This window comes from Clostridium sp. KNHs205, assembly GCF_000702945.1.
Taxonomy (GTDB): Bacteria; Bacillota; Clostridia; order Lachnospirales; family Lachnospiraceae; genus Anaerocolumna.
The window spans coordinates 403,701-461,371 of record NZ_JNLE01000003.1; the positions used below are offsets into that span (position 1 = coordinate 403,701).

Sequence of the window (57,671 nt, forward strand, 5' to 3'; positions counted from 1 at the left end):
TAGCTTTGCCGCCTCTCTTACCACATCCTCCAGCGTACAATGCACTTCATGCCTTGCTATAGCCTTTGGGAGATCCGGATTCTTAAGTCCATGAAGATCGTTCATATAAGGAGGATTACTGGTAACAACATGAAAGGAAGCAGCGCCAAAGAGTCTGCCTGCTTCTTTAATATCCCCTGTTACAATTGATACTTTCTCCTCCAGCCCGTTAAGCCTTACGCTCCTTCTAGCCATGTCGGCACTTTCCTCCTGAATATCAAGCCCGGTAAAATGCTCTCCCTTGGTTTTTGCCTCAAGAAGGATGGGTATAATGCCTGTTCCAGTTCCTAAATCAGCTACCCTTTCCCCTTCTTTCACTTTTGCAAAGCCGGAAAGAAGAACAGCATCCATTCCAAAGCAGAATTTCTTGCTGTTCTGAATAATTTTATATCCGTTACGCTGCAGCTCATCTATTCTCTCCCCAGGAAGAAGGATATTCGCTGTGTCCTGCTGCTGTGTTTCTTTCTCTGTTAAAGAAGTCTCGCAGTTTGGCAGCCCTTCTTCCCGGGTATTCCTCATATCGCTCATAGCTTATACATCATCCAGATGGGATTTTCCTTCCTTCATTTCAAGCATCTCAAGTACTCTTAATTCTTCATCAAGAGCAACTCTTTCCTTGCGTTTTCTTGCAGTAAACTTAAGAGTTGACGCTTTGTATTCTCTAACTTCCTTCTCGTCATTTTCCAGTGTAACGATAACCTTAACCAACTGCTTTAAAACGGTAACACTCTGAACCTCACCGCGTAAACCATCCGCTGTGGTAACTATATCTCCCACATTGGGAAGCTTGCTGTTCAAATCCTCATAGGCCTCTTCCTCATGCTTCAGGCAGCACATAAGTCGTCCGCATACACCGGATATCTTGGTGGGATTTAAGGACAGGTTCTGCTCTTTTGCCATTTTAATGGACACGGGAGCAAATTCGGAAAGATGGGTATGACAGCATAATGGTCTTCCGCAGATACCAATACCGCCAACCACCTTCGTCTCATCCCTTACACCGATCTGCCTTAACTCAATACGGGTCTTGAATACACTGGCAAGATCCTTAACCAGTTCCCTGAAATCGATTCTTCCATCAGCTGTAAAATAAAACAACACCTTATTATTGTCAAAGGTATATTCGGAATCAATCAGCTTCATTTCAAGTTCATGCTTCTTGATTTTTTCGAGACAGATCTGAAAAGCTTCTTTTTCCTTTATCTTGTTTCTCATTTCAATCTCGTTATCTTCGGGAGTTGCCGTTCTGATTACTGGCTTAAGAGGCTGAATAATCTTACTCTCCTCCACATCCCTGGGACCGATAACAACATGTCCGTATTCTACACCCCTGGCAGTTTCCACTATTACATAGTCCCCTTGCTTTATCTCATAACCGGCAGGATCAAAGAAATATATCTTGCCCGCTCTTCTGAACCGGACACCTATAACATTCGTCATACTAACCTCCATTCGCGCCTTGGCGCGCTCAAATTATATGTTAAAATTGCTTACGGATTTCCACACTTGCTCCCTTGCATGCCAAACTGCTTGCAGCTTTGGCACTTCCAATACCAGGGCATGAAATATCTTTTATTTCACATCTGCATCAGCTTTAGCGAATGTAAAACAACATATATTAATTCTCTTTTATGGTAAGAAACATAAGTTCCATTACAATGTCAAAGTTTACATTGGCATTAAGGCGTATCCTGGCTCTCTCCACTGCCTTAATGATATTCTCAAGGCCTTCATAACTTCTCTTTCCGGCCTGTCTTGTTATTTCTGAGTATTCCCCTTTAAAAATTAAAAGGTTGATGTCTTTTGTAACCTTATACATCAAAACATCTCTGAACCATAAAGTAATCATGTCCAGATATTCATCGATCCGGTTCTTTTGTTCCGAAATATTCTTAAGACCATCTATCAGCTCGTGAAGCTCCATCTGGTCAAGGTATCGCAGTAAATGAAGAATCTTGTCCTTCATGGCTGTAAAATCCTCATTTGAAGCATAGGATATGGCTTTTCCCACATTACCTTGTGCAAATACCGCACTGAGCTCTGCCTGGTAATCCGGAAGCTTTTGCACCTCCATGAGATACTTCTTAATATCCTCTTCCTTTACAGGATTTAGTTTTAGCACCACGCATCTTGACAGAATTGTTTGCAGTAAAGCGTTAATATTATTGGTCAGCAATATGATAACAGCATACGACGGCGGAGCTTCCAGTGTCTTTAGGAGAGCATTCTGTGCCTGTTCCGTCATCTTTTCAGCTTCATCCACAATATAGATCTTGCGGTCCCCGCTGTAGGGTTTTATCTGTATATCGTTGTTTAACTGACTTCTGATATCATCCACTCCAAGGCTTGCCTTTTCATGGGTTACATGAATAATGTCAGGATGGTTGCCTGATTCCGCCTGAAGGCAGGATTTACAGGTACCGCAGCTTTCCCCGTCTGTTTCCAGGTTTTCACACTGCAGGCTTTTTGCAAATGCGGCAGCCAACGTATGTTTTCCCATCCCGTCTTCACCGGCAAAAATATATGCATGGGATACTGTTCCTGTTCCGGCTGCTGTCCTTAAATGTCCGGCAATCTGCTCATGACCAATTATATGTTTAAATCCAGCCACAATAACTCCCATCTGCCCCTTTAGGGACTTACGAATACTAATCCCAAAGCACTCACTGCGCTTTTCAGATTGAAAATGTATCAGGCAAATATATCCAGCAGCAGTCCTTTGATTTCATCAATTTTATTTAAAATGGCTATGGTATCCTTCTCATCCTTGATTAATTCCAATGCAAGCTCGTCCAGGTTCTGATCGATAAGCTTTATCATGCCATAGACACGATGACGGCCTCTTCTGTCCAGAAAATTCTCCCTGCTGAATTTGTGGGAACGGTTGACTATCTCATTCATGAAATCCCTGATAAGTTGCCTGTACCTTTTCATATCACGGACATCCATATGCTTACCCAGCTTTTTGCCATGCTGAATAATGTCCTCCATCATAAGATTTAAGCGTTCTTTTAGTCCCTGTTCCTCAATGTTGCTAATCAAAGTAAATTTAAAGGAGCCATCTGCTTCAGGCAGAGGTGCTTTCGCTTCAACTTGGTTTATGGCTGGTAACTGATTAACTTTTATATCCATAGAATTAACTCCTCTCCCCTCTTCAGTAAAATGGATTCAATTTCTATATCTGCTGAATTTATCTTAATTACTATTATTTGTAAGGAAATTGCTGCTTATTTTAAATTGAAACGAACAATTTCCAGATTTATTATAGCATAATCAACTTAAAATAAATAGGGAAATTTTAATCTTCCATATTCTTCCTGATATCTTTTTCTATGTTAAGGATACATATTTCACTATTTTCATTGTTATATCTTTTATTTATACCAAGCTCAAGAAGATTTTCCTCTTTGAAATCTTCTTCGTCTGCCAGAAACCTGCGGCATAATTCAGTATACTTTGGTTTTTTCTGGGTCTTTTCTCTGGCCAGGGCACGTTCCAGTCGAATTCCGTCTTCAACCTCCAGATATAAGGGCACCACTCTGTCTTTTCCAAGGTATTCCCGAATTTTTCGATAGGTATCCAGAGTCCCAATCATTATGGAACTTCTCTCATTAAAATCAATCTGTCCATCATCAACCGTAAAGTAATCCCATACTCCGTGCATGGTATCATAAGCCCTATGTTCTATTACCTTATTACTTTCCTGTAATCTCCCCAGCTCCTCTTTGGTAACAAAGAAGTATTCTTCCCCGTTTTTTTCTCCATCCCTGATAGGCCTTGTTGTGTACCCAGCAACCGTCTTTAAATTAAGATCCCTGCGGGTGATTTCCTTAAATACCGTATCTTTACCCGCTGCACTCTTGCCCATAACAACAAACAGTTTATGCATACTTTTATATTTTCCTTCCGATTTATTAATACTTACACTTAACCTATATGCTCAACCTTAAGAAAGGAATTTATCAGCTGATAACTTTTATTGTGTTTCCGCTGTAATCTGTCAGCCCCTGTAAGGATAACCCCTGCTTACGGCAGGAGATAATCTGTTTAAGCAAATCCTTTTCAATTCTCTCTCCCGGCACCAGAAGAGGTATTCCCGGCGGATATAAATAGACATATTCTCCTGATATGAAGCCTTCGCTATTCGATAGCAGAACCTCTTTTAAAGGAGCATTCAGAGCCTCTTCACAAGACATTACTGCTTCAGGGGGGGCAAATTCCATAATACTATCCGTTGTGATTTCCTTCTTAAGCTTTCCATCAATTTCTCTAAGAGCCGTAAGCAGCCTGTCAAAGCCCTCCTGCCTGTCACCAATGCTGGTCATTCCAAGAACATAATCCTTAGAAACCATCTCCATCTGAATCTTATAGGTATGGAGCAGTTCTTCATAAAGTTCCTTGCCGGTCATATTGGTTCCTTTTACACTTAATACAAGTTTAGAGGGATCGAACCGGTAAAAGCCTTCTCCGGTAACAGTATTATCGGTTAAAATCCTGATATTCTTAAATTCTTCCGCCTCCTGATAAAAGCCGGAAAGCATCTTATCATAGCACGCAAACAACTCTGACCCATTATTTTTTAATAGCTCCAGACATTTTTCTATTCCTGACATAAGTATATAGGAGGGACTGGAGCTCTGATATATGGATAGATACCGTTCTATCTTTTCTTCCTCTACCAATTCTCCGTTTATATGCAGCAGCGCAGTCTGTGTAAAAGCCGGCAGAGTCTTATGGATGCTGTGTACCACAACATCAGCTCCCAGTCTGACTGCCGTTTCCGGAAATCCCTTATGAAAGCCCAAATGTGCTCCATGTGCTTCATCCACCATCAAAGGTATTCCGTAGCTGTGAGCTGCTGCTGCAATCCCGCGGATATCTGATACTATCCCTTCATATGTGGGAGAGGTAATGATAATTAATTTAATATCCCCCTGGCTTTTAAGGTGCTCTTCCACCTGCTCCACTGATATTCCTCCATTAATGTCAAATTCTTTTACTACAGGAGGATACAGATATACAGGTTCTAAACCTCTTAAATAAAGGGCATGATAAACCGACTTATGGCAGTTTCTTGCCACCAGAACCTTATCGCCTCTGCGGGTGCAGGCAGAGATGCCTGTAAGAATTCCTGCTGAGCTTCCTCCTACCAGGTAATAGGCCTTACGGGAATTATACAGCTCAGACCAGGCCTCCATTCCGGCCTTTAGTACTCCTTCCGGTCTGTGAAGATTGTCAAAATCGTCTATCTCTGTAATATCAATGGAATAGGGATCACACATGGCAAGGAGACTGCTGTTTCTCTTGTGTCCCGGCATATGCATAGGATAGTATCCGGCCTCACTGTATTTTAAAAGGCTGTCATATAAATTCATTTTAATTACCTGCCTTACGTCCCAAAAAGTTTACTTACATTGTAACAAATCCATCAATAAAAACAATCTTTTTTACTCTTTTCCGCAGAGAAATTACGTGCTAATATTAATATAAAGCTAAAAGTGTACGCTTTAAGCGCACAGATTGGAGAGTTGACATGAAGGTTCTACTGATTAACGGAAGCCCCAATATACACGGCTGTACTTATACAGCCTTAGAGGAAGTTGCGAAAACACTGGAAGAAGAGCAAATAGAAACGGAGATTTTTCACATCGGAAACAAACCGATCAGAGGCTGTATGGATTGCGGTGTCTGTTATCAGTTTCCCGGCAGATGCGCTTACGGGGATGATACGGTGAATGAAGCAATCGACCTGGCAGAAAAAGCAGACGGTCTTATCTTTGGTGCACCTGTTCATTATGCCTCTGCAAGTGGTGCCATGACCTCTTTTCTGGACAGATTCTTTTACTGCGGGCAAGGGTTTCCTTATAAACCCGGTGCTGCTGTAGTCTCTTTAAGAAGAGCCGGTTCCACTGCTTCCCTTGACCAGCTTAATAAATACTTTACCATCTCAAGTATGCCCGTTGTATCCTCACAATACTGGAATATGGTACACGGTAATACTCCGGAAGAGATAAAGCAGGACATCGAAGGTATGCAGATTATGAGAACTCTTGGCAGAAATATGGCATGGCTGCTCAAATGTATTGAGGCAGGTAAGAATGCCGGCATCCCTCTTCCCAGGAAAGAAGAGCGGGTATTTACGAATTTTATAAGATAGCAGCAGTTTACGCGTGGACTTTAAGTTACGTGAGGACTGTAATTTATGTTAGAACTGCAGTTTACGTGAGGACTGCAATTTATGTTAGAACTGCAGTTTACGTGAGGACTGCAATTTATGTTAGAACTGCAGTTTACGTGAGGACTGCAATTTATGTTAGAACTGCAGTTTACGTGAGGACTGCAATTTATGTTAGAACTGCAGTTTACGTGAGGACTGCAATTTACGTGAGGACAGTAAGTTATGCGATGATTGTAAGTTACAAGCGGACTGCAATTTATTGATAACAGAGCTTAATTTGCAGGAATTATACAATTTCATAAAGCTGGGCTATCTTTTTTATTACGATAGTAGCTGCTTACTACATGGCGCCCCATAAAAATAATAGTTATTAATTTACAGTATAACTTACATATAACACCCTGAACCATGCGATTTTACGGTGCTCAGGGTGTTCTTTTTAGTTTGGTTTTTCCGTTTAAGCTTTAAAAGACTGGAATTTCCTTATGACTTTTATACCTGAAGGAGTTTGTAATATATATCATCCAGATACACACTCTCTTCTCATAATTCTTGGTTTTCTTTCTTAGTGTTCTTTCTTAATCTAAGTTCTTAACTGAAATATAGAATCTTATCCTTTCCGAACCGTTTGTCAATCTCTTTTAGTAGAAACGCCTCTCCCTCTTCTCTTAAATCCTGTTTATAGGAGTATTTTCCCATCCCCCTGCCTCTCATCAGCTCCTTATCATATAGTTCCATAGCCTCCGGGAAAGCCTCATGGTTGATACTTCTATGAATAAAGCTATAGGTCATGAAGATGATTTCCAGGAACATGGTATCTTTTACCTTTGGTGATAGCTTTTCCTCCATCACGTCAAGCAACTCAAGATACATCTTCTGCCAGTCAGGGAGCAGTATCACCGGGGCTATCAGCAGTCCTACCGGATAACCTGCCGCTGCCATTTTATTAACTGCTTCAATTCTGTTATTGAGAGAAGCTGTGCCTATTTCTATATTACTGATAATATACTGTGGGTTCACAGACATACGAAAGATAACTCTTTCCTGATGATTCAGCCCAAGCAGGGGTTCTATCATATTGAATTTTGTAGGAAAGGTCAATTTACCCCTTCCTTTTTTTATAAATTCCTCAACAATCCAGGGGAGATTGCCGGTAATGGTATTCTCCAGTATCAGATCACTGTTACTTCCGATTTCAAAAACCTGCTCTGTTTCTGTTTTCATGGAAAAGCGTATAAGCCGTTCCATCATCTGTTCTCTGTTAACAAATATCCTGAGATAGGAACATTTGTTATAATTGCAGACCAGATAACAATACAGGCACATGGCAGTGCATCCTGAGGAGGTAAAAGGCACAAGATAATCAGATACCTTGTAGTTGGGAGAGTATTTATGCGTCTTCCTGGTACCTAATATCAATAATGTCTTAAGCTTCTGAAATTCCGTATTTTCCTTGGTACGAAGCTCCTCAATATTATTGTGGTTCTCTATGGGTATCCAGGGCAGATCCTTGTATTTATCCTGTAATTCTTTACCGAGTCTATATTCCAGAACCTCCGGTTCATAGTATACTTTTGACGGTTTCATATTTTGTTCCTGCTTTCTTTTTTATCTTTGAACAGTTTACTGATAAAATTGCCTACCCATAGTATCTTCGGAAATCTTATTTTAATAACTATAATTTCAATTACTAGAAACATACAATTCTTGTATTTTACAAATAAAAAGCACAAAACAACCATGAAAACTGCACAAATAATAAAAATAAGACCTTCAGGCAAACCTGAAAGGTCTTATTTTTATTTTATGAACTTTATATCATCAGATTAAACTAAGTGTAGTACACTTGTCTAATTTCTATATTTCTTAAGGTTGACCTTCCACTTCTTAATATCAAATTCCCCCTCCTTAAAGCTTCTATATTTACCTTCATAGGAGAGATAATTCATTTCAGCAGTCCATTCATTGTCATTTCTATGTATTATTTGAAAAGAAAATTTGTCATCGTATTTTATTTCACCAGATTTATTTGCTTCCTTACCTGCATCATTTAAATCCATCACATAATGATAAGCCTCATAATTGCCTGCTTTATAAATCTCATGAAATGCTTCTTTAAAATCATAATATTTATCGATTATCTCATAGGGTATATAATCACATACCAATGGCAGGACATCCTCCAGTTCAATGTTCTGATTTCCTTCAACATCTGAAAGATTAATCCTGATATTGTCAATAACTTTAGAGTCAATGGTTCCCACAAATAACAGCGCCTCCTCGTTATGACCAGTTGTTGTTACATCTACTACAACCTCATCATATTTCTTCCAGAATTTTTTTGCCAACTTGTAATCTCCATAGTATATTGGATGATCTTTTAAAGTTATTAATTCTGCATAGGTCAGCTTCTGTTTTTTTTGACTTTCCGTTTGTTCCTGACTTTCTGGATTTTCCTGCTTTCCACTTAAGTAATTTTCCGGATTAGCCATATAATCCGTCACTATAAAGCCGACTATCCCAAAATACAATAAAGCCAGAACAGCAATTAATTTATAATTTTTTTTAGGTTTCATGCGCCGTATAACAGGCTGTTGAATCACTTGTTCATTTCTTCTGTCTTTTATGCCTGCCTCACATTTTGGACATTTATTACCTGATATAACACTTCCACATTTTAAACAGATATTTTTAAATTCTTTTGATCCGCATCCTGCACATTGCATGACATTGTCCGCCACTCTGGTTCCGCAATATTCACATACCTTCATAGTTATCTTTTATTCCTTTGTAATAGTATCATTATTATAGATTTTTTCATGTGATCTTATGATTTTATTGTCTTATGTCCTTATGTCCTTATGTCCTTATGTCCTATTATACCTGATTATTCCATTTCTTAAAATAAATATTTTTCTTTTTTACATTTCCTCTGTTTTCAGCCTTAATATAGCTGCAACAGCAGAAAGTGATTATTTTTTATTCTTATCTCTGCTGAACAGTTCGGTCTTATCTTTCTCGATTACGCTTATACCTTTGTCAGCGTCTTTGTAGGCACAAAGGAAGTTCCAGATGATTTGCTTCTAGCAGCTCTTTATCCCTTAATATCTCCTCTGCCGGCCCATCCTTAATTATTTTTCCTTCTGCTATAAGGATTACTCTGGTACAGGTCTCGAGTACCAGGTCCAGGTCGTGAGAGGCAATCAGCTTGGTTAATCTTAATTTATTTATAACCTGAATCAATGTCCGGCGGTTTCTTGGATCAAGTGCAATAGAGGGTTCATCAAATAAAATGATGTCCGGCGTCATAGACAAAAGGGTTGCGATGGAAGCCATTTTCTTCTCACCTCCGGACATTTTATGAATCTGTTTATCCCGTAAATGGGTAATATCAAGAATTTCCAAAGCTTCCCTTACCCGCTTGTCCACCTCAGCTTCGCTCAGTCCGTAATTTCTTGGTGCAAAAGCCACATCCTGGTAAACACTTTGGGTAAAGAGCTGGTTATCGGAATCCTGAAAGAGGTAACCTGCATGAGCCCTTATAAAGCCGTAATTCTCTTTTTTAACCGGCATATGGTCAATCAGCACTTCCCCGGTATAGGAGCTCTCCAGACCAACCAGAATTCGAAGCAGGGTGGACTTTCCTGCTCCATTGGCTCCGACAATACCCACCGCTTCTTCCCTTCCGGTTGAAAAAGTAATTCCCTGTAAGATATCCGTACCCTTTTCATATGAAAAAGCCAGATTCTTACACTCCACGAGCCCGGTCTCGTCAGTAAAATTATTTATAAAATCCTTTGAGGATAATGGATTTTTTACTTTTATACTTTTCATAGCATCTCCTTTTGGTATTCCTTAGCTTATTTAATGAGATATCTGATTCCTACACGAAGTATCAGGAATATACCTGCCCAAAGTAAAAAATATGCATAATCCTTGCTTTCTGCTTTGGGTTTGCCCGTCAGGTAGTATTCTCCTTCAAAGCCTCGAAGCAGCATGCTTTCATATAGATTCCCCGCTCTGTCAATGGAACGGAGGAACAGCTGCCCTAACAAAGAGCCCCATATCTTATATTTTACACCTTTTTCACCCGGTGCCCTTAAGGAATAAGCCTGATATACCGCATTGGCCTCTTTCATAAGTACCGTAATATACCGATAAGTCAGAAGAAACTGGTTTACCAGAATTCCCGGTAACTTAAGTATTCTCAAACTATAGCAGACTCCCTCTATTCCGGTAGTTGCTATTAGAAGGAAAGAAGCCACAAGGCAATACACACCTTTTAGAAACAGGGTAAGAAAAGACAGGATACCTCCTGTTATGGGAATCTTACCTGCCATAAATAATACTTCCCGGTCGAGAAAGGGATTAAAGAGACCGATAAACAATATTAAGGGGAGAATTCCCCTTATCTTTCGGAAACAGACCTTTAGGGATATCTCTGAGAGCTTCATTAAAGCCATGGGATATATAAATAAAGGAAGCAGCCCCCATATATCATATTTATAATATGATACCACAAGTATCATATAACTTATTGTAGTCAGGAGTTTCGCCAGAGGATGTACCCGGTTGATTTCCAACTCTCTTAATGCCAGTTCCTCCAGCTCATGGACTTCAAATAATGCATCTTTAATATTTGCCATATTTACCTCTTCAGTTTACAGATGAACTGCTTATTGACACCAATTATACTACTATTTCATGTAAAATAAAATATACCCGTTTATGACACGAAAAGAAAACCCTGCAAACAAAGAATATGACTTTCCAGGCTCCAGCTCTGATGTGCTGCCACGTCAGACAATTTTTCCTTAGATTCATAATATGAGTCATGTGTATCCTGCCTGGCAGGGTGTTTTATTGTAATAGGGTTGCAATTTCTTTCCAGACGTAGCAAAAGGGCTGTTTCAACATCCCTTAACAGCCCTTTTATATATTTAACAGTGTATTATGTAGTTAATTATTATCTATGTAGTTTTATCCTTTTTACGAAACAGCTTAAATAGCAGACTTAAGCCTATGGTTAACCCTGCAACTATGATTGCTCCTGCAACTCCGGAAAAGGAAGTTCCTGCCGGAGACTCACTGTCCGGAAATGCATAATCCGGAAGCAACGCCGTCTTTTCCTGAATATCAGCAGCTGTATCAACCGCTGAGGAATATTCCTTCTGGGCCTCTATCTCAGTGCTTCCTGTGACTTTTTCTATGGACCATTCCAAACCGTCCGGATTTCCAGAAGCTATGAGGGATAAACCACCACCTATTATAACAACCGACACGCCCAGTATTGCAATTACCTGCTTAAAGCTCATTCTTGAATTTATGGCATCTTTCTGTAGTATTTCCGGTCTTGTGTTATATACAAAGATAATTACGGCACCAGTTATAAGGCCTTCCACAGTACCTATTGCGAGATGGATGGGTTGCATAAGCGCCAGGAATTGTCCAAAGGATAACGCTGTGATTCCGGATAACAGTGTCTGTATGGTTACACTAAAGGCTCCTAACTGAAGGCTGATAACACTGCCAAGGACGGAGGCAGCCATAATTCTTGTGTTATTTAATTTCTTCTTTGTAATGGGGCGATAAATTAACAAGTATCCAACAAAGCAGCCATAGAAAGCCATATTCCAGATATTTGCCCCTAAAGCTAATAATCCACCGTCAGCAAACAGGAGGCATTGAATCAAAAGTACAGATACCATGGATAAAAATCCTGCATAAGGCCCCAGCATAATAGATAAAAGCAATCCGCCGCATAAATGTCCGCTGGAGCCGGTACCTGGAATTGTGAAATTAATCATTTGGGTAGCAAAAACAAAAGCTGACATAACTCCCATGGTCGGAATCTTCCTTGGATCATTTTCCAGCTTAACTTCTCTGATAGAATAGGCGGTGGTTATACCGGAAGCAGCAAACATAGTTGCCGCCACAGCCGGTGCAATAAGGGCATCTGCCATATGCATAAATAATACTCTCCTTCATCTGAATAATCTATCTGCATTATAGACCTCCTCAGGTAAAAAACAAGCCCGTAGGGGGGATATTTTTGTTAAAAAAACAAGTACATGAAATGACTTTATTTATCCACATTTTTTATACAAAAGCCTCTGTTTATCCCCTGTTTTCAAATAAAGAATGCCCCGGATGGGGATAGCTTTCAGCTTTCTCTTCCGGGGCAGTATTTTCCTGCTCATATGATTTATTTTATAAAACGGTCAATGGCTTTATTAAGATTCTCCAGTGAGGTCTTATCACCGGATTCAATGGCATCTACAATGCAATTCTGAATGTGGTCTTCCAGTATAATCTTACCGGTACTGTTTAGGGCTGCTATTACCGCAGAAAGCTGAATAAGCACTTCACTGCAGTCCTTGCCGTCTTCTATCATTCTCTTAACCGAATCCAGATGTCCTGCTGCCCGGGATAAACGGTTTAATACAGCCTTGGTATTCTGATGGCTATGCTTATGACCTGTACCGGCCTCATGACTGTGACTATGTACCTTTTCAGTATCACCAGTATGGGTATGTGTTATGTTCTTTATACGAGCGGTAGTTTTCTTCATCCGACTTTCCTTCCTGATACAGCATATGTTATTCTCATATCTGTCTTTATACCTCTCCTTATGCCTAACCTATCTGCCTGCAGATATGGTACAGCAACTAATCAGGATGTACTACCTGCCCATCATAACATATTTGCCAGAAAAATGATAGTATTTACAGATTCAAACCGGAAACTTCTCCACAGCCAAGCATCAGGTTGAGGCACTGAATCGCCGCACCGGAAGCTCCTTTACCCAGATTATCAAACTGTGCTGACAGGACCACTCTGTCTGAATTGCCGGTAACATAGATATTAAGCCCATCCCAGCCGGTACAGTCTATACTGCTTAGGAAACCATTCTTTTCAGCTTCCGCACCATAGGGCATCACCTTTATAAATAGCTGCTCCTTATAATAATCTGCAAATAATTTTTGAAGCTGCTCTGGTGTCTGCTTTTTCTTCAATAAATCTGTATACAAGGGAACGGATACCAGCATACCGCTATAATAATCAGCCACTATGGGTGAAAACAGCGGTTCTCTTATAAGACCTGTAATTAATTTCATTTCTTTCAGATGCTTGTGCTGCTGCCCCAGTCCATACTCTCTGGGAGCCGAATATTCGGTCAACCTTTCCTCTTCCTGGTATTCCGCTATCATCTTCTTTCCTCCCCCGCTGTAACCTGTAAGGGAAAAGCTGCTGATTGGATAATCCTCCGGTAAAATTCCTTCTTTTATAAGAGGATATACTAACGAGATGAAGCCAGTAGCATGACAACCGGGAACTGCAATACGGCTACCTGCCTGAATCTTAGCCTTATGCTCCGCTGAGAGCTCCGGCAATCCATATGCCCAGTCATTATTCGTTCTATGAGCTGTGGAGGTATCTATTATTTTAACCTTATGGTTTTCCACCATTGCTACTGCTTCTTTGGCTGCAGCATCTGGAAGACAGAGAAAGGTGACATCCGAGGAATTAATGAGCTTCTTTCTCTCTGCTTCATCTTTTCTTAACTCCGGTGCAATTGTTAATAATTCTATATCCTCACGGCCCTTGAATCGTTCATGGATTCTTAGTCCGGTTGTTCCTTCGCTTCCATCTACAAAAACTTTGATTTTCATAATTACTACCTCCAACAGCATTGATTATATGAATATTGTCATGAATATTTATTCATAGTAAAATTGATTATAAACTAACTTTTTAGAGAGTTTATTTGCCATATCTTTTTTGTTACAGATATTTTTATTATTTATTATAACAATAAATGTATAAACATGCAACAAGAAATTAGTAACGTCATTTACATATTTCATTATTATAATACGATGATAATAAGGTTTAAAATTCTTTGAGTAATTTTACATGCATGCTGTGGTATACTTACTGTATTACAATTTCCTGGCTTTAAACACAAAGGAAAGGGGCAGCTGCCTCGCCTTTTGGGATCTGTCACTCAGATCATCTGCTGCTTCCATTGTCCCCCGGTCCGTCTGTTCTTCCATTTCTTCTATAACAAATCCTGCTTTTGCAAGAGCATTTATATAAGTAGATATTTTTCTGTTACACAACTTAACCGTAAATCCATCCAGGCTTAAATCAAACCAGGATTCATCAAAATAACTCTTTTGAAATACAAGCTTATTATCCTCCATTGCCACGCAATGATGCAGAGGGTGTTTCCAGCTAAAAATGAAGCTTCCGTCTTTTTTCAGATAAGAAGCAATCCGGTCAAAGGATCCCTGCAAATCTATCGTCCAGCCAATGGCATAGATAGAATATACAAAGTCAAAATAATTCTTAGGAATCTGACACTCCTTTTCCATAGGCTCATTAATAAGTGTTGCAGCATATCCGCATTCACTAAGTAATTTACCGGCATTCTTTATCTGACTGGTGGACATATCCAGACCCCATAATTCAGCTGCACCGTTTTCTGCATGATATTTAAGAGAATGTCCGCTTCCGCAGCCTATCTCCAATAGTTTTTTTCCTTTAACAGCCCCAAATAAGTTTAACTCCTTTTCTGTAATGAACTGCACACCATATTCAGGCAGTGCAGTAGTTCCAAACCAGCTATCAGCCATTTTGTCCCAATAGTTCTTATTTGTACTTAAAATATTTTCACTCTCCATTAACCTTTTCCTCCTTAAATCATAGACTATTCTTCAGCCTCCCATATATTATCTTGCTAATACATAAATTACCACACAGTACCTATATTTTCTATAAGCCAACAATTATTTTAATCTTTGATATGTAATATTAATAATTGTTTATCTTTTCTTTATTTACTTCTTTCCTCCCTATTGTTATATTCTATACAAGAAAGCTACCAAGTACATAATTACATAATCCGTGGGAGGGTACCAATGATAAAAAAAGCAGGAAAAGATAAAACTGTAAGTATGGGCAGACAGATTGTTGTTAGAATAATGCTGGCTATCACAGCCGCCTTTCTTATCTTAGGAACCGTAACAACCTCCATTGCCTTTGATAAACTGTCTCAGTTTGCTGAGTCATCCTTCCAGTCCGTAATTACCGGATTAAGCGGCAGCCTGGAACAGCTAGGAATTTCAAAATCCTTTCATAACGGAACTCTGGATCAGTCCAAATTTGATACTTTAAAGAGTGAAGTCAATAAATATAAGAAAAATATTAATATGCTGTCTGACAGCATCTCCCTGATTACCCAAAAGGATGGGGAATATGTATATGTTTATGGAATAGAAGGCAATAAAGAGCATAACAGCAATGAAAAGCTTGTTAACACAGATAATTTACTGGTAAAAGCATATGAAACCGGAGAAGCACAGATTTCAGATTTCAATATCTCTTTTATCTGGGAACGGGAGCCTTTGGATTTCTATCTGCCGGTACAGTTATCCAATAATCAGAGCATGGTAATTCACACCACTGTGAAAACAGATTTAATCGCTCTTGTCCTGACCCTGGTATTGGCTGGCTTTATTGGTTTATTACTAATTGTATTAATCATAGTGAACATTATCGTTAATATTGTAGTAAGATCCCAAATGCGCTCTGTTGAAGTATTGGTGGAAAAAGTAGAGGAAATATCCAACCTGGAAGGAGATTTGACGAAACGTATAGATATTAAGAGCAATAATGAAATAGGACTTTTAGCGAATCATGTAAACAATCTGCTGTGCACCGTCCATGACATGATGTTAACCATCAGTGAATCCTCCGAATACCTGAATAAAAGTACCGATTCTTTTCAAGAGCTGATGGCAGTAACAAAGGAAACCACCGCTACACTCCAGTCCTCCGTATCGAAAAGCAAAGGAGCAATTGAACTCAGGTCCAAGGCAGAAGGTGAAGTAAACAGAAAAGTGTCTCAGATTAATGAAGCAGTATCTCAGGTTACCTTTCGATCAGAGAAGGTCGCGGCTGCCGCTGCCAAAACCACTGAAGAAGCCGTTGCAGGAAAAGATATTATGAGAGATATGAAGCTATACGTTCATGAATCCGTTCAGAAGGTATCCGAAACCGGTCAACAGGTTGCTCAGCTGAAGGAAGAATCTTCTCAGATTAATCAGATTATCGATAGTATCAGAAGTATTGCAAAACAAACCAATCTTCTGGCCCTTAACGCCTCCATTGAAGCCGCCCGGGCAGGTGAGCACGGAAAAGGTTTCTCCGTAGTAGCTGACGAAGTAAGAAAATTAGCAGAGGAATCCTCCCAACAAGCGGCTTCTATAGAAAAGTTGATTCAGAGCATACAACAGAGCATTGGTAAGACTCAGTCATCCATGGAATCAGTTCTTACTACCATAAATAACGAGAGTAATATGGTGGACAAGGTTGATGACCGCTTTACCGCGATTACCGATTCCGTATCCTCTGTTTCTGAAATGGTACAGGAAGTGTATGGAACTACGGAAGAGATATCCGCCTTCAGTGAAAGTGTTATGAATGAGCTACAGCAGATGGGGATTCATTTTAAACAAAGCGACGAAGTAATAGAAGAAATGATGGTCAGTATCTCAGAACAGAACAATAGTGTTCAGGGAATCACAGGACAGGTAGATACCCTTAGTAAGATTGCGGGACGCTTGGACCGAATGATACAGAAATTAAAGTTATAACCCGCTATGAATCGTTTATCCGGGTGTGTTTGAGAAATGCCCGTACCGGGCTGGTTGTCCATATTGTAAAATATTATTTTGCAATAGCCGTAAACCTGTCAAGTACAGAAGGGGATTAATAACTCAACTGCTTTTAAAGTACAAACAGTAATAAGCACTCCTGGTTATTAATCCCCCGCTTAACCCGTTTATTCAATATTTCCTTGAAGGAGAATATATCCCATACTATTATAGGTAGGAATAATAATACCGATATTATCACCATTAATATAGAAATCATTGGTATGAGCTTGTAGTTCATAATCATTTACAAAGGTCTCAATAAATGGTGTATTGTCACTTTTTTCATCAAAATTATTCTCTACAACATCAAAATCAGTATACAGGTGTTCCTCTAAAAAGGATTGCTCTATTTCAAAAAAATCTTTTAAATCCAGCTGCTGTTCACTGTTCATATCGATAGTAACTGCATGAGCAAAGCTGTTCGCCGTCTTTAGGTCACTTACTTCCCCAAGAAACAGTATGCTTATTACGTCCTGATTTACCTCCATAAGTTGATAATCAACACGGTAATCATGATAGTTTCTGTTTGTTAATACATCATGATAATTAACCGCTTCTTTATAAAGGGTATCGTTAATACGATTTTCTTTCTCCGAATCTTCCATATTATAAACTTGGGGATATTTTATTTCCAGCGTCTTAGTCCATTGATTATTGTTATCCGGTCTGGCCAGATCTTTATTGGTCAATTCACCAGGTGCAATTCCAAACCTGCCGGTACTGGCATACCACTTATCGGAAAATGTATCTTCACGTACTGCTTTCATTGAATCACTATTGTTTTCAGCATTGTCTTTATAACTACAGGCAGCTAATAAAAAACTGCTTAAAATCAGCATAGCCAGCCTTACTATTTTCATTCTGCCCAAAATTCCACCCCTACTCTCATTATTGCTTTTTTGTTATTCCTTTTCTTCTCCTATTATCCCCATATATAAAGTATTTCTGCAACACAGAGTTTTTATCTGTATAATTACTATAATTCTATAACAAAAAAGTTTATTTTACTATATTAAAAGATTACTATTTTGTAAATATAGAATCAATTGTTTCTTTTAGTATGAAAAGGGGACTACTATAACATATATGAAATAACTCAGGCAATGTGAATAAAATATTAAGCCCTTGGACATACTGCCGGTTCATATTTCACTGTTAGATATACGCCATATAAATATTCTTTATCGTAAGAATTAATACTTGCTGCCCTAATGCTGCTAATTCAGGACTATTGATTAATCTTCTTTCATAAAGTAAAGATGTCTTACGTATTAACCTGGATTCAACTATCTGGATTCTTTTCTTTACTTCTTCAGCCTGAACAGATAATTTTATATCCGAAAATTTTCGCATGACATAAAGTCTTCACTTTGGTAAACTGCTTTTTCCATACCTTTTATCTCCTATTTTATGCATAATAAAAGAGCCAATATCCTGAAGTGACGTTCACCCAGATATTGGCTCTTTATATAAATTATTAGCGTAAAATAATTCCACAACTTCTACCTAACAAATTCATTTTATAAAGTGCTTTTTGTTGCAAAGACGTTTCTTTGGGATAATCTATCTTTGCACGATACCGATGTCCATAAATTCTTCGGATAGCGTCTTCATTATCTTGAACAGAGCCGATAATAGTAAATCGGTCAGCGAATTGCATAATTCTACTATCCATTTGTAGAAATTCTCTTAATCCAGGATAGAGAAACCATGAATAGCAAATAAAAGCTTTATAATCATGTTTAGGAAAATATTTCCGGAAAAACTCACCTGCTATTATAAACGAATTACTAACAGCTTCCGGAGTCAAATCAGCTCCTTTTTGAATATGCACATTTATTACTGGCGCACCAGATGGGAGTTGCTTCTTCCATTTCTCTGGAAATGTCATATAGGGTTCTCCTAGAAATTCCTCATCAAGGTATATCATATGAAATAACTGAAACTGAATAGTTCCTATTTTAAATATTACAATATTGAAAATATGTCGAAACCAAACCACACTATCAATATCTAACCCAATTTCATTGGTTTTATTTTCATATAATTTTGCTCTTAAAGATACATCAGAGATAGTATTTTTAAAAATAGTATCTGGTATTGATAAATTTTTATATTTCTTACTAACCTCAATTAGTTTATAAATAACAACAATTAATCTAGTGAATGGTTTTCGTTTACATAAAGGGAAATTAGGAGCCTCCCCTTCATATGCCAATTCCGACTGCTTGCTAATCCATTTACTGTTCTTAACATAATAATTTCTAATAGACTCCTGAATTTCAAGAGAGAACTCAAGTAATCTTAAAATTTCATTAAAATCATTGTATTCTTGTGTTTGATACATTATATCCCTCATTTTATATTTGCACAGACTGCTTAAAATAAGACCTACTCATATGCGTCATAATAATTTTAAATCAAAATACATAATTTTACCATACCCATATGCTGATTTATGAAATCCAAAGCTTATCTTAATCCACTCCAGATTATAATATAAACTTAAATCTCCATTAAATATATATTCTCCAATCACTTCCTACTATATAAAAAAGTCATCTTCACCTAATCATTATTTTCTGACCGACACTTGACCAACGAAAAAACAACCCTTATTTCAAATTTGACCAACAAATGACCGATAAAATCATCTCCCCGACCTATCCAGTCCCTTTTTGTTATGTCGGGTATCAACCCTTCAAAGTCAATTTTTCTCCTCTTCCCACATTTCCCTGCAACCCCTTGCAAACCCTCATTTTCACATAGCTTTTGCCGACTACATCCTTGCCATTCCGGACACATCAAAAAAGCCCTAACCCAGCAGCTCTCTCGTCTGCCAAACTAGGACCTTGAAATGCGCCTCCAGGGGCTCGAACCCTGGACACCCTGATTAAGAGTCAGGTGCTCTACCAACTGAGCTAGAAGCGCTTATTCCGTATTTTTGCTTGTTCATATTTCCCGAACGCAAAAATGATTATATAATATAAATTTTCAAATTGCAAGCATTTTTTCATATTTTTTTAATTTTTATTTTAATTCTTTACAAATGTTTTTCAATTTGACATTTTTTGTTTATTTTAAAGCGTATTTAATCCTTAAGAATAGAGAATCTGATTTGGCTTATCCTTTTTCATGGCGGTTTTAAGAGATTCCTTATTTGTAACACAATTTTACGGTATACTTTATATTATAGCTGTAAACCTAAAAAGAGAGCTGCCTATCCCATAGTTATCCTGTTACATAAAAATACTGCTGCAACTTATGGTTAAATTGCAGCAGCTTTAAATATTATTTTATTTTCTCTAATTTATCAGTAAGCTGAGCCTTTGGCACAGCACCAACAATTGTATCCACTACTTCTCCGTCTTTAATTAATAAAAGTGTAGGTATGGACATTACCCTGTATTTGCTGCTGATTCCGGGAGCTTCATCAACATTCAGCTTACCCACTTTCACACTGCCTTCATAATCAGCTGCCAGTTCTTCAATAACAGGAGCCATCATTTTGCAGGGACCGCACCAATCAGCATAAAAATCAACCAACACGGGAACCTGTGATTTTAATACTTCCTGTTCAAAATTATCATCTGTAAACTTATGAGCCATTCTTTTTCCTCCTTTGAACATTTATGCTTAAATAATAACCAACTTCCAGAATATCCATTTTCAACCTGGATACTTGTTTATTGATAGCTAGAAAGTGTTTTTAAAACCTCATCTAGTGTAACTTAAGTCTGCTTTATTTGCTGCCGCCCTTCTTCTTAAGACTTTTTCCTAAAAGGCCGCTCACTTCATCCCAGGAATTCTTCATCTGAAGAGCCTTCTTGTTCAACTCCATATTCCCGCCAAAGGTCCTGGCAAGTTGATTCTTAACGGAATTTTTCATAACAGTCACCTAATTGAAGTTCTTATCTTATTATATGCATAAATCAATAAATTGTACAGGGTTATAAAGGAATCTTTCTATGAATAAGTTAATCTTTCTATAATAAGTTGGTATTCTTATTTTTTCTCTCTATATATAACCATTCTGTGAATGGGATTTCCCAACCCTGAAAACTTCTCCTCATACTCCGTCATCACATTTCCTACTGCATACTCGCTGTGGTGCAGATCATAGGTATAATTTCTGAGAATCCACCCGGCATTTTCCACTTCTTCCAAGGAAAAATCAAAAAGAGGCCTGTTATCAGTTTTGAATATTATCTCTCCATCAGACTTTAAGAACTGGTCATACCTTCCGAGAAATTCCTTAGAGGTCAGTCTTCTTCTGGCATGACGGTCTTTCGGCCAGGGATCTGAGAAGTTCAGATATATTCTATCCACTTCCCCTTTGTCAAATACATCATTGATAAACTCTGCATCTAATCTTAGAAAGAAGAGATTATTCAAATCCAGCTCTTTTCTCTTCTCAAGGCCGCGAATCAGCACACTTGAGTACTTTTCTATTCCAAGATAATTAATCTTTGGATTCAACTGGGCCAGCTGACACAGAAACTGTCCTTTTCCCATACCAATTTCTATATGAATTGAATTATCATTACCAAAATAATCTTTCCAATTACCTTTTATTTTTTCTGGTTCATGGACCACGAAATCGTTTTTGGCTATTTCTTCCAAGGAACCCGGAACATTTCTTAATCGCATATACTATTCTCCCATAAAACTACATATTTTTTTATTTTGCGACTTTATTCTTATTGAAAAATTTGCTAATTAATTATATCATACAGCTAAAGAATAACAAGCATTTTCTCTTTTTTTAAAGATAAGTTGCCGTACATAAGACTTGAACAATTTTTCTTTTACTAAAATGTATTAAATTAATTATTTATAATTTATCGAAATTTGTACATTTTCACGATGGTAATTTTAAATTTCTGTAGTATGATATAGCTGTGTTCCGGCTAAAAAAAGGGATGTTTTTTTTAAGCTTCCACTTCATCCGGACATACGCTTTTCATTTTTCAAGGTTAATTCTTTTCGCTTACATTTAATAATTATACTGCGTATATTATTGGTAAGCAAAACGAAAAATAAACGCAAGGAGGTAAACATGGAAAATGTAATTGGTCTGTTACACGACATTGAAGAAAAAGCGAATCTTATCATTGCACGTGCCAACGATGAAAAAGTGAAATTACACGAAGCCTTAAAAAATGATCTCGAAAAGTTGGATAAGGACGTGGCTGATAGTACGAATGCAAAACTTCTTGTATTAAAAAATCAGGTAAATAAGGAATTAGCCGCCGAAAAAGAAGCTATTACGAAGGACTGGGCAAAACAACTCACCGACTTGGAAGCTAATTATACCCAAAACCATGATGTATTCGTTGACAAAGTTATTCAGGAAATCATTAGTGAGTAAATAATTAGTTACAGGGAGGTTTGTTATGAGCAATTTATTAGTTTATAGCGGGATTGTTACCAAGACCAAGGCCCTGGAGGCAAAATCGGTAAAAAGCGCGGACTATCAGTCAATAGCAAACTTTGAATCCACAGCAGATTTTATCGCCTATTTAAAATCCCATCCCGGATATGGGGGTGTTTTTGCAGGAATTGATGAGAACCTGATCCATCGCGGCCAGGTAGAGGGCATGATCATTAACTGCCTGTATCAGGATTTTTCAAAGCTTTACCGCTTTTCCAACCCGGATCAAAGAAAGGTTCTTGATATTATCTTTCTCCGTTACGAAGTGAATATACTTAAAGCCTGTATGCATATGGTTTTCAACCAGCACAGAAATTACGATTTGGGTAATATTACAGAATTTTTTAACAAACACTCCAAAATCGATATTGCTGCACTTGCTACCTCTAAGTCAATGACTGAGTATGTTGAGCATTTAAAAGGCAGTGATTATTATTCTGTACTGACGAGCATTCAGAAAACGGATATAACCTCCTTTGATTATGAAATGAAGTTAGATATCCAATATTTTATGAAGGCCTGGAAATTGAAAGACAGGGTATTGTCAGGAGATAATTTAAAGTATGTTACAGATACCTTAGGTCTTGAAATTGACCTGCTAAATATCATGTGGCTGTACCGCTCCAAGAAATTTTATAATTTACAGGTAAAAGATGCGTACGCCTATATTATTCCAATAACTTATAAGCTGAAAAAGGATAAGTTAATTAAACTGATGGAAACCTCCACCATTGAAGAATTCAGCGGGGTATTAAATACCACTCCCTATGATTTTATGGTTCCTTCCCTTGCTAATGGAACAATAGAAAAGGTATACCAAAATACTGTATTAAAAAATTATAAGCTTCATAGAGATAAGTATCCGAATTCCATGGCACCCATCAGTTATTATTTGTATCTTAAGAGAACAGAAATAGACAGACTTACCTCCGCTCTGGAGTGTATTCGTTATAAACTGGACCCTCAGGATACATTAAAATATATTACTTTTAATTGAATCGGAGGTGCAATAATTGATTGAAAAAATGAGATTTATCAGCATTACCGGTCCAAAGGCTGAGTTCGACAGAGTTGTCAGTGCGTATCTGAATAAATATGAGATACATCTGGAAAATGCCTTGTCAGAACTTAGTTCCGTTCAAGATTTAAAGCCTTTCGTAGAGCCGAATCCTTACAAAGAAATCTATTCAAAGGCTATTGAATTAGCAGAACGGTTTGATAAGAAGGAACCTTCACAAGCTCAGAATATGACACTTTCCGAAGCTTCTACCATTATACTTTCAGCTTCCAGGGAATTGGAAGACCTGACAAGTCAGAAGAAGAAGCTTGGTCTGGAAAGAGAACATCTGAATGAGCTTCAGAAAAAGATCGAACCTTTTCGTCATCTGGACTATGAAATTGATAAAATATTAGCTTTCAAGTTCATAAAGTACCGATTTGGCCGAATTTCCCACGAGTATTATACGAAATTCTCAAAATTCGTATACGAAAGCTTGACAACTTTATTTATTGAATGCGGTAATGATCCGGATTATGTCTGGGGTGTGTATTTTGTTCCTTTAGGTGAAGCAGAGAAAACAGATGCTATCTTTTCTTCCCTTCACTTTGAATCAATATCTCTTACCACAGAATATGAGGGAACCCCGGATCAGGCCTATAATGCCATTGTAAAGAAACTGGAAGAAAACCAGGAAAAGATCAATGCCATTAATGAGGAAATGAAAAACCGTCTAAGCAGCCGGTCTGACAAGATACTTAGTGCTTATGAAATTATCTGTGTTTACTCCAATAACTTTGATGTAAGAAAGATGGCAGCTTGCACAACTGTGTCAAAACGCAATGCCTTTTACTTCATATTATGCGGCTGGATTCCGGAAGACAGTGTAAAGGACCTGCTTCATGACATAGACAAAGATAAAGATGTCTTTTGCATGCTGGAGAAGGATATCACAAGTGTGACCTCCAAACCGCCCACAAAGTTAAAGAATTTAAAGATATTTCAACCTTTTGAGATGTTTATTAAGATGTATGGGCTTCCTGCCTACAACGAAATAGATCCTACCTTTTTTGTTGCCATAACCTACTCTATCATCTTTGGTATCATGTTCGGAGATGTTGGGCAAGGTCTGTGCCTTGCAATAGGCGGAGGATTACTCTACCACTTTAAGAAAATGCCTTTGGCAGCTATCGTTGCCACTGCCGGTGTCTTTTCCACCATAATGGGCTTTATGTATGGCAGTATCTTCGGCTTTGAAGATGTCTTGCCCCATATTTGGCTGAATCCCATGGAAAACGTAATGACCGTACTGTTAACAGCCGTAGCTTTCGGCTCCGTGCTTATTATTATCGCTATGATCATAAATATTATTAACGGTATTAAGGCAAAAGATGTAGAGAAGATTTTCTTTGATACCAACGGTGCCGCCGGACTTGTATTCTATCTTGTAGTACTTGTTTGTGTTGTCTTGGTAGCAACCGGCCATGCATTGCCTGCCGGTATAGTACTTGCAATCTTCCTGGGCATACCTCTTATCATTATCTTTTTAAGAGAGCCTCTCACCCATTTGGTGGAGAAGAAATCCGAAATATTACCGGAGCAAAAGGCAATGTTTTTTTTAGAGTCATTTTTTGAATTATTCGAAATTATTTTAAGTTACCTTACAAATTCTATTTCCTTCCTGCGTGTTGGTGCCTTCGCAATCAGTCATGCAGCTATGATGGGCGTTGTTATGTTATTCGCAGGAGCTCATTCAGGGGATCCTAATATATTGGTTGTAATACTCGGTAATATTTTTGTAGCAGGTATGGAAGGCCTGATTGTAGGTATTCAGGTACTTCGTCTGGAATATTACGAAATGTTCAGCCGCTTCTATAAGGGTACAGGAAAAGGATTTAAACCATACAAAAGCAAATAATAGTTAAATTTAAGGAGGAACATATTATGACAATGACAGCAAAATTGATTTTAGTAGTAGCATTAGTATTAAGTATCGCAATTCCCTTTGGAGCATATTTACTCAGTGAAAAGAAAAAAGGTAACTTTAAGGCAAGTGTTATCGCTAATTCATTTTTCTTCTTTGGTACATTATTAATCGCACACGTTTTATTATTTACCGGTACAGCATCTGCTGCTGATGGTAGTGCAGCTGCTTCTGTTGACGGCTGGAGATATTTAGCTGCTGCCCTTTCAACCGGTTTATCCTGTATCGGTGGTGGTATCGCCGTTGCTTCCGCTGCTTCTGCAGCTTTAGGTGCTATGAGCGAAGACTCCAGCATCATGGGTAAAGCTCTTATCTTCGTTGCTCTTGCAGAAGGTATTGCTCTTTACGGACTTATCGTTTCTTTCTCTATTTTAGGTTAATGCTTTTAGAGGAACCTTCGTTCCTATTATCTTATACAGCGGTTTAGATACCGCCACCGAGAGTATAAACTTTCGGTGCATAAAACAAATATTAAAAAGAGGTGTGAAAGTACTTTCTTTCACACTTCTTGGCATAAGGCTTTTCTCTTATGAAATAAGGAGGTAACTGTATGCGTATGTTTCTTATCAGTGATAATGTTGATACTTACACGGGAATGCGCCTTACAGGCGTAGACGGGGTTGTCATACATTCCAGGAAGCATTTAAAAGAACAGCTGGATAAAGCGCTTGCAGATAAAACCATCGGTGTCCTGCTGATTACAGAAAAATTCAGCCGCGAATTTCCAGATGTGATAAATGATGTTAAATTGAACCGAAAGCTTCCGTTGATTGTTGAAATTCCCGACCGCCACGGAACGGGAAGAAAGCCCGATTTTATTACTTCCTATGTTAATGAAGCAATTGGAATAAAATTGTAGAGGGAGATGTCTATGACTTTAGATGAGAAATTAGAACAATTTTATAATTCTGCAATGGAAAGCGCAACCAGCCAGAATATTGAAATAATTGAAGAATATCAGAAATCACTGCAGCAGATCTTTGACGAGCACAAGGAAGAACTTATCAGGAAATCCGAGGCCACTTACCGTGCAGAATCAGAAAAACTCATGCGTGAGAAGAATAAAGAAGTTGCAAGTGAAGTTATTAATTTAAAGCGTAAATTAAGCGACCGGGCATTTGAATTAAGAAATCAGTTGTTTCAGGATGTATCCGCTAAGTTACAGGAATACATGAAAACCTCTGATTATTTTGATTTACTGGTTAAACAGATAAAAGCTGTTAAGGATTTTGCGGGAAAAGATGAGGTTATCATCTATATCAATTCTACCGATTCAAGCTTAAAACCTACTTTAGAAGCTTCCACCGGTGCTGCATTAACTGTCAGCGACCGCGATTTTATCGGCGGTATCAGAGCAGTTATACAAGAAAAAAGTATATTAATCGATAATTCATTTCTGACCAGAATGGAAGAATCCAAAAATAAATTCGCTGTAAGTTAGATCTTTTTCTAACTTATAAGTTAGGTCTTTTCTTAAATTATAAGTTAATAATAATCTTAACTTAAAGGCTTTTAACTAAAATGCCATGTAAAAAGAAGAAAGGGGAGCTATCTCCATTATGAATATAACAGGAAAAATATACGGAATTAACGGACCAATTGTATATGTGGCAGGTAATCAGGGCTTTAAAATGGGCGAAATGGTTCTAGTAGGCAACGAGAAATTGGTCGGAGAAGTAATCGGTCTGACAAAAGATCAGACTACCGTCCAGGTATATGAAGAGACTACCGGTATTAAACCCGGTGAGTTGGTATATTCAACCGGTGCAGCTATTTCCGTTACTTTAGCACCAGGAATTATCAGTAATATCTTTGACGGAATCGAGCGTCCTTTAAAGGAAATCGCAAAAGAATCTGGTGCTTATATCGCCAGAGGTGTCAGCGTTGATGCACTTGATACACAGAAACTCTGGGATGTACACATAACAGTAAAAGAAGGGGATAAAATTTATGGGGGAACTATCATTGCAGAAGTTCCTGAAACCCGTGCTGTAGTACACAAATCCATGGTTCCTCCCGATGTGGAGGGTGTGGTTATCAAAGCCGCAAAAGACGGACAGTATACCATAAGCGACACCATTGTAACAATTCAGACTCCTGACGGAGTAACAAAAGAGCTGTCTTTAACACAGAAATGGCCTATTCGTGTTCCCAGACCTACCTCCAAGAGATATCCTTCTGACCGTCCTCTGATTACCGGACAGCGTATCCTTGATACTCTCTTCCCTATTGCAAAAGGCGGTACAGCGGCTATTCCCGGTGGTTTCGGAACCGGTAAGACTATGACACAGCATCAGCTTGCCAAATGGTCCGATGCGGATATTATCGTTTACATCGGCTGCGGTGAGCGCGGAAACGAAATGACAGAGGTTTTGGAGGACTTCTCCAAGTTAGTAGATCCCAAGTCCGGAAACCCCTTACTTGACAGAACAACTCTTATTGCAAATACCTCCAACATGCCCGTTGCTGCCCGTGAAGCAAGTATCTATACAGGAATAACACTGGCTGAATACTACCGTGATATGGGTTATCACGTAGCTATCATGGCTGACTCCACTTCTCGTTGGGCAGAGGCTCTTCGTGAGTTATCAGGTCGTCTGGAAGAAATGCCTGCCGAGGAAGGCTTCCCTGCATACCTTGCCTCCAGATTATCAAGCTTTTACGAAAGAGCCGGTTTTATGCAGAACTTAAACGGTACAGAAGGCAGCGTATCCATTATCGGCGCCGTATCCCCTCAGGGTGGTGACTTCTCAGAACCCGTTACCCAGAATACCAAACGTTTCGTACGCTGTTTCTGGGCACTTGATAAATCTCTGGCTTACGCAAGACATTTCCCTGCTATTCACTGGTTAACCAGCTACAGCGAGTATTTAAATGACTTAGCACCCTGGTACACAGAGAATGTCGGAAGAGATTTCGTAGACAGCAGAAATCAGATCTTAAGCTTATTAACACAGGAAAATCAGTTAAATGAAATCGTTAAACTCATCGGTAGTGACGTACTTCCCGATGATCAGAAGCTGGTACTTGAGATTGCCAGAGTAATCCGTTTGGGATTCGTACAGCAAAATGCTTACCATCCTTCCGATACTTATGTTCCTCTTGATAAACAGCTTAAGATGATGAATACCATACTCTATCTGTTTTCCAAGTCAAAACAGCTTATTGCAATGAACATGCCTATGTCTTTATTAAAGCAGGAGGATATCTTTGATAAGGTAATCTCCATTAAGTATGATGTTGCAAATGATGAACTTTTCAAATTTGATCACTATACCGCTATGATTGATGACTTCTATAATCGCATCATGGCCAAGAACGGTTAAGGAGGATATATAACATGGCAATTGAATATTTAGGATTAAGTGAAATAAACGGCCCCTTAATTGCTATAGAGGGTATTCGTGATGCCTCCTATGATGAAATCGTTGAACTGACCGTTGAAGGTAAGAAAAAACTCGGTAGAATCGTAGAAATTTATGAAGATAAAGCAGTAATTCAGGTGTTCCAGGGAACAGAAGAAATGTCCCTTAACAATACTCATACAAAGCTTACCGGACATCCTATGGAAGTTGCTCTTTCCTCAGATATCCTGGGCCGCGTATTTAACGGTGTAGGTCAGCCTATTGACGGCCTTGGACCTATCGTTCCTGAAGTAAATAAAGACGTAAACGGTCTTCCCTTAAATCCCTGTACCAGAGAGTATCCACGAAACTATATCCGTACCGGTATATCAGCTATCGACTGCCTTACAACCCTGATCCGCGGACAGAAGCTTCCTATTTTCTCCGGAAACGGTCTTCCTCATGATCAGCTGGCAGCACAGATCGTTAAACAGGCATCTCTTGGTGAAAACAGCGATGAAGAATTCGCTATCGTATTTGCCGCAATGGGTGTTAAGCACGACGTTGCTGACTTCTTCCGCCGTACTTTTGAGGAAAGCGGTGCTACTTCTCACGTAGTTATGTTCCTAAACCTGGCAAATGACCCGGTAGTAGAAAGATTAATTACACCTAAGGTAGCTTTAACAGCAGCTGAGTATCTTGCTTTTGAAAAAGGCATGCATATTCTCGTTGTATTAACCGATATGACTTCCTTTGCAGAAGCAATGCGTGAGGTTTCCTCCTCCAAGGGCGAAATCCCCAGCAGAAAGGGTTATCCCGGTTACCTGTACAGTGAACTTGCAACCATTTATGAAAGAGCCGGTATCGTTAGCGGCACCAATGGATCTGTAACACAGATTCCTATTCTGACAATGCCAAACGATGATATCACACATCCTATTCCAGACTTAACAGGATATATTACGGAAGGTCAGATTGTTCTTGACCGTACCATCTATCAGAAAAATGTATATCCTCCCATCAATATCCTTCCTTCCCTTTCCCGTCTTATGAAGGACGGTATCGGTAAAGGTTATACAAGAGAAGATCATCAGGATCTTTCCAGTCAGTTATTCTCATCTTATGCCCGCGTGGGTGATGCAAGAGCTCTTGCAAGCGTTATCGGTGAAGACGAACTTTCTCCTATCGATAAGAAGTATCTGAAGTTCGGTGCCGCAATGGAACAGGAATTCATTACACAGGGAATGGATGAGAACCGTACCATTATACAGACTCTGGATTTAGGCTGGAAACTGCTCCGTATGCTTCCCAGAGAAGAGCTGGATAGAATTGATACTAAGATACTGGATAAATACTATATTTCATCAGAGGCTTCCAAATAAGTGCCTCAAACAAGCTAACCGTAAATATACGGCCTTAGCAGAAAGGCATGGGTGTTATATATGAATCCGAATACCTTTCCCACCAAGGGAAACCTAATATTGGCAAAGAACTCCCTAACCTTAGCAAAACAGGGCTATGAGCTGATGGATAAGAAGAGAAACATTCTTATCCGTGAACTGATGGAACTGATTGATAAGGCAAAGGATATCCAGACAGAAATCGATGGAACCTTTACCAGTGCATATGCGGCTTTGCAAAAAGCCAATATAGAAATGGGTATCCGGAATGTAGAAGACTTAAGCTTTACCATTCCGGAGGAGAATTCCATTGAAATTAAACAAAGAAGTATTATGGGCACGGAGATTCCCCTGGTAGATTTTAAACTGGAGGATGAAAAACCCACTTACTCTTTCTTTAATACCAGGTTGTCACTGGATGAAGCCACCAGCAGTTTTCGTAAGGTAAAAGAGCTTACTCTGCGCCTTGCAACCATAGAAAACTCTGCCTATCGTCTGGCAACCAGTATTAATAAGACACAGAAACGTGCCAATGCCTTAAAGAATATAACAATTCCCCATTATGTAGAGTTAGTTCATAACATACAGAATGCTCTCGAAGAAAAAGAGAGAGAAGAATTCACAAGACTTAAGGTAATTAAAAGCAGACGTACCTAACTCTGCTTTCTATATAGCAAGACAAACAGCTTTCCTTTTAAGTTAACCGCTTAAAGGGAAGGCTGTTTTTTTGCTCATTGTAGCTCCGCCGAGCTCCCCCCGAGGGAGGCAGAGCTCAAAACAAAAGTGTTGGAGTGGGATTCTGTGAAACCTGCCCTATTCCAGCCTCATCTGCCTGCAGGTATGGGATTGCCACAAATCAGCATCAAAATAGAAATAAAAATAATAAATTATACTTTAGCAATTTAAATAACTAATTTATACAAGTTGTAAAGTTGTATTTACAACTTGTATTTTTTATAGTACAATAATAGATAAAGTGAAAACTATTAATTAAAAAGAAACTATGTACCAGTACCAAATATATTATACAAACAGTCCAATTCAATTTTTGATAATTTAAAATAGTTACAGAAAAACCTTGCAGAAATGAGGCATATATGAAAACGAAGGAACAGTCTAAGCATACCATCCTAAGCAGCTGGCTAAGAGAAAATATTGCGAATAATACCTTCAGTGTAGGTGATAAGATACCCTCTGAAAATGAACTGGCTAACACTTTTCATTTCAGCAGACAGACCGTAAGGCAAGCCATCGGCGATCTGGTAGCGGAAGGCATCCTTGCCAGGGAACAGGGAAGCGGAACTTACGTCTCCATTCCACCGGTAAAACCGGTTCAGGATAAAACCATGCGCATAGGCGTAATAACCACGTATCTGGATGATTATATATTTCCAAGCATCATACATGGAATCGAAGAGGTACTAACTGCTGAGGGCTATACCATGGCTCTTGGAATTACACATAATAAGCAAGCCGATGAAGAAAACTGTCTCCAGAAGCTTATCGCCAGCGGTGTGGATGGCCTTATTGTAGAAGGAACAAAATCTGCTCTTTATAATGCCAATGAAGCATTCTATACAAGATTAAAGGAAAAGAATATTCCTACTGTCTTTATCAATGGTTATTATCATAATTATAACGGCTCTTATGTTGTACTGGACGATCGAAAAGCCGGTGAAATGATAACGGATATTCTTATTGATAACGGTCATAAAGGTATCGGCGGTATTTTCAAGTCCGATGATATTCAGGGCTTAAGGCGATTTGAAGGCATGCAGCTTTCAATAAAGAAACACAAACAACCCGTAATAGATGAAGCCTATTTATGGTATACTACGGAGGATTTTAAATATCTGATCAACGGCGGTATGGATAAAATGATATTGGAGCGCCTGGAGAAAACCTCCGGAATTGTCTGCTACAACGACCAGGTTGCAGTTGCTCTCATAAATCTGTTCAAACGAAACGATATCAGAATACCCGAGGATAAATCCCTCGTAAGTTTTGATAATTCCTTCCTTGCAAAAGAAATGGTATACAACCTTACATCTGTGGTGTATCCCTCAAAAAAAGTTGGCAAAAAAGCTGCCCAGCTCCTGCTGCAATGCCTGAATAATCCCTTGTACACAGAGCAGGTCAAATTAGACCCCTCCGTTAAGATAAGAGGTTCTGTGACCAACCTAAATAGCTGATGTAAACCTCACTTAGTTCTTGCATTTTCATACAAATTCAGATAGAATAAAGATATCATTACTTGTATGTACATCTCATAATTTTACTTGTACTTACAGATACAATAAACAACTGATTTTAAGGAGGTAACACGTAATGCCAAAATATTCAATTGGGGTAGATTTTGGTACTCTCTCCGGCAGAGCCTTGCTTGTAAATGTTGAAACAGGTGAGGAGCTGGCCGATGCCGTAAAGGATTATACTCATGCAGTTATGGATGAATGTCTGCCAAGCGGAAAGAAGCTCGCTCCCGACTGGGCTTTGGAGCATCCCGCTGATTATCTGGAGGTACTTAGCACAACTATTCCCGCAGTAATCAAAAAAGCTGGAATAGCTGCAGAGGATATTATCGGTGTAGGTATTGACTTTACCGCCTGCACAATGCTGCCGGTAAAAGCTGATGGAACACCTTTATGCTTTCTTGAGAAATATAAAGATGATCCACATGCCTACATTAAGCTCTGGAAGCACCATGCAGCTCAGGATAAGGCAAATAAGTTAAACCAGATTGCTGAGGAAACCAACCAGAGCTGGCTGGCCCGCTATGGCGGAAAGATATCTTCTGAATGGATGTTCCCTAAGATCTGGCAGACACTTGAGGAAGCACCCGAAATCTATGAGGAAGCTGATTTCTTTATAGAAGCTGCGGACTGGGTAATCTGGCAGTTAACAGGTATACAGACAAGAAACTCCTGTACTGCAGGTTACAAGGCAATGTGGCATAAGAAAGAAGGCTACCCTGATAAATCCTTCTTCAAACAGTTAGATCCCCGTCTGGAAAATGTTGTAGAGGACAAATTAAACTGTGAAATAGTTCCTTTAGGAGCCAAAGCTGGTGAGATTACAGAACACTCTGCTGCCTTTACAGGTTTAGTACCCGGTACGGCAGTTGCAGTTGCAAATGTGGATGCTCACGTTACAGTACCTGCAGTTAAAATAGACGGTCCCGGAAAAATGCTTGCAATTATGGGAACCTCAACCTGCCATATTCTCTTAGGTGAGAAAGAGTCCACTGTTCCCGGAATGTGCGGCGTTGTTGAAGACGGAGTTTGCCCCGGATATTTCGGTTATGAAGCCGGACAGTCCTGTGTAGGTGACCATTTCGCCTGGTTTGTAGAGAACTGTGTAAGCGCAGAATACTACGAAGCTGCTGAAGCAGAAGGTTTGAACATACATCAGTATCTAACCAAAAAAGCCAGCGCCTTAAAACCCGGAGAAAGCGGTTTATTAGCCCTTGACTGGTGGAATGGTAACCGTTCTGTATTAGTTGATGTGGATTTAACAGGACTTATTCTAGGTATGACCTTACAGACAAAGCCAGAGGAAATGTATCGTGCTCTAATCGAAGCAACCGCTTATGGTACTCGTAAGATCATTGAGACCTTCCAAAATAACGGCGTTCCCGTTGAAGAATTCTATGCCTCCGGCGGTATCTCCTTAAAGAACCCTATGGCTATGCAGATATATTCAGACGTTATTAAGCTGCCGGTTAAGATCGGCGGTACCACCCAGGGTCCTGCTCTTGGAAGTGCTATTTTTGGTACTGTAGCAGCGGGTTCTGCAAAAGGTGGATACGATGATGTATTTAAGGCAGGCAGTATCATGGGTAAATTAAAAGATACCATTTATACTCCTATCTCCGAAAATGCAGCCATCTACGATAAGCTTTATGCAGAATATACCCTTCTTCATGATTATTTTGGCCGTGGAGCCAATGATGTTATGAAAAGGCTTAAACAGTTGAAAAAGGAACAGGCTTAACTATACAGCATTATATATAACAAAATTTATTAACTTAAAACCGTAATCAATCATAATCAATCACAAAGCATTTACATGATAATACTTAATTAAACTTAAATTTTTTGTTAAGCACTTGATTAATTTCTGCTGCGGCTGTAAAAAATCAATTCACAGCTGCAGCTATCCAAAGATATTTCAATATTAGTCAGAAGAATGCTGTATAAACTAACTATGTAACTCCTGCTGATAAGAAGTTCATCCAAGAATACTGCTTACATCCGATTACATAGGTTAGAGCAGTTAAGCTGTTTCATACTGCTACTTTACAAATGCATAACTTTTAAGAAGCAGCTCAAAGTTAATGCAATCACCTGAAATATATTACATGCAATAGTTCATCCAATCACAGAAAACAGATTGCACGTAATAATTTCGTCCAGATACACAAACTATTTTATATGCAATAGAACTATCCAATCACGCAAAATAATTAAGGAGGACTTATTATGTCATTAAAACAATATGAATTCTGGTTTATAACAGGCTCCCAGCATTTATATGGACCTGAGACACTGAAACAGGTAGCAGAGCACTCAAAGGTTATTGCAGATACCTTAAACCAGTCATCTGTTATTCCCTGCTCCGTTGTATTCAAGCCTATTGTAAAAACACCTGATGAAATTACAGCACTGGTTAAAGAAGCTAACTATGCAGACAACTGCCTTGGTATTATCACCTGGATGCATACCTTCTCTCCATCCAAAATGTGGATCAATGGCTTGACCCGTTTGGAGAAGCCTTATCTGCACCTTCATACACAGTTCAACCGTACAATACCTAACGAAGGAATTGATATGGATTTCATGAATTTAAATCAATCAGCTCATGGTGACAGAGAGCATGGCTTCATTGGTACCAGATTACGTATGGCAAGAAAAGTTATCGCCGGCTACTGGGAGGATGAAGATGTACAGGAGCGTATCGGAAGCTGGATGAGATCAGCGGTAGGTGTAGCTGTAAGTAAAGGCTTAAAAGTTATCCGTTTCGGCGATAACATGCGTCAGGTAGCCGTTACAGAAGGCGATAAAGTTGAAGCTCAGATTAAACTTGGCTGGCAGGTTAATACAACTGCTGTAGGTGATTTAGTAGCTGAGATCAATAACGTTACAGAAGCCCAGATTGATGCAGTAATGAAAGAGTATGAAGAGAAATATGAATTCAATACAGACAATATTGCCTCCGTTCGTTACCAGGCAAAGGTAGAAGTTGCTCTCATGAAGATGATTACAGAAGGCGGTTACGGTGCCTTTACCAACACCTTTGAAGATCTTCACGGAATGGAGCAGCTTCCCGGACTTGCAAGCCAGAGAGTAATGGAAGCTGGTTATGGCTACGGCGGTGAAGGTGATTGGAAAGTATCTGCTCTTACTCATATATTAAAACGTATGGCAGAAGGTCTTCCCGGCGGAACTGCTTTCATGGAGGATTATACTTATGATCTCACAAAAGGTAATGAATTATCTTTAGGAGCACATATGCTTGAAGTGTGCCCTACTCTTGCAGCCGGAAAACCTAAGATTGAAGTACATCCCCTTGGAATCGGCGGTAAAGCTGATCCTGCGAGACTGGTATTTGAAGGCCATGAAGGAAAAGCAATTGTTGTATCTTTAGTCGATATGGGCGGACGTCTTCGCCTTATCGTCCAGGATGTGGTTGCTGTTAAACCTATTTATGATATGCCTAATCTTCCTGTAGCACGTGTTATGTGGAAAGCTATGCCGGATCTTAAAACAGGTGCCGAGTGCTGGATACTTGCTGGCGGCGCACACCATACTGTATTCTCCTATAGCATAACTGCTGAGCAGATGCAGGACTGGGCAGAAATGATGGATATTGAATATGTTCATATTTCTGAAAGCACTACAGTAGAAAACTTAAAACAACAGTTATTCTTACAGGATATTGCCTGGAAATTAAAATAATAAGGAAGAGGAATAAGCCTATGTTAGAAGTATTGAAGAAAGAGGTATATGAAGCAAATATGCTTCTGCCTAAACATAATCTTGTAACCTTTACCTGGGGTAATGTATCTGCCTTTGATAAAGAAAGCGGTCTTATGGTTATCAAACCCTCCGGTGTTGAATACGACGTAATGACCCCTGAGGATATGGTAGTAGTCGATCTGAGCGGTAAAACTGTGGAAGGTAAATTAAATCCCTCCTCCGACACCGCAACTCATATAGAACTTTACAAGGCCTTTCCCGGTCTTGGCGGAATCGTCCATACTCATTCCCGATGGGCAACTATTTTTGCACAATCAGGAATAGGAGTACCGGCTTTTGGTACCACACACGCCGATTATTTTTATGGAGAGATTCCCTGCACCAGAAAAATGACTCCGGAAGAAATAGCTGCTGCCTATGAGAAAGAAACCGGTACAGTTATTATTGAGTGTTTCAGGGAAAGAGGAATTGACCCATTAGCTGTACCGGGAGTTGTAGTATACAGTCATGGTCCCTTTACCTGGGGAACATCTGCAAAAAACGCCGTTCACAATGCTGTAGTATTGGAAGAGGTTGCTTTTATGGCTTGGCATAATCTGTCTTTGTCAGAAGGAAAGCTTCCCTCCATTCAACAGGAACTCTTGGATAAACACTATCTCAGAAAACATGGCGCTAATGCATATTATGGTCAAAAATAATCCTGTATACTGATTTTTAGCTGAGTTTCGATTTTAAGCTTCTAAGCATCAAAGTTTTATTTATATAACATTTGGATATACGTTTAATAATATAAAAAATTTAACAGAAAACCCTCTTACTTTTCCTTGCTGAATATCAGGCTAAGTAAGGGGGTTTTTCGTTAAAAGTATTCTTATTGGTAATCTTTTATCTATTTCTGCTGGAAAGTTAATCTTTATTTCATTAATTTTTTCTTAACATCCCTTTAATGCTTGCTACAACCTGTGAAATAATCTATAATATATAAATATAATAAAAAATTTTATATAAATACATAATTTCGATACAATTCGATCTGAAAACATTTAACGAACATAATACGAAACATTTAGCGAACATAAAACGAAACATTTAACGAACATAAAACGAAATATTTAAGAAACATAAAACAAAATATTTAAGAAACATAAAACAAAATATTTAAGAAACATAAAACGAAATATTTAACGAAACATAAAATAAAATATTTAATGAAACATAAAACAAAATATTTAACGAAACATAAAACAATATATTTAACGAAACATAAAACAATATATTTAACAAAACATAAAACGAAATGTTTAACGAAACATAAAACAAAATATTTAACAAAACATAAACGAAATATTTAATGAAACATAAAACAAAATATATAACGAACGATAAAATAGATAAAAATCATATAATTAGTCTAAGCTATATAAAAGTATTATCACTTATTTTATAGCTTAATGAAGTAGTGCCTAAATAAATACTGAAAAAAATCCCATACTATAAATATTGCCCTATAAGGAGTTGTCATGAGAAAATCACTCTTTCTTATATGTGCTTTGTGCGCATTAATATTAAACACAACCGTTTACAATGTACATGCTCTGGCTGCATCCGATATAACCCCCAGTACAGCAGCAACTGATGAATCACTGGATAATAACAGCGAAAATAGTACTAATGATGATAAATCTGCCAATAATAAAAAAACAACTGAAAATGAAGCTTTAAACATAGGTGATATGCCAAATGTTGCTTCTGAAGCCGCAATTGTAATGGAAGCTTCCACCGGAACAATTCTATATGCCAAGAACATACATGAAAAACATTATCCTGCCAGTATTACCAAAGTCCTGACCACCTTAGTAGCTTTGGAAAACTCAACTCCCGGAGAAATTGTAACCTTTTCTAAGAATGCTATATACGATGTTGATCTGGACAGCAGCCGGATCGGTATCGATGTAGGTGAAAAACTAACCATGGAGCAGAGCCTCTATGCCGTGATGCTGGAATCAGCAAATGAAGTATCCTATGCTGTAGCGGAACATGTAGCCGGCAGTGTATCTGCTTTCTCAGAAATGATGAATAAAAAAGCTGCCAGTTTAGGCTGCGTTGATTCTAACTTTATCAACCCCCATGGGTTGCCCGATGAAAATCATTATACAAGTGCCTACGATATGGCTCTTATATCAAGAGCTGCCATTAATAATGAGGCTTTTCGTAAAATTACCGGTACAAAGACCTATACCATTCCACCAACTAATATTCAAAAGGAATCCAGGTATCTTGCCAACCATCACGGTATGATAAAAGGAAGCTATTCATTTGAAGGTACTCTCGGCGGTAAAACCGGTTATACCTCAAAGGCCAAATATACCCTTGTTACCTTTGCAGAACGTGACGGAATGACTTTAATCAGTGTTATTATGTATTGTGATTCCATTCCCAATGAATATGGTGATACGGAGGCATTGCTTAATTATGGTTTTGAGAATTATACAAAACACAATGTTGTAAACGAAGTGTCTTCTGATAAGACCGGCAATACAGAATTATTTACCCAATACGCACCCTTATTCAGCAGAACAACTTCTCCGTTAAAGTTAAGCAGTGCCGGCAGTGTTATTTTACCAAAGGGAGTTAAATTTGATGAAGCTGAAAGTACAATCTCATATTCACCCCTGGACAAACTTAGAGAAGGTGACAACAATATCGGGACAATGCGTTTTACTTATGATAATACTTATGTGGGGTCTGCAGATATCGTATATTCCACCACTTCTACCAATTATGTATTAAATAACAACTTCATTCCGGAAACTCCAAAAACAATAGTAACCAAAGGGGTCTCAATGCCCCAGGAGACTCAGGATGATAATGGAAGGCTTCGTATTATCATTATTGCTATAATAATTATTGTAATCCTTGTATCCGTAACCTTGTATCTTTTCTTTGTGGAATTACCTTATAGAAAGAGAAAGAATGCTTATAATGCAAAAAGAAAAAAGAGTAAACGTTATTACTCAAAAAATGATTATCTTGACCTTTAAGGATACCAAATAAAGGTATATGACAGGTTGTAATATGATTGATTAATCTAAAGAAGATTTAAATAATTTACTATTACCCAAGAATATCTTAGTAGTAGTATGTATTATTGATGAACAGACTAATAAATCATACAAGCTAAATTAATTAAAAAGCGCTTTCATAAATGTGAGAATCTATTTTTTATACAACTTAACTATATAACAAAGAAAAAAGGGCTGTTGTAGCAATCTACAACAACCCTTTTAAGCGTTCCCGACACGATTTGAACGTGCGACCTATCGCTTAGGAGGCGATCGCTCTATCCTGCTGAGCTACGAGAACGTGCTTTATTTAAAGCCCTGCTATCTTATGATAAAATAACAGCAAAAATATTCTACTATTTTAAGAACAAATAGTCAACCCCAAACGTCAATATTTTTGACTGGTATAACTATTGTTATACATTACTGCCCAGAAAGTCGACATATCCCTGAAGCCAGATATTTCCTTTAAATCTTCTGCCTACCAAAGGTTCTCCGTATAAATCACTTTTGTTTATAATTACCTGAAAGATAACATCGTTACAAGAGATACTCAGATTATACATCTCTTCCTCTGTAATTTCATTTTTAAGGACATCCAAATCAATTATAGTACCTAATATAGTATAATTGTCAGATTCAGAGCCATAAGGCGTAAAAGAGGTCTCAACGATTGTATAGATATCTTCAACCTTAGCACGTCTTGAAATCATGGCATACATATCGATATCATCAATAGTCAGACTATCAATAGCCTCCTGGTTGCCTTTCTTCGCTTCTGAAATCAACTGTCTTCTATATTGAACTTCTGCAGTATTGCTCTTTGCCAGCTTCTCATCTCTTTCTAAGGGGAGAAGAATCTTTCCTGATACAGATAATGCAGATAGATATATGGAAAAAGGCCTGTCAAACTGCTTCTTATCTTTGGACTCGTTCAGATAATCAACTACATTCTGCAAATAAAAGATCAGGGAGACACCTAACCTGACATCATCGCTCATACCTGTATAAGCATCAGTGTCTACTCTTTTTATAATAGATACATCTTCTTTGGTACTGATGTAGCTTCCTTTAATATAGGGAAAATAATGTTCCATGTAAAACTTACCCTGGCTGTCATACTCTCCTCTGACTGTAACGCCAATCTGCTTACTGAATAATTTCGTTATCTCCGCAAAAATCCTGCCATCCTGCTGAGTATATATTCTCTTATCCGTAGGCTGCTCTGTAATCAGATTTACCAGACGTTCCAGATCTAATCTATCTTTCATGTTTGTAAAACCGATTGCTCTTAAAAAACTATGCATAATAACCTCTTTCCTGCATATACTGGTTAGCTAATTGTATATCGCATAAATCAGAAGTTGAAAGCAATTTCAACCTAATCCCTATGCACATCGCAAGCAGCTTGCGATACTGCTGTATAATCAAACTCACCAATTATTTCCTTATTCTCAGCAGTTTAATGTCCTAACCGTGCTTACACAAGGATTTAGGTCAGCAGGTGAACATATAACCCTTCTTTCACACTAGCTACCATTGCATGCCTTATCTGCTTGCAGATATAGGCACTGCCACAAATCAGGGTATGAATTATGTCTTTCAATAATTCACACTATTAACATTCGCGCCTTGGCGCGCACCAATCAGAAGTGGAAATTATTTTTATGTTTCCACATAAACATACTCATACCTCAAGCCTCTTATAGTACTGCCAAAATAAGAAGTTTGAAATGTGTTTATTTCACACCAACTCCTGCTTAATACAATCATTGGATTATCTTATTATATGGAGGTTAGCTTAGTTAACATACCCATAAAAATGAAAATCAATGAATATCTATTACTTATATCATATTTTGAATCTGATGACAAGTTAAATTACTGTGTATTACTTATATTACTCTGCTTTACTTATATTACTGTGGATTACTTATAATACTCTGCTTTACGTACATTACCCTTGATTACGTACATTACTATGGATTACTTACATTACTATGCTTTACTTATATTACTTACATTATTTATTACTCTGTATTACTTATATTACTCTGCTTTACTTATATTACTTTGTATTACTTATATTACTTTGTATTATAAGCAGAACTTCTCTTTGCAGGAATCAGATTACAAGCTGATACCCTGTCAACCTATCAATCAATATAACAGAAACACCTTATCAAACCGTCACTAATGTATAATGACAAATTGTATTATAATAGTATTTTACCCTATATAGTCATCTGTATCCATAGTATCAACAATCATAGTTGACAAGTCTGTTTTAAGATCCTTCTCGATCCAATTAGCATAATTACGTCCATTGCTGTCCGTCAGCATACGCAATACCGGCCTTGTAGGGCATTTTGTGTTCTGTCTTAACACAATTCCAGTCTCTCCTTCATCCGTAACTACAACTGTGCCATTGGGATATGCAGCTATTAGCTCAATAAAACAATGTACAACTTCAAAATCAAACTTAATACCGGCCTGACTAACGATATAGTCCAAAGCATGGTGCACCTTCAGCTTTGGTATCAGAAAACCATATACAAGGCTGTCAAAAGCATCACATACAGCTACAATCTTACTTCCTATTTTAATCTTGTCTCCCTTTTTATGAAAAGGAAATCCTGAACCATCAATTCTCTCATGGTGGCATAATATAATATCTTTCGATGCCACTGGAAGCCAGTTTTCTTTAATAACGGAAGAATAACCATATACAACATGCTTCATTAATTCTTTTTGCTCTTCTTTACTGCTCTTTAAATAGTTGTAATTCTGATAATCAATCTTGACTAAATTATATCCCATATCGTGGAGCAGGCTGCCAAGAGCAATCTGTCGTACTTTATCTTTGCTTAGTTTCATTCGCAATGCAATCAAAACAGACATGGCACATACATTTAAAGAATGGGCATATGTACCTTCATTCTTTTTTCGTATACCTGATATACTGTATAAAACGTGGGGTGAGTTAACGATATCACAGATTATATTTTCTGCAACATTTTTAATTTCTTCTAATTCACCATATCCCTGGTAAGTATAACGTTCTATAACATCTCGCACTATGTCCTGGCATTCATATTTAATTTTTTCTTCAATATTCTCTTCTTCGTTAACGCCTTGGGATAACTCATCTTCTATACATATATAACTATATCCTAATTCTTTCAGTTTCTTGGCATATTCTATCTTAACAGGGGCTCCTGCTGACATAATCACAATACCGCTGTCTGTTATGATATCCCTGGCTAGCAATTCATGTCCCTTGATTGTATCAAGTAACACCTTTCTCATATAGATACCTCATGTATATACAAAGGGTAATAATCCTTATCATTTGTATACTATCAACGAAAATAATATTAGTTCCTACTTAATACAATATCGGATAAAAACGGCAATGTCAATATAGGTATAGAAAAATAGTTCCAAGGTATTGTTAATACCTTAACAATAATTTTATAAAATGACATTTTTTTTATACAATATGTTAAACTAGCAATTTCACATATTTTCCACTTGTGCATTATGTATGGTTTATGCACTTTTTGCACAAAATCTTAGGTGCTATTTTATGCACCATATACAAAATATTAGTTTGACAAATTAATAACAATTTGATATATTAAATGTGTAATAAGCAGCGCAGTTAATTGTTAAGAATTTAACATAAATAAGGAGGACTCCCATGAGTGAGAAAAAACAACCTACCCCCCAGGAACATGTAGACCAACTAGTTAAGAATGCACAGGTAGCTCTGAAAGAGTTTATGAATTATGATCAGGAGCAAATTGATACTATCGTTCATGAAATGGCACTGGCCGGACTTGCTAAACAGCAATATCTTGCTAAAATGGCAGTTGAAGAAACACAGCGCGGTATTTATGAAGATAAGATTACAAAGAATATCTTTGCTACAGAATACATCTGGCACTCCATTAAATATCAGAAAACAGTTGGTATTATAGAAGATAATGAAGAGGAAGATTACATGACCGTTGCTGAACCAATTGGTATTGTAGCTGGTGTAACACCTGTAACTAATCCTACTTCAACTACAATGTTCAAGATAATTTCTTGTATTAAGACAAGAAATCCTATAATTTTCGGTTTCCACCCAAGTGCACAACAGTGCTCCAAAGCTGCAGCACAAACCTTATATGATGCAGCAATTAATGCCGGTGCACCTAAAGATTGTATCCAATGGATTGAATATCCTTCCGTAGAGGCAACCTCAGTATTAATGAATCATCCCGGTGTAGCCTGCATCCTTGCAACAGGCGGTCCTGGAATGGTAAAAGCAGCATATTCCTCCGGAAAACCTGCCTTAGGTGTTGGTCCTGGTAACGTACCTTGCTTTATTGAGAAAACTGCTGTGTTAAAACGTGCAGTAAATGACCTTGTTCTTTCCAAATCATTTGATAATGGTATGATCTGTGCTTCCGAACAGGCTGCTATTATTGAAGCACCTGTATATAAAGAAGTAATCGAGCTTATGAAAAAAGCTGGCTGTTATTTCGCAACCAAAGAAGAAATCAAGAAATTAGAGCCTGTTGTAATAAATATTGAAAAATTATCAGTAAATCCTGCTATCGTTGGACAGTCACCTGCAGCAATCGCAGCTCTTGCTGGCTTTACAATTCCCAAAGAAACAAAGATCTTATGCACAGAGATCGACGGTGTTGGTAAGGAATATCCACTGTCTATAGAAAAATTATCCCCTGTTTTAGCAGTTGTAAAAGCAAAAGATGTGGAAGATGGTATGGGTCTTTGCGAGAAAATGTTAGCAAATGGCGGTATGGGTCATTCCTCCGTACTTCACTCAACTAATCAGACAGTTATCGAAGAGTTCTCAAATCGTATGAAAACCGGACGTATCATTGTTAACTCTCCTTCTACTCATGGTGCAATTGGTGATTTATACAATACAAATATGCCTTCCTTAACACTCGGCTGCGGATCTTACGGCGGAAACTCAACAACTCACAATGTTTCTGCAGTTGACCTGGTAAATATCAAACGTGTGGCTAAGAGGAGAAACAATATGCAATGGTTTAAGATTCCTAACAAGATTTACTTTGAATCAGGTTCAACAGCTTATCTTTCCAAAATGCCTGATATAACAAAAGCATTCATTGTTACTGACCCTGCTATGACACAGCTTGGATATGTAAACAAGGTTCTTTATCAGTTAAGAAAAAGAGAAGAATATGTTCACTGCGAAATCTTTGATCAGGTAGAGCCCGATCCTTCTCTTGAAACAATCATGAAGGGTGTAGACTCCATGAATAAATTCAGACCTGATGTCATTATCGCATTAGGTGGTGGATCTGCTATTGATGCTGCAAAAGGTATGTGGTTATTCTATGAGAATCCAGATGCAGATTTCAAGAACATGTCCCTTAAGTTCTTAGATATAAGAAAACGTACCTACAAATTCCCTCAGTTAGGAAAGAAAGCTAAATTAGTAGCTATTCCTACCACTTCCGGTACAGGATCAGAAGTTACCTCTTTTGCAGTAATCTCTGATAAAACTGAGAATAAGAAATATCCTCTTGCAGATTATGAATTAACTCCTGATGTTGCTATCATTGATCCTGATTTCGTTATGTCAGTACCTAAGAAATCTACAGCATGGACCGGTATGGATGTTTTAACACACGCAATTGAAGCATATATCTCCATTCTTGCTTCTGACTATACAGATGCGTTAGCAGTACACGCTATTGAGATGGTATTCACTTACCTGAAGAGATCCTTTGAATTTGGAGAGAAAGATCCAGTAGCTAGAGAAAAAATGCACAATGCATCAACTATTGCAGGTATGGCATTTACAAATGCATTCCTTGGTATCAACCACTCCTTAGCACATAAACTCGGTGGTGAATATCATGTACCTCACGGATGCGCAAATGCAATCTTACTCCCTCATGTAGTTCGTTACAATGGTACCTCCTGCCCTACCAAATTCACATCATGGCCTAAATATGAGAACTATATTGTAGGAGATAAGATTTTTAACTTAATGAAGAAATTAGGTTTCGCTCCTAAGAACAACGATGATGCTGTTGAAATACTTGCAACAGAAATTGAGAAGTTAAATGCTTTCCTTGAAATTCCTGCAACCTTAAAAGAGTATGGCCTTGATGAGAAAGATTTCTTAGCAAAAGTTAATCCTCTTGCAGACTTAGCATTCGGTGATCAGTGTACAACAGCTAATCCCAGACTTCCATTAGTATCTGAATTAGAAGATTTATATTTAACAGCTTATTATGGAAAAGGTAATGTACCTGCTAAGAAGTAATATTTATATGATATGAATCTACATTACAAAAACAACCTGCCTGAAAAGGCCGCCTGCGAAAAGCAGGCGGCCTTTTTGAATCTATTTATTCATTTATCTTAACTCACTTTTTTTACAATTACCTGATTTCTTATTACATATATCTTCTTATTACAGTTTTTTGGCTTATAGTTTTTGGCTTGTAGTTTTAGTTTTTTACATGCAGTTTCTATATGCAATTTTTTAATATGCAGGTTTTATATGTAGGTTTTTATATGCAGGTTTTAACATGCAAGGTTTTATATGCAAGGTTTTTATATACAGGTTTAACATGCAAGGTTTTATATGCAAGGTTTTACATGCAGGTTTTAACATGCAAGGTTTTATATGCAGGTTTTAACATGCAAGGTTTTATATGCAGGTTTTAACATGCAAGGTTTTATATGCAGGTTTTTATATGCAAGATTTTTATATGCAAGGTTTTACATGCAGGTTTTAACATGCAAGGTTTTATATGCAGGTTTTTATATGCAAGGTTTTTATATGCAAGGTTTTTATATGCAAGGTTTTTACATGTAAGTTTTTTTCATACAGTTTTTTATATGTAGTTTTTTTATTTGCAGGGTTTTACATATAGTTTTTTACATATAGATTTTACAAAAGTTTTTTATATATAGTTTAAACACATATGTTTATTCCATATAATTTCTAGTTTTTTTTGCTTCTTCTAATGCTAGTTTTTCTTCAGATGACAATACAACGAAGGATTCACCTTTTATTATTTCTTTTACGTAAGTATAGCAACCTTCTCTGGTAGAATGCATTGAATTAAGGACAAAGCCATCATTATCATCATTCAAGATAGCTAGTGTGAAACTTAACTTACCTCCCATCTCCTGAAATGCATCATACTTTACTATACCAATCTTTTGATAAGTTACTGCTAAATTTTCAAATATCTTTTTAATTTGTTCAGTATGAATATTACTTTGATCTTTTAATTCTTTCAACTGATTGAATTTATCTTCAAACTGAACTTCCAGGCTTTTACCATCTGTTCCATCCATAAATTTCTTATAACGTTTTTTTAACTTGCTGGATTTCACAAACAGTACTATTAGACAAACTAACATGATTAATAAAATTGCAGCAAACCCTATTACTATAAAATCGATATATTCACTTATGTAGTCACTTAACAACATGGGAAGGTCTCCTTTAGTTTATTGTTTCAAATAAATCCAAAATTCTTTCTAATTCCTCTACTGAATAATACTCTATTTCTATTTTTCCGTTATTATTGTTTTTCTTCTTGATAGATACTTTTGTACCCATAATTTTTTTAATTTTTTCTTCTATATCACGATAAAGAAAGCTATCTTCTTTTACAGGAGCAACTTCCTCTTTTACTTCATTTATTTGAGCAGTAATTTTTTTAACTAATTTTTCAGTATCTCGAACACTTAACTTATCATCAAAGACTTTCATTGCTGTCTGATATTGTATTTCTTCATCTTCTATTGCTAACAAAGCTCTAGCATGTCCACCTGAAATCATATCATCTATTAACATCTGCTGAACTTTTTCACTAAGTTTTAAAAGTCTCATAGTGTTAGTAACAGCAGTTCTACTTTTTGATACTCTTTCTGCTACTTCATCCTGTTTCAGATTAAACTCTTTTATAAGGTTTTGATATGCTATCGCCTCTTCTATAGGATTTAAATCTTCCCTTTGTATGTTCTCTATAATAGCAATTTCCATTACTTCTTGTGGCGTATAGTTTTTTATTATTACTGGTATTTCTTTTAAACCTGCTTGTTTAGCAGCTCTCCATCTTCTCTCACCTGCAATAATTTCATAGTATTTATCTTTTTTTTGTACTATCAAGGGTTGAATAACACCAAATTGTTTAATAGAATCGGATAACTCATGTAGTGAGTCTTCATCAAAATATTTTCTTGGTTGTTTTCTATTAGGTTCAACCTCATTTATTGATACTAATGTTTCACGTGAAACATCTATTTTTTCCTTAATTTCATTATCTGTATTCCTCTTTGTATCGCTTTTATTCGGAATCATAGAGTCAAGGCCTTTACCTAAACCCTTCTTTGAAACAGCCATATTAATCTCCTTTTCTTTTATATTACCTACTCTTACTTATTACTTTTTTTCAATTACTTCATCTGCTAAATCTCTATATCCTTCAGCACCAGCAGACTTGGGATCATATATATTAATTGGTAATCCATGACTTGGTGCCTCTGCCAAACGTACATTTCTTGGTATGATAGTTTTATATATTTTTTGCTCAAGATTTTGCTTAACATTTTCAACTACTTGCAAAGATAAGTTTGTTCTTGCATCGTACATGGTAAATACTACACCTTCTATTTCTAATAAAGGATTTAATCTTTGCCTTACTAAATTAATTGTATGTATTAACTGTGACAATCCTTCCAGTGCATAGTACTCACATTGTATAGGAACCAGAACTGTATCTGCTGTTGTCATAGCATTTACTGTAAGCGTATTTAATGAGGGTGGACAATCAATAATGATAAAATCATATTGATTTCTTACTTTCTCTATTTCCTTTTTTAATATAAACTCTCGTTCTTCTACTCCAATTAATTCAATTTCTGCACCTGCTAGATTAACATTAGAAGGAAGTAATGATAAATTTTCATATACATTCTTAACTAAACATTCTTCAATACTACAATTACCTATAATCAAGTCATAGACAGTAAAACTCAACTCATTTTTCTTTACACCGAGTCCGCTTGATGTATTTCCCTGAGGATCTATATCAATGGTAAGAACATTTTTTCCTTTCTCAGCAAGGCAAGCAGAGAGGTTTATGGTGGTAGTAGTTTTTCCTACTCCTCCTTTTTGATTAGCAACTGCTATTATTCGTCCCATCTTTTCCTCCTTCATTCATGTAATTTGCTATAAATTACATGTCCTTATGTACATATCCCTATATCGATAATGAATATTATCAATAAGATTTTTCAAATAGAATAATTTTATGAAGCCATTTGGACTACCATTAATTATAACATTATTGTTTTTATTTATCTATATAAATTCGTTATTAATTTTGTTGTATTTTAAATTTATATCAGTAACTAATGAATGTTTCAAGTGAAACATTCATTAGTGTCAAGACTACTATAATTATAGTAATTAATATTTTAATTTCATTTGTATTTTAATTTCACTTGTATTTAAAATATAATGAAAAAGTGTAATAATTGGAAGCTAATGCATTTATAATATCTCAATCATAAACTTTAATAATCTTTTTATAATAATTAAGAGCATTTACATTTGTTAATTCATGGCACGAAAAGCTTATAGATATATGAATTTTATTTAAAATTAATTCTATACGTATATTTATAAATACAAACAAATTAATCCCTTAAGTACATTTATAAAAGTATTTTAATAAATAATGTTTCACGTGAAACATATATATGTCTTTTTCCTTTATGGTATATTATCACACTTAATAACACATTAATAATTCATTTCAAAAATCAAACAATAAATAAATTAAATAGTGTATTTTCACAGGTTAGTTATAGAAATATCGAAATTTTTCTCTATAAACATATCATACAAAATTTACATATTATACTCTCAGTAAAAATGTTGGATAATATTTATATATCGTCGAAGTAGTTATATAGTGGGTCAATAATTGGACAAATCTTTTTAGGGTTTGTATTGATTATATTAACCTAATAACTATAGATTATATACATATGACTAATAGCATTTCAGTAATCTTACCTTTTTTTAACCTAATTATAAATCTCTGATAATTTAGTATTATCAGGACAAAAAGAGATAATGTGATATTACAGAATTATATAACTTTTTATTATTTTTGCCTGATAAGTACATGACACTGAATTTTTAAATAAATATAATTCAAAAGATTAAATTTAAAGTAACACTAATCATGAAATGAGAAGCTTAGATAAGTTATTCTTAATCATATAAGACTTTCTTTTATTACATAGCCTCTTATTTCATCACTATGATTATTCGAGAATTATGGGTAATATAAAATGCTTACAACTTTTGTTTCACGTGAAACAATTTATTAATAAAATAAACCATATATTAGTTAAAATTAATATATATGGTTCATACTGTAGACAAATCCAATTATTAAAAGATTCATATAAATAATTATGTATAAATAATCGATACTATATTTTTACCCTTGCTTATTGTATTCTTTATTCTTAAATAAATCAGAATTTGTTGTTTTACTTAAGAAGGGGGAATAATGGTGAAGAGAAAGGTTGTCACATTATGTGGTTCGGTAAGATTCTGGAATAAAATACAGGAAATGTCTGTAAAGCTGGAATTAGAAAATGAATATGTAGTAATAGGAATTATACCTCATACTATAGAGATTTGACAGAATATAAAAAGATTTATTAGGTAAATTACATAGAATAAAAATCGATTTGTCAGATTCAATTTTTGTTGTAAATGTTAATGGGTATATATTGGCGAAAGTGTAAAAAATGAAATAGAATATGCTAAAGATAGAGGAAAAGAAATAATTTATTTAGAAAATAACTGATTAACATATTATTTGATTCTATAATAAATATTGAGGGTATAAAAGCTATGAGGAGGGATTCACCGAATCCCTCCTCATCTAGTAAATAGTTATCTTTATGTAATTATTTTTTTATTTTAATTCTCTTTTTTATCTTAATTCTCTTTTTTATCTTAATTCTCTTTTTTTTAAAAACTTTTGCATTTTAATTTCTTTTTGCACTTTGTTAACAAATCGCTCTAAACTTATAACTATCCGTTCAACTTATTTAGAAAACCTCAACTATATTATTTCTGATAGCATAAACTGCTGCCTGTGTTCTATCAGATACACTAATTTTTCTGAAAATATTAGAAACATGATTTTTAACCGTTTTCTCACTGATGGACAGATTATATGCTATTTCTTTATTAAATAAACCTTCAGTTATCAGTTTAAGTACTTCCATTTCTCTCTTTGTTAAAAGACTTTCAGTAGTAGTTTCCTCTTCCCTATTCTCCAACTTATCATTAAGAAGGGGAACCATGTTAGGTTGAATAAATATTTCTCCATTATTTATGGCAAATATAGCTTTTCTTAGCAAATCACTTTCAGAATCCTTTAACACATATCCATTAACACCAATATCTACAGCTTTTAATAAGTATTCAATTTCATTATGTATTGTAAGTATTAAAACTTTTATATTGGACTTCATTTCTTTTAACTTCTGCAATACTTTTAAACCATCCATTCTGGGCATATTAATATCCAGTAACAGAACATCCGGTTTCTTAATTGCTATTTCTTCAATACATTCGATTCCATCCCCAGCTTCACCAACAATAGATATATCACCCTCAAGTTCTAAAAGCTGTTTTAAACCCTCTCTTATCATACGATGATCATCTGCAATAACTACCCTAATAGTGCTCATCTTATACCCTCCTAATACTTTTCAAAGGAATTTTAACAATTATTTTCGTTCCTTCGTTTTCATCTGTTTCTATATTGAAATCACCTGATAATATAGACACTCTTTCTCTCATCATTGATAAACCAAAACCAGAAAAGATGTTCTCCCCCGGATCTGACAACTTTTCTTTTTTAATTCCGATTCCGTCATCTTTGACTTGTACTTTTACTGCTTTTTCTGAATAATTTATATCAATTTGAATTTTTTTAGCTTTTCCGTGTTTTATAGCATTATTAACGGATTCCTGAATTATACGAAATAAAGTAAGATTAATGGCAGGTAACAATGTTCTTTCATTATTATGTAATTTTAAAGATACTTTAATATTATAATTTTGAGTAATATCTCGTATATACTTTTCTATTGCCGGCACAAGTCCTAAATCATCAAGAGCCATTGGCCTTAGCCCATAAATAATATTACGCATATCATTTATCGTTGTTTTTATTGTTCCTACCATTGTTTGTAGCTCTAATTTAGCACGTATAGGATCTATATCAATCAGTCTGGTACATAATTCTGTTTTATGCATCATCGTGGTGAGATTTTGTACTGTTGAATCATGTAAATCTCTTGCAATTCTTTTTCTTTCTGTTTCTTGGGTTTCGATAATATTTAGTCCGAACTCATAGCTGATATTTTCGTTCTTCTCCATTTTTTCAGAATAACTTTTACAAAAATCATTCATATCTTCATAGAGATTACCTTTTAGGGTATGAAAACAGCTTTTTATATTATCCAGGTTATTTTTATTACTGATACATTCAAAGAATTTTTCTTCTTCTCTTTTTATATCATCTTCAACTTTAACCTTGTCAGCTTTTAACTTTGATAATTTTTTTTCTTCCAAGCTCAAATTTATTAAATAAATATCTCCAGAAATATTGTCTATTGTAATGGCAGATATTTTCTTCTGAATTTTCTTTTTCTTTTCTTCTAGAGATTTTAACCTTCCATTAATTAGCTCAATTTCCTGCTGAACACTTCTTTCATTTTCGTCAATATAGCATAGAGCATCTCTTAATTGTTCCATAAACCCCATATTATCTTCCTGATAAATCATTCTTATTACTCTCCTATTATACTAATATTTAAAAATATCAGGTTCATTTGTGTTTTTATTCATTCATATAAATTTAAGCCAGTAATAATTTGTTATTCTTTATAATATACTATATTATACCATAATTTGCATTTAGGAAAGCGTTTTTTTTCAAATTTGACACATTTTTATCATATTTTGTGAATAATTTTAATTTCGACATTGTTTATAGAATTTATCTGGTGATATTTCACATTTTATCGTTTCTGATTTTATTTTGTCTGTTTTTGTCGTTTTAAATCCTACGCGAAAGAATATCTCCTTTTGTTCCTTTTGTATAATTGTGTATATTTTCTCATAACCTTTACTAAAACCTTTATCTAATGCAAATCTCAAAAGGAACTCACCATTCCTATTATTTCTCTTCTCTGAAAGAACTGCCAACCGATCTATATAACACTCTTCACCTATCAATTTTAATTCAGCAGCACCAATAGGTTTATCTTCTTTCACTCCCTCATATAGGACAATATAAATATTTTCTTCTTTAAACTGGTTGTATATTTCAACTTCCTGGAATACAGAACTCCACACATTTATTAAATCTTCATACTTATCAGCAGCAACTACCTTCCCCTGTATCATAATAATTCACCTCCCGAATCAAAGTGGCTCTTTCGATGGTTTACCAGAAGATCTTGGGTACTTATCAGATATCTTTTCAATCTTTTCAATAATTACAAAGGACCTTCCGATATCTCCCTCCAAACTGAATTCTTCACAAGCTTTTATTCTGCCACCAAGGAGTTTAACTGCTTTTTTTGCATTTATAACTTCTTCCTGCACATTAGAACCTTTATACGAGATAAAGAAACCTTCCACTTTCACAAGCGGCATACAATACTCACTTAAAGTAGATAAGTTTGCCACAGCTCTTGAAACACATATATCGTACTTTTCTCTGTAATTACTGTCCCTTCCTAAATCTTCAGCTCTTGCATGTACAGCACATATGTCTTTTAGTTCTAACTCAGTTATTACTTCTTTTAAAAAGTTAATTCTTTTATTTAAAGAATCCATTAATGTTACATTAATTTTGGGAAAAATTATTTTTAATGGTATTCCCGGAAAACCTGCGCCAGTTCCAACATCAATTAAAGTAAGAGGTTTACTAAAATCATGTACACGTACTATGGAAAGGCTATCCATAAAATGTTTTGTTAAAACTTCATCAAACTCAGTAATTGCTGTAAGGTTCATTACCTTATTAGTTTCAACAAGCATTTCATAATACTTCACCAACAGTTTTGCTTGATCTTCTGTTATTGTTATATTTTCCTTTTTTGCCGCATCCAATAATTTTTCTATCTGATTCATTGAACTCCTGCTTTCTATCTTTATATATTTCTTTATATAATCTTGACATAAGACCATTCTTTGTATCAAAAAGGATTGTTGCAAAAGGTATAAAGGCTGGAAAAAGCTGCGCAGCTATCCTTTAATCCTGTGTAAAGGAAAACTATTAGGCTTCTTCCAGCAATTTTAATAAATACAACTGCCCTATTATTTTATATATAATACATAAATTTCTTCTTTTAGAGTAAGAGTGCGTTAATATTTGAAATTTATATATATAGGAATATATAATATCTAATTTATATTTTCTTCTTTTCTCCTAAATTGTTCCAGATATACCAGCAGGACAGAAATATCTGCCGGAGAAACACCTGAAATTCTGGAGGCTTGTCCTACAGAAGAGGGTCTTATTTTCATCAGCTTTTGTCTTGCTTCAATACGTAGACTCTTAACCTGTTCATAATCTATATTATCAGGAATATTTTTATTCTCGAGCTTCTTGAACTGTTCAACCTGCCTTAACTGTCTCTCGATATAGCCTTCATATTTAATATTAATATTAACCTGCTCTCTTACATCTTTAGGAAGAGCTTTTCTTCCGGTATCTATTTCCTCCAGCATATCATATGTTAATTCCGGTCTCCGTATAAGCTCACCTATAGTAGTACCGGTTTTTAGGCTTTGACTGTTATTTTTAGCAAGGAAGTCCTGTACTAAGGAGTTTGCACCTATTAATGCTTCATTAACTCTTCTTGTCTCATTCTTTATACTTTCTTCCTTTTGCAGCAATCCCTGATATCTATCTTCACTAATCAGTCCCACTTTATACCCTAGTTTTGTCAGCCTGAGATCTGCATTGTCCTGCCTGAGCAAGAGTCTGTATTCAGCTCTTGAAGTCATCATACGATAAGGTTCATGGGTTTCTTTCGTAACCAAATCGTCAATTAAAACTCCGATATATGCCTGTGACCTGTCCAATATAAGAGGCTCTTTGTTAAGAAGCTTCATTGCTGCATTAATACCGGCTATAAGTCCCTGAGCTGCCGCTTCCTCATAACCGGAGCTTCCGTTAAACTGTCCGCCGCTGAATAAACCTTCCACCTTCTGAAACTCTAATGAAGCCTTTAACTGATTCGGATTAATGCAGTCATATTCAATTGCGTAGGCATTTCTTACAATCTTAGCATTTTCGAGCCCTGCAACACTTCGATACATTCTATACTGTACATCCTCCGGCAAAGAACTGGACATACCACCCACGTACATTTCATTGGTATAATTTCCTTCTGGCTCTATAAATACCTGATGTCTGTCTTTATCCTCGAACTTAACGACTTTATCTTCAATGGAGGGACAGTATCTGGGGCCGGTTCCTTTAATATCGCCGCTATACAAAGGTGAACGATGTATGTTCTCCTTTATTATCTTATGTGTTTCTTCATTTGTATAAGTAAGCCAACAGGATATCTGTTCTTTCTTGATATCCACACCGTTATTGGTAAAAGAGAAAGGAACTACTTCCTCGTCACCAAACTGTTCTTCCATTTTACTAAAATCAATTGATCTTTTATCAATTCTGGCAGGTGTACCGGTTTTAAAGCGGTACATCTCTATACCGGCTTTGGTCAAAGAATCTGTTAAGTAATTTGCTGACTTTAAGCCATTGGGTCCGGTATAATTGCTTACATCACCATAGATACATCTTGCATTCAGATATGTTCCTGTACACAAAATAACAGCTTTACAGGGATAAATTCCACCAGAATAGGTTTTTATCCCCACAACTTTGTTGTCTTCTGTCAGTATTTCAGTTACCTCTGCCTGTTTCAAGGTAAGATTATCGGTATTCTCAAGAACTAATCTCATCTCCCTGCTATAATCCTGTTTATCGGCCTGGGCTCTTAAGGAATGGACTGCAGGTCCCCTGGAAACATTGAGCATTTTAGATTGAATATAGGTCTTATCAATATTCTTACCCATTTCACCGCCTAAAGCATCTATTTCTTTAACCAGATGACCTTTGGAGGTTCCTCCTATATTAGGATTACAGGGCATCAACGCAATACTATCCATGTTTATAGTTACTATTAAAGTATTTATCCCAAGTCTGGCACAGGCCAATGCTGCTTCACAGCCTGCATGACCTGCTCCGACTACTATGACATCATAACTTTCATATGTGTATGACATACTAACCTCTTTTCTGTAAATCCACTTTCACTTGATGTTTATAAATAAACATCATTCAGCTGTATTATACCACTGATCCATATTCCCGGCTACTACTTACCCATACAGAATTCCCGGAAAATTGTATTGATAAGATCCTCATCCACCTGTTCACCTGTTATTCTTCCTAAGGCCTCATAACCATTCATCATATCTACTGCATACAGATCTTCCGGCATATCATCCTGTATTGTCCTCTCCACCATACACAGGCTCTCAAGACTCTTTCTCAGTGCTTCTTCCTGTCTTAGATTTGTTATATAAACTTCATCATTGTATTCCAGGACACCATTAAAGTACATGTCTGTAATAAGTTTTTCTAGCTCCTCCAACCCGCTGCTTTGTTTAGCAGAGATCAATACTACCTCTTTTTGCGTTTTTTCTCTTATTTCTTCTATCGATATTACCATGTTAAGGTCGGATTTATTTAACAATACGACTGCTTTTTTTTCTCTTATAAAGGCAATTATCTCTTCGTCATTTTCATCTAAGGGTACGGATACGTCAACTACATACAAGATTAGATCACTATCTTCCCCCATGGACTTTGCTCTCTTAACTCCAATACTCTCTACCAAATCTGAGGTATTTCTTATACCTGCGGTATCTACCACATTTAAGCATAGTTCACCTATCATAAGTGTTTCTTCAAGAGTATCCCTTGTAGTCCCTGGTACATCTGTTACAATGGCTCTCTCACTGCCCATTAATGCATTAAGAAGAGATGATTTACCCGCATTGGGTTTACCCATAATAACAGTTTTAATACCTTCCTTGATCAACTTACCATTTCCTGCTGTATCCAATAACTTTTTAATTTCTTTTTTATAGCCGGCTATATTAACCATTAACTCATCTTTAAACTCACTGATATCGATATGCTCAGGATCATCAAGTCCAGCTTCAAGATAAGCTAAATCATGAAGTATCCCTTCTCGTACTTCTTTTATTTTATTATAAACATTGCCCTTTAACTGCTTAACAGAATTCTTTAGAGCATAGTTACTTTTCGCATTAATAATATCTGAAACAGCTTCTGCTTGTGATAAATCTATTCTACCGTTTAAGAAAGCTCTTTTCGTGAACTCTCCCGGTTCTGCAATTCTTGCACCTTTTTTTACTATAACTTCAAGAATCTTTCTTGTTACCAGAATTCCTCCGTGGCAATCAATTTCTATAACGTCCTCCCTGGTATAACTGTTGGGACCTTTCATAACAATTGCCAGCACTTCATCAATTATGACATCTTCATCTTTTATATATCCATAATGGACGGTATGGCTTTGTACTTTAGATAATTTCTTATTAGCCTGCTTTGATTGAAATATCATATCCCCAATCTCAAGTGCATCCATACCACTTATTCTTATTATACTGATGCCACTATTATTGACGGCCGTGGCAATTGCAGCGATTGTATCTGTACTTGAATTCATATCTCTATCCAAATTACTTATTTTGTGAGTAATCCCCAACTTTCAGTTGATTACTTCACTTATACTTTCATTCTGCCCTTTCTCAGGCATCCTTTCATTCTTATTTTTATTTTGATAACATTCTGATTTTTATAACATTTTGATTTTTAATAACATTCTGGTTTAAATAAAATTTTATTCTTTAATAACATTCTGGTTTTATATCATTCTGGCTTTAATATCATTCTGGCTTTTAATAAAATTCTATTCTTTAATAACATTCTGGTTTTATATCATTCTGGCTTTAATATCATTCTGGCTTTTAATTATATTCTGCCCTTTAATAACATTCTAATTTTTATTACTCCTGATATAATTTTAATAAAATTCTGATGTTTAATTCTATTCCAGGTTTTAATTATATCCTGATATTAGTATCAGTCTTATATTTGTATCACTTCATTTAATATTCTCATACAATTAATATCCTTCTATCTTTTAGATATTAAAATATGAAAATAATGATATAAACTGTAGTTAAACGTATCAACTATCTTAGAGATAATTATCTATAGAAAGATTTATAAACCAGGACTCATATTCCCTCTTCATTTTTATAAGAACCATATACTTTATATTTATATCCCT

49 protein-coding genes and 2 tRNA genes (1 of these 51 only partly in view) are annotated in these 57,671 nt (G+C 36.5%); 19 read left to right on the top strand and 32 right to left on the bottom strand.

Annotated elements, in window-relative coordinates; translation table 11 throughout:
• From BR73_RS0101750 to BR73_RS0101775, 6 genes are all read right to left on the bottom strand, one after another.
• Positions 1 to 474, bottom strand: partial view of a tRNA1(Val) (adenine(37)-N6)-methyltransferase gene (locus BR73_RS0101750; protein WP_033166981.1) — the 5' portion only. Its footprint begins 255 nt before the window's first position; only the first 474 of its 729 coding nucleotides appear in the window; the start codon lies at positions 472 to 474; its stop codon lies off the left edge, out of view.
• Positions 475 to 570: 96 nt separating this feature from the next.
• A complete protein-coding gene (locus BR73_RS0101755) occupies positions 571 to 1,479 on the bottom strand; it encodes a stage 0 sporulation family protein (protein ID WP_033164154.1) in 909 nt (302 codons plus the stop codon).
• A 178-nt stretch (positions 1,480 to 1,657) separates the two neighbouring features.
• The gene (gene holB, locus BR73_RS0101760; RefSeq protein ID WP_033166982.1) at positions 1,658 to 2,650 is read right to left on the bottom strand and encodes a DNA polymerase III subunit delta'; all 993 of its coding nucleotides are present in this window, start codon (positions 2,648 to 2,650) and stop codon (positions 1,658 to 1,660) included.
• An 80-nt stretch (positions 2,651 to 2,730) separates the two neighbouring features.
• Positions 2,731 to 3,171 (bottom strand): YaaR family protein, encoded by a 441-nt coding sequence (locus BR73_RS0101765; RefSeq protein ID WP_033164155.1) that lies wholly within the window; start codon positions 3,169 to 3,171, stop codon positions 2,731 to 2,733.
• Positions 3,172 to 3,337: 166 nt separating this feature from the next.
• Positions 3,338 to 3,928 carry a guanylate kinase gene (locus BR73_RS0101770; protein WP_033164156.1) on the bottom strand — a complete coding sequence of 197 codons (591 nt, stop codon included), beginning with the start codon at positions 3,926 to 3,928 and terminating at the stop codon, positions 3,338 to 3,340.
• 73 nt (positions 3,929 to 4,001) lie between these two features.
• Positions 4,002 to 5,414, bottom strand: a complete 1,413-nt coding sequence (locus BR73_RS0101775; RefSeq protein ID WP_033164157.1) for an aminotransferase class I/II-fold pyridoxal phosphate-dependent enzyme — start codon at positions 5,412 to 5,414, stop codon at positions 4,002 to 4,004.
• Between the two features lie 158 nt (positions 5,415 to 5,572).
• Here BR73_RS0101775 and BR73_RS0101780 point away from each other — a divergent pair, with 158 nt between their 5' ends.
• Complete coding sequence (locus BR73_RS0101780; RefSeq protein WP_033164158.1) at positions 5,573 to 6,196, top strand: flavodoxin family protein; 624 nt, start codon at positions 5,573 to 5,575, stop codon at positions 6,194 to 6,196.
• A 29-nt stretch (positions 6,197 to 6,225) separates the two neighbouring features.
• A complete protein-coding gene (locus BR73_RS28585) occupies positions 6,226 to 6,480 on the top strand; it encodes a hypothetical protein (RefSeq protein ID WP_156034568.1) in 255 nt (84 codons plus the stop codon).
• Between the two features lie 328 nt (positions 6,481 to 6,808).
• Here BR73_RS28585 and BR73_RS0101785 read toward each other — a convergent pair whose 3' ends face one another.
• The 8 genes from BR73_RS0101785 to BR73_RS0101820 all read right to left on the bottom strand — a co-directional run bounded on the left by BR73_RS0101785 (position 6,809) and on the right by BR73_RS0101820 (position 14,904).
• Entirely contained in the window at positions 6,809 to 7,804 is a 996-nt protein-coding gene (locus BR73_RS0101785; RefSeq protein WP_033164159.1) for a spore photoproduct lyase family protein, read from the bottom strand.
• A 263-nt stretch (positions 7,805 to 8,067) separates the two neighbouring features.
• On the bottom strand, positions 8,068 to 8,988 hold the full coding sequence (locus tag BR73_RS0101790; protein WP_033164160.1) for a zinc ribbon domain-containing protein: 921 nt from the start codon (positions 8,986 to 8,988) through the stop codon (positions 8,068 to 8,070).
• A gap of 268 nt (positions 8,989 to 9,256) precedes the next feature.
• Positions 9,257 to 10,051: an ABC transporter ATP-binding protein gene (locus tag BR73_RS0101795; protein WP_081848498.1), complete on the bottom strand. Its 795-nt coding sequence runs from the start codon at positions 10,049 to 10,051 to the stop codon at positions 9,257 to 9,259.
• 26 nt (positions 10,052 to 10,077) lie between these two features.
• The gene (gene cbiQ / locus BR73_RS0101800) at positions 10,078 to 10,863 is read right to left on the bottom strand and encodes a cobalt ECF transporter T component CbiQ (RefSeq protein ID WP_033164161.1); all 786 of its coding nucleotides are present in this window, start codon (positions 10,861 to 10,863) and stop codon (positions 10,078 to 10,080) included.
• 324 nt (positions 10,864 to 11,187) lie between these two features.
• A complete protein-coding gene (locus tag BR73_RS0101805; protein WP_033164162.1) occupies positions 11,188 to 12,186 on the bottom strand; it encodes an energy-coupling factor ABC transporter permease in 999 nt (332 codons plus the stop codon).
• Positions 12,187 to 12,422: 236 nt separating this feature from the next.
• The gene (locus BR73_RS0101810; RefSeq protein WP_033164163.1) at positions 12,423 to 12,788 is read right to left on the bottom strand and encodes a metal-sensing transcriptional repressor; all 366 of its coding nucleotides are present in this window, start codon (positions 12,786 to 12,788) and stop codon (positions 12,423 to 12,425) included.
• 154 nt (positions 12,789 to 12,942) lie between these two features.
• Positions 12,943 to 13,890: an N-acetyl-gamma-glutamyl-phosphate reductase gene (gene argC / locus BR73_RS0101815; RefSeq protein WP_033164164.1), complete on the bottom strand. Its 948-nt coding sequence runs from the start codon at positions 13,888 to 13,890 to the stop codon at positions 12,943 to 12,945.
• 270 nt (positions 13,891 to 14,160) lie between these two features.
• A complete protein-coding gene (locus tag BR73_RS0101820) occupies positions 14,161 to 14,904 on the bottom strand; it encodes a class I SAM-dependent methyltransferase (RefSeq protein WP_051684902.1) in 744 nt (247 codons plus the stop codon).
• Positions 14,905 to 15,141: 237 nt separating this feature from the next.
• Here BR73_RS0101820 and BR73_RS0101825 point away from each other — a divergent pair, with 237 nt between their 5' ends.
• Positions 15,142 to 16,878, top strand: a complete 1,737-nt coding sequence (locus tag BR73_RS0101825; protein WP_033164166.1) for a HAMP domain-containing methyl-accepting chemotaxis protein — start codon at positions 15,142 to 15,144, stop codon at positions 16,876 to 16,878.
• Between the two features lie 188 nt (positions 16,879 to 17,066).
• Here BR73_RS0101825 and BR73_RS0101830 read toward each other — a convergent pair whose 3' ends face one another.
• The 6 genes from BR73_RS0101830 to trmB form a co-directional block, all read right to left on the bottom strand.
• The gene (locus BR73_RS0101830; protein WP_156034569.1) at positions 17,067 to 17,801 is read right to left on the bottom strand and encodes a hypothetical protein; all 735 of its coding nucleotides are present in this window, start codon (positions 17,799 to 17,801) and stop codon (positions 17,067 to 17,069) included.
• A gap of 617 nt (positions 17,802 to 18,418) precedes the next feature.
• Positions 18,419 to 19,288, bottom strand: a complete 870-nt coding sequence (locus tag BR73_RS0101840; protein WP_033164169.1) for a hypothetical protein — start codon at positions 19,286 to 19,288, stop codon at positions 18,419 to 18,421.
• Positions 19,289 to 19,799: 511 nt separating this feature from the next.
• Positions 19,800 to 19,872, bottom strand: a tRNA-Lys gene (locus BR73_RS0101850).
• Between the two features lie 360 nt (positions 19,873 to 20,232).
• Positions 20,233 to 20,550: a thioredoxin gene (gene trxA / locus BR73_RS0101855; RefSeq protein WP_033164171.1), complete on the bottom strand. Its 318-nt coding sequence runs from the start codon at positions 20,548 to 20,550 to the stop codon at positions 20,233 to 20,235.
• A gap of 133 nt (positions 20,551 to 20,683) precedes the next feature.
• On the bottom strand, positions 20,684 to 20,830 hold the full coding sequence (locus BR73_RS28590; protein WP_156034570.1) for a hypothetical protein: 147 nt from the start codon (positions 20,828 to 20,830) through the stop codon (positions 20,684 to 20,686).
• 116 nt (positions 20,831 to 20,946) lie between these two features.
• The gene (gene trmB / locus BR73_RS0101860; RefSeq protein WP_033164172.1) at positions 20,947 to 21,591 is read right to left on the bottom strand and encodes a tRNA (guanosine(46)-N7)-methyltransferase TrmB; all 645 of its coding nucleotides are present in this window, start codon (positions 21,589 to 21,591) and stop codon (positions 20,947 to 20,949) included.
• 409 nt (positions 21,592 to 22,000) lie between these two features.
• On the opposite strand from trmB, the gene BR73_RS0101865 reads away from it, so the two are divergent.
• The 14 genes from BR73_RS0101865 to BR73_RS0101930 all read left to right on the top strand — a co-directional run bounded on the left by BR73_RS0101865 (position 22,001) and on the right by BR73_RS0101930 (position 39,119).
• Positions 22,001 to 22,312, top strand: a complete 312-nt coding sequence (locus tag BR73_RS0101865) for a hypothetical protein (protein WP_033164173.1) — start codon at positions 22,001 to 22,003, stop codon at positions 22,310 to 22,312.
• A gap of 25 nt (positions 22,313 to 22,337) precedes the next feature.
• Complete coding sequence (locus BR73_RS0101870) at positions 22,338 to 23,372, top strand: V-type ATPase subunit (RefSeq protein ID WP_033164174.1); 1,035 nt, start codon at positions 22,338 to 22,340, stop codon at positions 23,370 to 23,372.
• Between the two features lie 16 nt (positions 23,373 to 23,388).
• Complete coding sequence (locus BR73_RS0101875) at positions 23,389 to 25,290, top strand: V-type ATPase 116kDa subunit family protein (RefSeq protein WP_033164175.1); 1,902 nt, start codon at positions 23,389 to 23,391, stop codon at positions 25,288 to 25,290.
• A gap of 26 nt (positions 25,291 to 25,316) precedes the next feature.
• Positions 25,317 to 25,736 (top strand): ATP synthase subunit C, encoded by a 420-nt coding sequence (locus BR73_RS0101880; RefSeq protein ID WP_033164176.1) that lies wholly within the window; start codon positions 25,317 to 25,319, stop codon positions 25,734 to 25,736.
• Between the two features lie 170 nt (positions 25,737 to 25,906).
• Positions 25,907 to 26,215, top strand: coding sequence for a V-type ATP synthase subunit F (locus BR73_RS0101885; RefSeq protein WP_033164177.1), 309 nt, complete (start codon positions 25,907 to 25,909; stop codon positions 26,213 to 26,215).
• A 12-nt stretch (positions 26,216 to 26,227) separates the two neighbouring features.
• Positions 26,228 to 26,797: a V-type ATP synthase subunit E gene (locus tag BR73_RS0101890; protein WP_033164178.1), complete on the top strand. Its 570-nt coding sequence runs from the start codon at positions 26,228 to 26,230 to the stop codon at positions 26,795 to 26,797.
• 118 nt (positions 26,798 to 26,915) lie between these two features.
• The gene (locus BR73_RS0101895) at positions 26,916 to 28,682 is read left to right on the top strand and encodes a V-type ATP synthase subunit A (protein ID WP_033164179.1); all 1,767 of its coding nucleotides are present in this window, start codon (positions 26,916 to 26,918) and stop codon (positions 28,680 to 28,682) included.
• Between the two features lie 14 nt (positions 28,683 to 28,696).
• Positions 28,697 to 30,082 (top strand): V-type ATP synthase subunit B, encoded by a 1,386-nt coding sequence (locus tag BR73_RS0101900; protein WP_033164180.1) that lies wholly within the window; start codon positions 28,697 to 28,699, stop codon positions 30,080 to 30,082.
• Between the two features lie 60 nt (positions 30,083 to 30,142).
• On the top strand, positions 30,143 to 30,757 hold the full coding sequence (locus tag BR73_RS0101905; protein WP_033166984.1) for a V-type ATP synthase subunit D: 615 nt from the start codon (positions 30,143 to 30,145) through the stop codon (positions 30,755 to 30,757).
• A gap of 440 nt (positions 30,758 to 31,197) precedes the next feature.
• Positions 31,198 to 32,292 carry a GntR family transcriptional regulator gene (locus BR73_RS0101910; protein WP_051684903.1) on the top strand — a complete coding sequence of 365 codons (1,095 nt, stop codon included), beginning with the start codon at positions 31,198 to 31,200 and terminating at the stop codon, positions 32,290 to 32,292.
• 136 nt (positions 32,293 to 32,428) lie between these two features.
• Positions 32,429 to 34,093: a ribulokinase gene (gene araB, locus BR73_RS0101915; protein WP_033164181.1), complete on the top strand. Its 1,665-nt coding sequence runs from the start codon at positions 32,429 to 32,431 to the stop codon at positions 34,091 to 34,093.
• Positions 34,094 to 34,581: 488 nt separating this feature from the next.
• Entirely contained in the window at positions 34,582 to 36,057 is a 1,476-nt protein-coding gene (gene araA, locus BR73_RS0101920) for an L-arabinose isomerase (RefSeq protein ID WP_033164182.1), read from the top strand.
• A 20-nt stretch (positions 36,058 to 36,077) separates the two neighbouring features.
• Positions 36,078 to 36,776 (top strand): L-ribulose-5-phosphate 4-epimerase, encoded by a 699-nt coding sequence (locus BR73_RS0101925; RefSeq protein ID WP_033164183.1) that lies wholly within the window; start codon positions 36,078 to 36,080, stop codon positions 36,774 to 36,776.
• Between the two features lie 822 nt (positions 36,777 to 37,598).
• A complete protein-coding gene (locus tag BR73_RS0101930) occupies positions 37,599 to 39,119 on the top strand; it encodes a D-alanyl-D-alanine carboxypeptidase family protein (protein ID WP_051684904.1) in 1,521 nt (506 codons plus the stop codon).
• Between the two features lie 248 nt (positions 39,120 to 39,367).
• Here the strand turns inward: BR73_RS0101930 and BR73_RS0101935 are convergent.
• The 3 genes from BR73_RS0101935 to BR73_RS0101945 all read right to left on the bottom strand — a co-directional run bounded on the left by BR73_RS0101935 (position 39,368) and on the right by BR73_RS0101945 (position 42,449).
• Positions 39,368 to 39,441 (bottom strand) — tRNA-Arg (locus BR73_RS0101935).
• A 115-nt stretch (positions 39,442 to 39,556) separates the two neighbouring features.
• On the bottom strand, positions 39,557 to 40,447 hold the full coding sequence (locus BR73_RS0101940) for a DUF3881 family protein (RefSeq protein WP_033164184.1): 891 nt from the start codon (positions 40,445 to 40,447) through the stop codon (positions 39,557 to 39,559).
• A gap of 922 nt (positions 40,448 to 41,369) precedes the next feature.
• A complete protein-coding gene (locus tag BR73_RS0101945) occupies positions 41,370 to 42,449 on the bottom strand; it encodes an HD domain-containing phosphohydrolase (protein ID WP_033164185.1) in 1,080 nt (359 codons plus the stop codon).
• A gap of 394 nt (positions 42,450 to 42,843) precedes the next feature.
• On the opposite strand from BR73_RS0101945, the gene adhE reads away from it, so the two are divergent.
• Complete coding sequence (gene adhE, locus BR73_RS0101950) at positions 42,844 to 45,459, top strand: bifunctional acetaldehyde-CoA/alcohol dehydrogenase (RefSeq protein WP_033164186.1); 2,616 nt, start codon at positions 42,844 to 42,846, stop codon at positions 45,457 to 45,459.
• 671 nt (positions 45,460 to 46,130) lie between these two features.
• Here adhE and BR73_RS0101960 read toward each other — a convergent pair.
• Genes BR73_RS0101960 through BR73_RS0101970 form a run of 3 tightly spaced genes read right to left on the bottom strand, consistent with a single transcriptional unit; the run spans position 46,131 to position 48,360 of the window.
• Complete coding sequence (locus tag BR73_RS0101960) at positions 46,131 to 46,643, bottom strand: DUF4446 family protein (protein ID WP_051684905.1); 513 nt, start codon at positions 46,641 to 46,643, stop codon at positions 46,131 to 46,133.
• A gap of 13 nt (positions 46,644 to 46,656) precedes the next feature.
• Positions 46,657 to 47,559, bottom strand: coding sequence for a ParB/RepB/Spo0J family partition protein (locus BR73_RS0101965; RefSeq protein ID WP_033164188.1), 903 nt, complete (start codon positions 47,557 to 47,559; stop codon positions 46,657 to 46,659).
• Positions 47,560 to 47,598: 39 nt separating this feature from the next.
• Positions 47,599 to 48,360, bottom strand: a complete 762-nt coding sequence (locus BR73_RS0101970) for an AAA family ATPase (protein WP_033164189.1) — start codon at positions 48,358 to 48,360, stop codon at positions 47,599 to 47,601.
• Between the two features lie 1,384 nt (positions 48,361 to 49,744).
• Here BR73_RS0101970 and BR73_RS29575 point away from each other — a divergent pair.
• Entirely contained in the window at positions 49,745 to 49,879 is a 135-nt protein-coding gene (locus BR73_RS29575; RefSeq protein ID WP_278248520.1) for a hypothetical protein, read from the top strand.
• A 415-nt stretch (positions 49,880 to 50,294) separates the two neighbouring features.
• Here BR73_RS29575 and BR73_RS0101975 read toward each other — a convergent pair whose 3' ends face one another.
• The 6 genes from BR73_RS0101975 to mnmE form a co-directional block, all read right to left on the bottom strand.
• The gene (locus BR73_RS0101975; protein ID WP_033164190.1) at positions 50,295 to 50,942 is read right to left on the bottom strand and encodes a response regulator transcription factor; all 648 of its coding nucleotides are present in this window, start codon (positions 50,940 to 50,942) and stop codon (positions 50,295 to 50,297) included.
• Between the two features lies 1 nt (position 50,943).
• Positions 50,944 to 52,044, bottom strand: coding sequence for a sensor histidine kinase (locus BR73_RS27020; protein WP_051684906.1), 1,101 nt, complete (start codon positions 52,042 to 52,044; stop codon positions 50,944 to 50,946).
• A gap of 189 nt (positions 52,045 to 52,233) precedes the next feature.
• A complete protein-coding gene (locus BR73_RS0101985) occupies positions 52,234 to 52,668 on the bottom strand; it encodes a GNAT family N-acetyltransferase (protein WP_033164191.1) in 435 nt (144 codons plus the stop codon).
• Between the two features lie 18 nt (positions 52,669 to 52,686).
• Positions 52,687 to 53,400, bottom strand: a complete 714-nt coding sequence (gene rsmG, locus BR73_RS0101990; protein ID WP_081848499.1) for a 16S rRNA (guanine(527)-N(7))-methyltransferase RsmG — start codon at positions 53,398 to 53,400, stop codon at positions 52,687 to 52,689.
• 273 nt (positions 53,401 to 53,673) lie between these two features.
• Positions 53,674 to 55,569: a tRNA uridine-5-carboxymethylaminomethyl(34) synthesis enzyme MnmG gene (gene mnmG / locus BR73_RS0101995; RefSeq protein ID WP_033164192.1), complete on the bottom strand. Its 1,896-nt coding sequence runs from the start codon at positions 55,567 to 55,569 to the stop codon at positions 53,674 to 53,676.
• 92 nt (positions 55,570 to 55,661) lie between these two features.
• Complete coding sequence (gene mnmE, locus BR73_RS0102000) at positions 55,662 to 57,044, bottom strand: tRNA uridine-5-carboxymethylaminomethyl(34) synthesis GTPase MnmE (RefSeq protein ID WP_033164193.1); 1,383 nt, start codon at positions 57,042 to 57,044, stop codon at positions 55,662 to 55,664.
• Positions 57,045 to 57,671: the final 627 nt, after the last annotated feature.

Excerpts from the sequence above, each read along its gene's own strand:
- adhE (WP_033164186.1), top strand. The coding sequence starts at position 42,844 with ATGAGTGAGAAAAAACAACCTACCCCCCAGGAACATGTAGACCAACTA.
- mnmG (WP_033164192.1), bottom strand. The coding sequence starts at position 55,569 with ATGTCATACACATATGAAAGTTATGATGTCATAGTAGTCGGAGCAGGT.
- BR73_RS0101985 (WP_033164191.1), bottom strand. The coding sequence starts at position 52,668 with ATGATACAGGGGAAGGTAGTTGCTGCTGATAAGTATGAAGATTTAATA.
- rsmG (WP_081848499.1), bottom strand. The coding sequence starts at position 53,400 with ATGAATCAGATAGAAAAATTATTGGATGCGGCAAAAAAGGAAAATATA.
- trmB (WP_033164172.1), bottom strand. The coding sequence starts at position 21,591 with ATGCGATTAAGAAATGTTCCGGGTTCCTTGGAAGAAATAGCCAAAAAC.
- BR73_RS0101825 (WP_033164166.1), top strand. The coding sequence starts at position 15,142 with ATGATAAAAAAAGCAGGAAAAGATAAAACTGTAAGTATGGGCAGACAG.
- BR73_RS0101870 (WP_033164174.1), top strand. The coding sequence starts at position 22,338 with ATGAGCAATTTATTAGTTTATAGCGGGATTGTTACCAAGACCAAGGCC.
- BR73_RS0101810 (WP_033164163.1), bottom strand. The coding sequence starts at position 12,788 with ATGAAGAAAACTACCGCTCGTATAAAGAACATAACACATACCCATACT.
- BR73_RS0101805 (WP_033164162.1), bottom strand. The coding sequence starts at position 12,186 with ATGCATATGGCAGATGCCCTTATTGCACCGGCTGTGGCGGCAACTATG.
- BR73_RS0101970 (WP_033164189.1), bottom strand. The coding sequence starts at position 48,360 with ATGGGACGAATAATAGCAGTTGCTAATCAAAAAGGAGGAGTAGGAAAA.
- BR73_RS28590 (WP_156034570.1), bottom strand. The coding sequence starts at position 20,830 with ATGAAAAATTCCGTTAAGAATCAACTTGCCAGGACCTTTGGCGGGAAT.
- BR73_RS0101840 (WP_033164169.1), bottom strand. The coding sequence starts at position 19,288 with ATGTATCAAACACAAGAATACAATGATTTTAATGAAATTTTAAGATTA.
- BR73_RS0101765 (WP_033164155.1), bottom strand. The coding sequence starts at position 3,171 with ATGGATATAAAAGTTAATCAGTTACCAGCCATAAACCAAGTTGAAGCG.
- BR73_RS0101960 (WP_051684905.1), bottom strand. The coding sequence starts at position 46,643 with ATGTTGTTAAGTGACTACATAAGTGAATATATCGATTTTATAGTAATA.
- BR73_RS0101945 (WP_033164185.1), bottom strand. The coding sequence starts at position 42,449 with ATGAGAAAGGTGTTACTTGATACAATCAAGGGACATGAATTGCTAGCC.
- BR73_RS0101795 (WP_081848498.1), bottom strand. The coding sequence starts at position 10,051 with ATGAAAAGTATAAAAGTAAAAAATCCATTATCCTCAAAGGATTTTATA.
- BR73_RS29575 (WP_278248520.1), top strand. The coding sequence starts at position 49,745 with ATGGTGAAGAGAAAGGTTGTCACATTATGTGGTTCGGTAAGATTCTGG.
- BR73_RS0101975 (WP_033164190.1), bottom strand. The coding sequence starts at position 50,942 with ATGAGCACTATTAGGGTAGTTATTGCAGATGATCATCGTATGATAAGA.
- BR73_RS0101790 (WP_033164160.1), bottom strand. The coding sequence starts at position 8,988 with ATGAAGGTATGTGAATATTGCGGAACCAGAGTGGCGGACAATGTCATG.
- BR73_RS0101785 (WP_033164159.1), bottom strand. The coding sequence starts at position 7,804 with ATGAAACCGTCAAAAGTATACTATGAACCGGAGGTTCTGGAATATAGA.
- argC (WP_033164164.1), bottom strand. The coding sequence starts at position 13,890 with ATGAAAATCAAAGTTTTTGTAGATGGAAGCGAAGGAACAACCGGACTA.
- BR73_RS0101930 (WP_051684904.1), top strand. The coding sequence starts at position 37,599 with ATGAGAAAATCACTCTTTCTTATATGTGCTTTGTGCGCATTAATATTA.
- BR73_RS0101865 (WP_033164173.1), top strand. The coding sequence starts at position 22,001 with ATGGAAAATGTAATTGGTCTGTTACACGACATTGAAGAAAAAGCGAAT.
- BR73_RS0101905 (WP_033166984.1), top strand. The coding sequence starts at position 30,143 with ATGAATCCGAATACCTTTCCCACCAAGGGAAACCTAATATTGGCAAAG.
- BR73_RS0101890 (WP_033164178.1), top strand. The coding sequence starts at position 26,228 with ATGACTTTAGATGAGAAATTAGAACAATTTTATAATTCTGCAATGGAA.
- BR73_RS0101965 (WP_033164188.1), bottom strand. The coding sequence starts at position 47,559 with ATGGCTGTTTCAAAGAAGGGTTTAGGTAAAGGCCTTGACTCTATGATT.
- BR73_RS0101885 (WP_033164177.1), top strand. The coding sequence starts at position 25,907 with ATGCGTATGTTTCTTATCAGTGATAATGTTGATACTTACACGGGAATG.
- BR73_RS0101940 (WP_033164184.1), bottom strand. The coding sequence starts at position 40,447 with ATGCATAGTTTTTTAAGAGCAATCGGTTTTACAAACATGAAAGATAGA.
- trxA (WP_033164171.1), bottom strand. The coding sequence starts at position 20,550 with ATGGCTCATAAGTTTACAGATGATAATTTTGAACAGGAAGTATTAAAA.
- BR73_RS0101880 (WP_033164176.1), top strand. The coding sequence starts at position 25,317 with ATGACAATGACAGCAAAATTGATTTTAGTAGTAGCATTAGTATTAAGT.
- BR73_RS0101770 (WP_033164156.1), bottom strand. The coding sequence starts at position 3,928 with ATGCATAAACTGTTTGTTGTTATGGGCAAGAGTGCAGCGGGTAAAGAT.
- BR73_RS27020 (WP_051684906.1), bottom strand. The coding sequence starts at position 52,044 with ATGATTTATCAGGAAGATAATATGGGGTTTATGGAACAATTAAGAGAT.
- BR73_RS0101910 (WP_051684903.1), top strand. The coding sequence starts at position 31,198 with ATGAAAACGAAGGAACAGTCTAAGCATACCATCCTAAGCAGCTGGCTA.
- araA (WP_033164182.1), top strand. The coding sequence starts at position 34,582 with ATGTCATTAAAACAATATGAATTCTGGTTTATAACAGGCTCCCAGCAT.
- mnmE (WP_033164193.1), bottom strand. The coding sequence starts at position 57,044 with ATGAATTCAAGTACAGATACAATCGCTGCAATTGCCACGGCCGTCAAT.
- BR73_RS0101925 (WP_033164183.1), top strand. The coding sequence starts at position 36,078 with ATGTTAGAAGTATTGAAGAAAGAGGTATATGAAGCAAATATGCTTCTG.
- BR73_RS0101820 (WP_051684902.1), bottom strand. The coding sequence starts at position 14,904 with ATGGAGAGTGAAAATATTTTAAGTACAAATAAGAACTATTGGGACAAA.
- BR73_RS0101780 (WP_033164158.1), top strand. The coding sequence starts at position 5,573 with ATGAAGGTTCTACTGATTAACGGAAGCCCCAATATACACGGCTGTACT.
- araB (WP_033164181.1), top strand. The coding sequence starts at position 32,429 with ATGCCAAAATATTCAATTGGGGTAGATTTTGGTACTCTCTCCGGCAGA.
- BR73_RS0101900 (WP_033164180.1), top strand. The coding sequence starts at position 28,697 with ATGGCAATTGAATATTTAGGATTAAGTGAAATAAACGGCCCCTTAATT.
- cbiQ (WP_033164161.1), bottom strand. The coding sequence starts at position 10,863 with ATGGCAAATATTAAAGATGCATTATTTGAAGTCCATGAGCTGGAGGAA.
- BR73_RS0101830 (WP_156034569.1), bottom strand. The coding sequence starts at position 17,801 with ATGAAAATAGTAAGGCTGGCTATGCTGATTTTAAGCAGTTTTTTATTA.
- BR73_RS0101755 (WP_033164154.1), bottom strand. The coding sequence starts at position 1,479 with ATGACGAATGTTATAGGTGTCCGGTTCAGAAGAGCGGGCAAGATATAT.
- BR73_RS0101775 (WP_033164157.1), bottom strand. The coding sequence starts at position 5,414 with ATGAATTTATATGACAGCCTTTTAAAATACAGTGAGGCCGGATACTAT.
- BR73_RS0101895 (WP_033164179.1), top strand. The coding sequence starts at position 26,916 with ATGAATATAACAGGAAAAATATACGGAATTAACGGACCAATTGTATAT.